60 protein-coding genes, 3 pseudogenes and 1 riboswitch are annotated in these 53979 nt (G+C 43.4%); of the genes and pseudogenes, 43 read left to right on the top strand and 20 right to left on the bottom strand.

Going from position 1 to position 53979, the window contains the following annotated elements:
* Positions 1 to 67 precede the first annotated feature (67 nt).
* Positions 68 to 1357 (bottom strand): IS110 family RNA-guided transposase, encoded by a 1290-nt coding sequence (locus tag BLR88_RS11805; protein WP_057897715.1) that lies wholly within the window; start codon positions 1355 to 1357, stop codon positions 68 to 70.
* Positions 1358 to 1440: 83 nt separating this feature from the next.
* Here BLR88_RS11805 and mobL point away from each other — a divergent pair, with 83 nt between their 5' ends.
* From mobL to BLR88_RS11785, 4 genes are all read left to right on the top strand, one after another.
* Positions 1441 to 2049 carry a relaxase MobL gene (gene mobL / locus BLR88_RS11800; protein WP_162265061.1) on the top strand — a complete coding sequence of 203 codons (609 nt, stop codon included), beginning with the start codon at positions 1441 to 1443 and terminating at the stop codon, positions 2047 to 2049.
* A gap of 50 nt (positions 2050 to 2099) precedes the next feature.
* The gene (locus tag BLR88_RS19960) at positions 2100 to 2462 is read left to right on the top strand and encodes a DUF7695 domain-containing protein (protein WP_429638001.1); all 363 of its coding nucleotides are present in this window, start codon (positions 2100 to 2102) and stop codon (positions 2460 to 2462) included.
* Between the two features lie 301 nt (positions 2463 to 2763).
* Positions 2764 to 3228, top strand: a complete 465-nt coding sequence (locus BLR88_RS11790) for a MarR family transcriptional regulator (RefSeq protein WP_057897718.1) — start codon at positions 2764 to 2766, stop codon at positions 3226 to 3228.
* A 14-nt stretch (positions 3229 to 3242) separates the two neighbouring features.
* Complete coding sequence (locus BLR88_RS11785) at positions 3243 to 4439, top strand: MFS transporter (protein ID WP_057897719.1); 1197 nt, start codon at positions 3243 to 3245, stop codon at positions 4437 to 4439.
* A 106-nt stretch (positions 4440 to 4545) separates the two neighbouring features.
* On the opposite strand, the gene BLR88_RS11780 is transcribed toward BLR88_RS11785, so the two are convergent.
* Positions 4546 to 5010 (bottom strand): LysR family transcriptional regulator substrate-binding protein, encoded by a 465-nt coding sequence (locus BLR88_RS11780; RefSeq protein ID WP_257721584.1) that lies wholly within the window; start codon positions 5008 to 5010, stop codon positions 4546 to 4548.
* 238 nt (positions 5011 to 5248) lie between these two features.
* Between BLR88_RS11780 and BLR88_RS11775 the strand changes: the two genes are divergently transcribed.
* The 10 genes and pseudogenes from BLR88_RS11775 to BLR88_RS11730 all read left to right on the top strand — a co-directional run bounded on the left by BLR88_RS11775 (position 5249) and on the right by BLR88_RS11730 (position 13446).
* The gene (locus tag BLR88_RS11775) at positions 5249 to 5581 is read left to right on the top strand and encodes a hypothetical protein (RefSeq protein WP_057897721.1); all 333 of its coding nucleotides are present in this window, start codon (positions 5249 to 5251) and stop codon (positions 5579 to 5581) included.
* Positions 5582 to 5587: 6 nt separating this feature from the next.
* Entirely contained in the window at positions 5588 to 5818 is a 231-nt protein-coding gene (locus BLR88_RS19045) for a hypothetical protein (RefSeq protein ID WP_139184966.1), read from the top strand.
* Positions 5819 to 6447: 629 nt separating this feature from the next.
* Positions 6448 to 6602, top strand: a pseudogene (locus BLR88_RS11765) (small, acid-soluble spore protein, alpha/beta type).
* A gap of 347 nt (positions 6603 to 6949) precedes the next feature.
* Entirely contained in the window at positions 6950 to 7375 is a 426-nt protein-coding gene (locus tag BLR88_RS19040) for a hypothetical protein (protein WP_139184965.1), read from the top strand.
* Positions 7376 to 7760: 385 nt separating this feature from the next.
* Positions 7761 to 8576, top strand: a complete 816-nt coding sequence (locus BLR88_RS11755; protein WP_091260741.1) for a sulfite exporter TauE/SafE family protein — start codon at positions 7761 to 7763, stop codon at positions 8574 to 8576.
* A gap of 11 nt (positions 8577 to 8587) precedes the next feature.
* Complete coding sequence (locus tag BLR88_RS11750) at positions 8588 to 10030, top strand: bifunctional metallophosphatase/5'-nucleotidase (RefSeq protein ID WP_057897725.1); 1443 nt, start codon at positions 8588 to 8590, stop codon at positions 10028 to 10030.
* A 156-nt stretch (positions 10031 to 10186) separates the two neighbouring features.
* Entirely contained in the window at positions 10187 to 10444 is a 258-nt protein-coding gene (locus BLR88_RS11745; RefSeq protein WP_057897726.1) for a DUF6154 family protein, read from the top strand.
* A 73-nt stretch (positions 10445 to 10517) separates the two neighbouring features.
* Positions 10518 to 10820, top strand: a complete 303-nt coding sequence (locus tag BLR88_RS11740) for a YunC family protein (RefSeq protein WP_057897727.1) — start codon at positions 10518 to 10520, stop codon at positions 10818 to 10820.
* Between the two features lie 112 nt (positions 10821 to 10932).
* Positions 10933 to 12024, top strand: a complete 1092-nt coding sequence (locus tag BLR88_RS11735) for an HD-GYP domain-containing protein (RefSeq protein ID WP_057897728.1) — start codon at positions 10933 to 10935, stop codon at positions 12022 to 12024.
* 24 nt (positions 12025 to 12048) lie between these two features.
* A complete protein-coding gene (locus tag BLR88_RS11730) occupies positions 12049 to 13446 on the top strand; it encodes an FAD-dependent thymidylate synthase (RefSeq protein ID WP_057897729.1) in 1398 nt (465 codons plus the stop codon).
* A 277-nt stretch (positions 13447 to 13723) separates the two neighbouring features.
* Here BLR88_RS11730 and BLR88_RS11725 read toward each other — a convergent pair whose 3' ends face one another.
* Positions 13724 to 14917: an MFS transporter gene (locus tag BLR88_RS11725; RefSeq protein ID WP_057897730.1), complete on the bottom strand. Its 1194-nt coding sequence runs from the start codon at positions 14915 to 14917 to the stop codon at positions 13724 to 13726.
* A 484-nt stretch (positions 14918 to 15401) separates the two neighbouring features.
* Positions 15402 to 15533: riboswitch (cyclic di-AMP (ydaO/yuaA leader) on the top strand.
* 7 nt (positions 15534 to 15540) lie between these two features.
* On the opposite strand from BLR88_RS11725, the gene BLR88_RS11720 reads away from it, so the two are divergent.
* The 9 genes from BLR88_RS11720 to BLR88_RS11680 all read left to right on the top strand — a co-directional run bounded on the left by BLR88_RS11720 (position 15541) and on the right by BLR88_RS11680 (position 26774).
* Positions 15541 to 16005 (top strand): C40 family peptidase, encoded by a 465-nt coding sequence (locus BLR88_RS11720; RefSeq protein ID WP_057897731.1) that lies wholly within the window; start codon positions 15541 to 15543, stop codon positions 16003 to 16005.
* A gap of 280 nt (positions 16006 to 16285) precedes the next feature.
* The gene (locus BLR88_RS11715) at positions 16286 to 16906 is read left to right on the top strand and encodes an S-layer homology domain-containing protein (protein WP_057897732.1); all 621 of its coding nucleotides are present in this window, start codon (positions 16286 to 16288) and stop codon (positions 16904 to 16906) included.
* 190 nt (positions 16907 to 17096) lie between these two features.
* Positions 17097 to 17840: a sporulation protein YunB gene (gene yunB, locus BLR88_RS11710; RefSeq protein WP_057897733.1), complete on the top strand. Its 744-nt coding sequence runs from the start codon at positions 17097 to 17099 to the stop codon at positions 17838 to 17840.
* A gap of 398 nt (positions 17841 to 18238) precedes the next feature.
* Positions 18239 to 19468, top strand: coding sequence for a NupC/NupG family nucleoside CNT transporter (locus BLR88_RS11705; protein ID WP_057897734.1), 1230 nt, complete (start codon positions 18239 to 18241; stop codon positions 19466 to 19468).
* A 25-nt stretch (positions 19469 to 19493) separates the two neighbouring features.
* Positions 19494 to 20798, top strand: coding sequence for a pyrimidine-nucleoside phosphorylase (locus BLR88_RS11700; protein WP_057897735.1), 1305 nt, complete (start codon positions 19494 to 19496; stop codon positions 20796 to 20798).
* 226 nt (positions 20799 to 21024) lie between these two features.
* Positions 21025 to 22338 (top strand): phytoene desaturase family protein, encoded by a 1314-nt coding sequence (locus BLR88_RS11695; RefSeq protein WP_057897736.1) that lies wholly within the window; start codon positions 21025 to 21027, stop codon positions 22336 to 22338.
* A 253-nt stretch (positions 22339 to 22591) separates the two neighbouring features.
* Entirely contained in the window at positions 22592 to 24550 is a 1959-nt protein-coding gene (locus BLR88_RS11690) for a methyl-accepting chemotaxis protein (RefSeq protein ID WP_091260739.1), read from the top strand.
* 87 nt (positions 24551 to 24637) lie between these two features.
* Positions 24638 to 26158, top strand: a complete 1521-nt coding sequence (locus tag BLR88_RS11685) for a carboxypeptidase M32 (protein WP_057897738.1) — start codon at positions 24638 to 24640, stop codon at positions 26156 to 26158.
* A 67-nt stretch (positions 26159 to 26225) separates the two neighbouring features.
* Positions 26226 to 26774 carry a class I SAM-dependent methyltransferase gene (locus BLR88_RS11680; RefSeq protein ID WP_091260736.1) on the top strand — a complete coding sequence of 183 codons (549 nt, stop codon included), beginning with the start codon at positions 26226 to 26228 and terminating at the stop codon, positions 26772 to 26774.
* Positions 26775 to 26823: 49 nt separating this feature from the next.
* Here BLR88_RS11680 and BLR88_RS11675 read toward each other — a convergent pair whose 3' ends face one another.
* Positions 26824 to 27300, bottom strand: a complete 477-nt coding sequence (locus tag BLR88_RS11675; protein ID WP_057897740.1) for a L,D-transpeptidase — start codon at positions 27298 to 27300, stop codon at positions 26824 to 26826.
* Between the two features lie 21 nt (positions 27301 to 27321).
* Positions 27322 to 28347, bottom strand: a complete 1026-nt coding sequence (locus tag BLR88_RS11670; RefSeq protein WP_091260734.1) for a M23 family metallopeptidase — start codon at positions 28345 to 28347, stop codon at positions 27322 to 27324.
* A gap of 188 nt (positions 28348 to 28535) precedes the next feature.
* Between BLR88_RS11670 and lipA the strand changes: the two genes are divergently transcribed.
* On the top strand, positions 28536 to 29402 hold the full coding sequence (gene lipA / locus BLR88_RS11665) for a lipoyl synthase (RefSeq protein ID WP_057897742.1): 867 nt from the start codon (positions 28536 to 28538) through the stop codon (positions 29400 to 29402).
* Between the two features lie 54 nt (positions 29403 to 29456).
* Here lipA and BLR88_RS11660 read toward each other — a convergent pair whose 3' ends face one another.
* Positions 29457 to 30425: a YhcN/YlaJ family sporulation lipoprotein gene (locus BLR88_RS11660; RefSeq protein WP_057897743.1), complete on the bottom strand. Its 969-nt coding sequence runs from the start codon at positions 30423 to 30425 to the stop codon at positions 29457 to 29459.
* Positions 30426 to 30567: 142 nt separating this feature from the next.
* Between BLR88_RS11660 and BLR88_RS11655 the strand changes: the two genes are divergently transcribed.
* Positions 30568 to 31014, top strand: coding sequence for a YutD family protein (locus BLR88_RS11655; protein WP_082705874.1), 447 nt, complete (start codon positions 30568 to 30570; stop codon positions 31012 to 31014).
* A 108-nt stretch (positions 31015 to 31122) separates the two neighbouring features.
* On the opposite strand, the gene BLR88_RS11650 is transcribed toward BLR88_RS11655, so the two are convergent.
* On the bottom strand, positions 31123 to 31416 hold the full coding sequence (locus BLR88_RS11650; RefSeq protein WP_236781960.1) for a hypothetical protein: 294 nt from the start codon (positions 31414 to 31416) through the stop codon (positions 31123 to 31125).
* Between the two features lie 74 nt (positions 31417 to 31490).
* Complete coding sequence (locus tag BLR88_RS11645; protein ID WP_057897744.1) at positions 31491 to 31766, bottom strand: DUF3055 domain-containing protein; 276 nt, start codon at positions 31764 to 31766, stop codon at positions 31491 to 31493.
* A 282-nt stretch (positions 31767 to 32048) separates the two neighbouring features.
* Between BLR88_RS11645 and hepT the strand changes: the two genes are divergently transcribed.
* Complete coding sequence (hepT, locus tag BLR88_RS11640; protein ID WP_057897745.1) at positions 32049 to 32477, top strand: type VII toxin-antitoxin system HepT family RNase toxin; 429 nt, start codon at positions 32049 to 32051, stop codon at positions 32475 to 32477.
* A 101-nt stretch (positions 32478 to 32578) separates the two neighbouring features.
* Positions 32579 to 33232 carry a helix-turn-helix transcriptional regulator gene (locus tag BLR88_RS11635; RefSeq protein WP_057897746.1) on the top strand — a complete coding sequence of 218 codons (654 nt, stop codon included), beginning with the start codon at positions 32579 to 32581 and terminating at the stop codon, positions 33230 to 33232.
* A gap of 82 nt (positions 33233 to 33314) precedes the next feature.
* Here the strand turns inward: BLR88_RS11635 and yhfH are convergent, their stop codons facing one another.
* Together yhfH and mtnK are read right to left on the bottom strand one after the other, a co-directional pair.
* Positions 33315 to 33446 carry a protein YhfH gene (yhfH, locus tag BLR88_RS11630; RefSeq protein ID WP_082705875.1) on the bottom strand — a complete coding sequence of 44 codons (132 nt, stop codon included), beginning with the start codon at positions 33444 to 33446 and terminating at the stop codon, positions 33315 to 33317.
* A 296-nt stretch (positions 33447 to 33742) separates the two neighbouring features.
* Positions 33743 to 34954 (bottom strand): S-methyl-5-thioribose kinase, encoded by a 1212-nt coding sequence (gene mtnK / locus BLR88_RS11625; protein WP_057897747.1) that lies wholly within the window; start codon positions 34952 to 34954, stop codon positions 33743 to 33745.
* A 282-nt stretch (positions 34955 to 35236) separates the two neighbouring features.
* On the opposite strand from mtnK, the gene BLR88_RS11620 reads away from it, so the two are divergent.
* Positions 35237 to 36031 (top strand): TIGR01457 family HAD-type hydrolase, encoded by a 795-nt coding sequence (locus BLR88_RS11620; RefSeq protein WP_057897748.1) that lies wholly within the window; start codon positions 35237 to 35239, stop codon positions 36029 to 36031.
* A gap of 40 nt (positions 36032 to 36071) precedes the next feature.
* On the opposite strand, the gene BLR88_RS11615 is transcribed toward BLR88_RS11620, so the two are convergent.
* Together BLR88_RS11615 and BLR88_RS11610 are read right to left on the bottom strand one after the other, a co-directional pair.
* Positions 36072 to 36587, bottom strand: coding sequence for a phosphatidylglycerophosphatase A family protein (locus BLR88_RS11615; protein WP_057897749.1), 516 nt, complete (start codon positions 36585 to 36587; stop codon positions 36072 to 36074).
* 48 nt (positions 36588 to 36635) lie between these two features.
* The gene (locus tag BLR88_RS11610; protein WP_057897750.1) at positions 36636 to 37421 is read right to left on the bottom strand and encodes an SDR family oxidoreductase; all 786 of its coding nucleotides are present in this window, start codon (positions 37419 to 37421) and stop codon (positions 36636 to 36638) included.
* A 107-nt stretch (positions 37422 to 37528) separates the two neighbouring features.
* Here BLR88_RS11610 and BLR88_RS11605 point away from each other — a divergent pair, with 107 nt between their 5' ends.
* On the top strand, positions 37529 to 38008 hold the full coding sequence (locus tag BLR88_RS11605; RefSeq protein ID WP_217639387.1) for an NUDIX domain-containing protein: 480 nt from the start codon (positions 37529 to 37531) through the stop codon (positions 38006 to 38008).
* On the opposite strand, the gene BLR88_RS11600 is transcribed toward BLR88_RS11605, so the two are convergent.
* Positions 37957 to 39219 carry an MFS transporter gene (locus BLR88_RS11600; protein ID WP_091260730.1) on the bottom strand — a complete coding sequence of 421 codons (1263 nt, stop codon included), beginning with the start codon at positions 39217 to 39219 and terminating at the stop codon, positions 37957 to 37959. The genes BLR88_RS11605 and BLR88_RS11600 overlap by 52 nt on opposite strands.
* Before the next feature lie 115 nt (positions 39220 to 39334).
* On the opposite strand from BLR88_RS11600, the gene BLR88_RS11595 reads away from it, so the two are divergent.
* The gene (locus BLR88_RS11595; RefSeq protein ID WP_057897753.1) at positions 39335 to 40210 is read left to right on the top strand and encodes a LysR family transcriptional regulator; all 876 of its coding nucleotides are present in this window, start codon (positions 39335 to 39337) and stop codon (positions 40208 to 40210) included.
* 36 nt (positions 40211 to 40246) lie between these two features.
* Here the strand turns inward: BLR88_RS11595 and BLR88_RS11590 are convergent, their stop codons facing one another.
* Positions 40247 to 40510, bottom strand: a complete 264-nt coding sequence (locus BLR88_RS11590; RefSeq protein WP_302846666.1) for a NifU family protein — start codon at positions 40508 to 40510, stop codon at positions 40247 to 40249.
* A gap of 176 nt (positions 40511 to 40686) precedes the next feature.
* Between BLR88_RS11590 and cysK the strand changes: the two genes are divergently transcribed.
* From cysK to BLR88_RS11565, 5 genes are all read left to right on the top strand, one after another.
* Positions 40687 to 41610 (top strand): cysteine synthase A, encoded by a 924-nt coding sequence (gene cysK, locus BLR88_RS11585; RefSeq protein ID WP_057897755.1) that lies wholly within the window; start codon positions 40687 to 40689, stop codon positions 41608 to 41610.
* 3 nt (positions 41611 to 41613) lie between these two features.
* On the top strand, positions 41614 to 42747 hold the full coding sequence (locus BLR88_RS11580; protein WP_057897756.1) for a bifunctional cystathionine gamma-lyase/homocysteine desulfhydrase: 1134 nt from the start codon (positions 41614 to 41616) through the stop codon (positions 42745 to 42747).
* 10 nt (positions 42748 to 42757) lie between these two features.
* Positions 42758 to 43057 carry a YuzD family protein gene (locus tag BLR88_RS11575; RefSeq protein WP_057897757.1) on the top strand — a complete coding sequence of 100 codons (300 nt, stop codon included), beginning with the start codon at positions 42758 to 42760 and terminating at the stop codon, positions 43055 to 43057.
* 6 nt (positions 43058 to 43063) lie between these two features.
* A complete protein-coding gene (locus BLR88_RS11570; protein WP_057897758.1) occupies positions 43064 to 43327 on the top strand; it encodes a YuzB family protein in 264 nt (87 codons plus the stop codon).
* Between the two features lie 209 nt (positions 43328 to 43536).
* Positions 43537 to 44055, top strand: coding sequence for a DoxX family membrane protein (locus tag BLR88_RS11565; RefSeq protein WP_057897759.1), 519 nt, complete (start codon positions 43537 to 43539; stop codon positions 44053 to 44055).
* A gap of 88 nt (positions 44056 to 44143) precedes the next feature.
* Here BLR88_RS11565 and mqnE read toward each other — a convergent pair whose 3' ends face one another.
* The gene (gene mqnE / locus BLR88_RS11560; protein WP_057897760.1) at positions 44144 to 45250 is read right to left on the bottom strand and encodes an aminofutalosine synthase MqnE; all 1107 of its coding nucleotides are present in this window, start codon (positions 45248 to 45250) and stop codon (positions 44144 to 44146) included.
* 361 nt (positions 45251 to 45611) lie between these two features.
* Between mqnE and BLR88_RS11555 the strand changes: the two genes are divergently transcribed.
* Together BLR88_RS11555 and BLR88_RS11545 are read left to right on the top strand one after the other, a co-directional pair.
* Positions 45612 to 45965, top strand: a complete 354-nt coding sequence (locus tag BLR88_RS11555) for a HesB/IscA family protein (RefSeq protein WP_057897761.1) — start codon at positions 45612 to 45614, stop codon at positions 45963 to 45965.
* A gap of 613 nt (positions 45966 to 46578) precedes the next feature.
* Positions 46579 to 47190, top strand: a pseudogene (locus BLR88_RS11545) (superoxide dismutase); the annotation flags it as partial.
* A gap of 123 nt (positions 47191 to 47313) precedes the next feature.
* On the opposite strand, the gene BLR88_RS11540 reads toward BLR88_RS11545, so the two are convergent.
* The 3 genes from BLR88_RS11540 to BLR88_RS11530 all read right to left on the bottom strand — a co-directional run bounded on the left by BLR88_RS11540 (position 47314) and on the right by BLR88_RS11530 (position 48941).
* Positions 47314 to 47565: a hypothetical protein gene (locus BLR88_RS11540; protein WP_057897763.1), complete on the bottom strand. Its 252-nt coding sequence runs from the start codon at positions 47563 to 47565 to the stop codon at positions 47314 to 47316.
* A gap of 18 nt (positions 47566 to 47583) precedes the next feature.
* The gene (locus tag BLR88_RS11535) at positions 47584 to 47769 is read right to left on the bottom strand and encodes a hypothetical protein (RefSeq protein WP_139184964.1); all 186 of its coding nucleotides are present in this window, start codon (positions 47767 to 47769) and stop codon (positions 47584 to 47586) included.
* 176 nt (positions 47770 to 47945) lie between these two features.
* Positions 47946 to 48941, bottom strand: a complete 996-nt coding sequence (locus tag BLR88_RS11530; RefSeq protein ID WP_057897765.1) for an NAD(P)/FAD-dependent oxidoreductase — start codon at positions 48939 to 48941, stop codon at positions 47946 to 47948.
* A 343-nt stretch (positions 48942 to 49284) separates the two neighbouring features.
* Here BLR88_RS11530 and BLR88_RS11525 point away from each other — a divergent pair, with 343 nt between their 5' ends.
* The 4 genes from BLR88_RS11525 to BLR88_RS11515 all read left to right on the top strand — a co-directional run bounded on the left by BLR88_RS11525 (position 49285) and on the right by BLR88_RS11515 (position 51381).
* A complete protein-coding gene (locus BLR88_RS11525; protein WP_057900231.1) occupies positions 49285 to 50475 on the top strand; it encodes an NAD(P)/FAD-dependent oxidoreductase in 1191 nt (396 codons plus the stop codon).
* 13 nt (positions 50476 to 50488) lie between these two features.
* Positions 50489 to 50743 (top strand): hypothetical protein, encoded by a 255-nt coding sequence (locus BLR88_RS11520; protein ID WP_057897766.1) that lies wholly within the window; start codon positions 50489 to 50491, stop codon positions 50741 to 50743.
* 117 nt (positions 50744 to 50860) lie between these two features.
* Positions 50861 to 51019, top strand: a complete 159-nt coding sequence (locus BLR88_RS19570; RefSeq protein WP_162264996.1) for a YuiA family protein — start codon at positions 50861 to 50863, stop codon at positions 51017 to 51019.
* Between the two features lie 92 nt (positions 51020 to 51111).
* Positions 51112 to 51381: a YuiB family protein gene (locus BLR88_RS11515; RefSeq protein ID WP_057897767.1), complete on the top strand. Its 270-nt coding sequence runs from the start codon at positions 51112 to 51114 to the stop codon at positions 51379 to 51381.
* 201 nt (positions 51382 to 51582) lie between these two features.
* On the opposite strand, the gene BLR88_RS11510 is transcribed toward BLR88_RS11515, so the two are convergent.
* Positions 51583 to 51921, bottom strand: coding sequence for a hypothetical protein (locus BLR88_RS11510; RefSeq protein WP_057897768.1), 339 nt, complete (start codon positions 51919 to 51921; stop codon positions 51583 to 51585).
* 377 nt (positions 51922 to 52298) lie between these two features.
* Here BLR88_RS11510 and BLR88_RS11505 point away from each other — a divergent pair, with 377 nt between their 5' ends.
* Positions 52299 to 52958, top strand: coding sequence for a 3D domain-containing protein (locus tag BLR88_RS11505; RefSeq protein ID WP_091260728.1), 660 nt, complete (start codon positions 52299 to 52301; stop codon positions 52956 to 52958).
* An 84-nt stretch (positions 52959 to 53042) separates the two neighbouring features.
* Here the strand turns inward: BLR88_RS11505 and BLR88_RS11500 are convergent, their stop codons facing one another.
* Complete coding sequence (locus tag BLR88_RS11500; RefSeq protein ID WP_057897769.1) at positions 53043 to 53525, bottom strand: divergent PAP2 family protein; 483 nt, start codon at positions 53523 to 53525, stop codon at positions 53043 to 53045.
* A 240-nt stretch (positions 53526 to 53765) separates the two neighbouring features.
* On the opposite strand from BLR88_RS11500, the pseudogene BLR88_RS11495 reads away from it, so the two are divergent.
* Positions 53766 to 53979, top strand: a pseudogene (locus BLR88_RS11495) (IS701 family transposase); the annotation flags it as partial.

Here is a 53979-nt window from a genome sequence, read left to right as displayed (position 1 = left end):
CTCCGTGCTTCGTTTTTAATCAAGGTATCGAATAAGAACGTATGCCAAAAAGAAACAACTAAAAGATTTATGCAGTGAGAGGCAAGATCTGACTACATAAAGGCGTAGCTTTCATCATCTTGTTCATGTCAAAATCGACTTCTTTACGTGCCAGCACAAACATAATCCGAAGCAGACGACAGCACAGGGCAATCAACGACTGCTGCTTGCGGAGCGGATTCTGCTGTCGGGTCGTATCATACACATGCAGCGCCTTGAATGCCTGGTTTTTGGCGACCAAGGGTCGGATCACTTTGTAGAGAAGTGCGCGAAGCTGTGGTCGTCCTCGTTTGGTAATTCGGGTTTTCCCTCGGTGCTTTCCTGAGCGGTTTTCTTTAAGGTTCAGACCAGCCAGCTTTTGAAGTTGACGAGGGTGCTGGTATCTGGACAAGTCGCCAACCTCTGCGAAAAAGCCGGCAACCGTGGCGATTCCCATACCCGGAATCGTAAGAATGTGCTGTACACCGGGAATGTCGTTTAGTAAATCTTCGATTTCCTTCATCACTTGTTCAAGCTGTTGTTGCGTTACTTCGTAGGTTGTAAGCAATGTTCGCAGTTCGAGCCTTGCCATCTTTGTGCCTTCACGCAGGCCAACAGAATGTCTCGCCTGTTCTACAAGCTCGTGGGCTCGTCTCGGGCGTAAGCCTCTTGCGATGCTTTCCTGCCATGTGGTCAAAATGCCGGATGTGCCTATCTGGATGATATCTTGAGGCAGTGGAAAACGTTTGAGCGTCTCCAATGCCGCTTTGCCTTCCCAGCTTGTAAACACCGTTAAGAATTCTGGAAAATAGCGATCCAGCCAGTTATGCACCTTGGCTTGAATACGTTGAAGCTCGTTTGAGAGGTGGTCTCGTATTTTGACAGCTTCCCGTAGCTCGGCATAGACACCGGTCGGGAAATAAGGTGCAGAGTACCGTCCATCTTTGACGAGCTGTGCAATCACGCGTGCATCTTTTGGATCGTTCTTGGTCGGTGAATTATCATCCAGCTCTTTTGACTTTTTCACATGCATCGGATTGACGACCACAACCGGAATCCTGCGGCTTCGTAAGAAAGCCGCTAAGGTCATCCAATAATGTCCCGTTGGCTCCATTCCCACAATGACCTCTGTTTTTTCGTGTTCTGTCATCAAGCTTTTCATCCAGTGACAAAATGCTTCAAATCCCTGGCGCGTGCTTAAAAAGGAAAAAGCTTTCCCGTACATAAGCCCACGGTCATTTTGTGCGCGTGCTACGTGTTTGTGCTTCGCGATATCTACGCCTACAATCAAGGTCGATTCTGTAATTTGAGAAATGCGTTGGTTTTGGCTATAATTCATGATGAGTACCTCCTCTGCTATTTCGAGGTCACGGCCGGTGACACTCTGTATGTTAACAGGAGGTACTTTTTTTATCCAAGCGCATTTTCATTCATTACAGGAATGCTTCTTTTAAAAAGATTGACGGACTAATTCGTGATAATGCAAAGGAATTAAAAGTGTTTGATTTACGTCAACATAAACAAATGCAAGACTTATTTTTAAAAGCGATAGATAAATTGCCAAATGATAGGAAAGAATGGTTTTATGGCTACCAGTCCGTCAATAAGGCACATCCTTATATTGACCAACTCTCTACACTGTATTTGGAAACATATCATGCGGAAGAGATGGAGGAACTAGAAACATTATTAGACGAACAAGTAGCAGTAAATAAGCGTTTATACGGCGAAGGTAGTGATTCTTCCTATAAAGAAAATAAGCTGGATGAACTTTATGAGCGTATGGGAAATGCAGTGCTTACACAAATGAGAGAGTATCAAAAAGAAGTGGAGCGTCCTAAAAAAAGAACAAGTGGAATCAGAAATGGAAAGTATTATTATTATTTTAATCCACTTACAAAAGGGAGTGAGCTACGACAAGCAATGTTTCTTTTAAACAAGACAATGCGAAAGACATATCATGACTATCAAAATGAGCGTCATATTGCAGAGTTTGATAGAATGTTAGAAGGATATAATCATGAGATGTAGGAGGGAAAGAAATGGTAGCTAAAGTAATCGTCAATCGAATTCGCTGAAAAATATGTGACGATGTGATTTCATCAAAATATACGCATGATTTTAAAAGTTGTCAATGCGGTGCAATTTTTGTAGATGGTGGTACGGAATATCAGCGTATGGGTTGGGGAGCAGATCGTAAAGGTGAAAAGAATTTAACGATAGATGATTATATTGATACAAGTCTGTCGGTATTTGATGTATATTCAGAACGAGAATTTGAGTTGCAAGGTGTTATGGAAGTAATAGAAGAAGTTATTGAAGGAATATCAAAAATCAAAAATGGCGGAGATTTGTATAAAGCTATTTTTTTTGAAGAAAAGTTAAAAGGTCATTTATCAGAATTAGTTTTGTTGAAAAAAGAACTCAAGCAAGAAAGCGAGTAAAATATACCTTGCTCTCTTGCTTAATTGTTACAGTATCTAATTTACTTGTATTTACGAAGCTTTATAGTTTTTTTATATAGTGTATCAACTAGAAGTAGGAGGTTAAATCCGATAATTGACTTACATCCTTGTCACAACAACTTTTGTGACAATTTTTTTGTCTGATTTATGCTTCGGTATAGTCAAATTAGTATCTGTATTATAAAAACTGAATAATACAGAAGCCTTTTTAGATTTCTTGACATCAATAAAAAACTCCTTTATGATATTGTTAACCAGTTAACAAAGGAGAGATGTATAAATGGAAAGTACTAAAAAGAAAGTTTTAAAAGCATTACAAGAATTAATCACTACAAGGGAATCTATTAGAAAGGCTGAATCAAGCAATAAGAGAAATGTATTGTTTGGCGTTTCTTGGACACTCACGCAATTTCATATCGTTGCACTTCTTAAAGAACACGGAATGAATAATACAAATTTGGCTAAGGAACTTAATGTATCTAAACCAGCGGTTACTAAGGCAATCAAAAAACTATTGGAGCATCGTATTATTGATGAAAGACAAAATGAGGGAAACAAAAAGGAAATTTTTTATGTTTTAACTGAAAAAGGAGAAATAATGGCTTCAATTCATGATAGATTGCATAAAGAAGCTGAAGATCAATACTTGTCGCTTCTAAATTCTTTTACGAAAGAACAACTTGAGACAATTATTATCTTTTTAAATACTCTTACAAGTCATTTGAAAGATGAAGTTCTTAAGTAGGAGGAGAGAGGAAATTGAGTGAGAGTAATCAACGAAAAAATAAAATTATTCTTCTTTTATTAAGTATCTCTGCTTTTTTTGCTTCCTTAAACCAAAACATTTATTCACCCATGATACCTCTCATCCGAGACACTTTCGAAACTACAATTTTTTGGGTGAATTTAACGGTTAGTGGTTTTATTTTTATTACTGCAATCATGCAAGTAATTTTAGGAACGTTCATTGATACAAAAAACCAGAAGAAACTACTAGTGTTTAGTCTCATATTAACAAGTATCTCTATTTTATTCTGTGCATTCACAACAAATTTCGTTGTATTTTTTATCGCACGAATGTTTCAAGCGATTGGTACAGCGATGATCCCGTTAATCGCAGTGAATGTGATTGCGATTTTATTTGAAGGGGAAGAACGAGGGGATGCAATGGGAACATACCAAATCCTATTAACGTTAGCCCCAGCACTTGCACCAATATTAGGAGGTTTCATCGGGCAATACTATGGTTACTCGGGTGTATTCTTATTTTTATTCATTATTTCGATGATATTATTGATTTTTCTGGGGTATCAACTTCCAACACTGAATGGTCAACAAACAGTTGATGATAGAAAAGAACGTCATATGTATCAAAGATATAAAATTTTGTGGTCAAATAAAAAAGGAATGAATGTCATTGGAGTTGGTTTTTTGACTTTCCTGATTTATTTTTCAATACTGACATATTTACCTGTTTTATTGCATGACCATTATCAAGTCTCTTTACAGATTATTGGATTATTATATTTACCTTTAACGGTAAGTATGATCTTAGGTAGTGTTCTATTTAAAAAGTTACAGAGAAAATTCGATTTAGAAAAATTATATCATGTAACTTTGTTTCTAATGCCAATTCTTATTATTTTATTTGGTATTATTCTTGAAAAAAATATCATTATACTTAGTATCGTTTTATTTATTTATGGAGTTTTATTAGGATTTTCATCACCATTATTTTCAACTATGATTAGTAATCAATATACAAACGAAAGAGGATTAGCGTTAGGTTTATTTAATTTCGTTCGATATTGTGGCATGGCAATAGGGGCTGGTATTGTAGGAGTTAATTTCCTAAATTCAACTTCTTTATTCATTGTTCTTGGAATCCTATTTTTAGCATTTTCACTAGTGCTTAATCAAAACCAAAATGTTAAAATTAAAGAAGGTTCTGAATAGACAATAGGATTTGTATATGTAGGATGAATTATAATCGCTCACAAATAAATAATAATATGAGGGTTATGCTGTGCCGTTAAAAAGCCATATAACCCTTTTCTTGTTCTTAATTGTAATTTTTAGTTAAGGTTTGATGCAACTTTAAACCTAATCGTTTATTTTTAGAAAGTAGTGATATAGTTCTGTTTCTCCCAAAATTAGTGATTGGTAAAGCTGATAAATTCAAATGTCCGATATTGTTGGCAATTAGTTCAGGTACTATGGTTACCCCCATTCCAGATGAAACAGACCCGAGAATAAAGTCACTGAAATCTAATTCATTTAAAATGTTTGGTTTTTGACCTAAGGAATCCATTTGTTTAATAATATGTTTCCTCGTGTCACAAGGACTTTGATGAATAATGAGTGGCTCTTTACATAGTTCTTCAAGCCTCACTGTTTTTTGATTATTAAATCTGTGATTCAAAGGAAACACTGCATAATAACTTTCTGAAAATAATTCAAATTTTTGCAAGTATTTTCCATTGTATTCAGTATCTACTAGGATTGCATCCATCCTATCTTCCTGCAAAAATTGGTAGATAAATTAGGGAATGGATACAACTTTAAAATTAACATTTAAAATTTAATATTAATAATTTTTAATAAAATTAAATTTTTTATAGATTTTATATAGACTATCCAAAAATTGTATGCTATCTTCTATTCAAGAAGTGCTTCTTATAAGATATTTTAAAAGTTTTGAATTTGATTTTTAGTTTGTTCAATTATTTTGACAAGGGACAATACGAAAAAAAGAGAATCAGAACATGATAAAATACTTTAAGAAAATTGGATTATTATTAATGGCTTTCGTTTTCACACTTTCTATTAATGGACAAGTATCTGTCCACGCAAAAGAAGTAGGTGAATTATGGAATGAAAAAGATTTTCAAGTGGCTGTACTCGCGATTGATTACTTGAAAACTGATGAAGATGAAAACGGTAATATACTAATGGAAATAGTTGCTCCTGAAAAGTTAGATAAAGGTCTTAAAGAATTGGACTATCCATTGGATATTGATGAATTTCAGAAAAATATTGATAACTATAATGATATAATGGTTAATGAGAATGACGAAGGTGTAATGAATGATTTTTAAAATGAAGTGAAAGGTCAATATGAAGATATACAATCTGGAAAATATCCTGATCCAAATGTAATATCAACTAAAGCAATTTCTTGTAGTGATGTATTAGGTGCTATTGGATTAATTTACAGTGGCTCTTATGCAGCTTATGCAGCTACAGATGCTTTACTTGGTATTAGTGGCGGATTATCTGCTGGTATCCCGTTCATTATTGCTACTGTATATTACTTAGCAAGTTTACTCTGTTAATAAAGGAGTGGTATAGTGAATTTCTTTAAAAAATTTTCTTTTTCTTATGTGTTTTTGGGGATAACTATTATACTATTTTCAACTTCTTTTAAAAATTACGAAAATAGTTTATATATTACTTTATTATTTTTATTTATAGCTAACTTTACTTGTTTTGCAACTGAATATTTATTAACAAAGTATTTTGAAAATAAAGAAAAAATAGTGATAAGAAAAAAAGAGCAATGTATGCAACTCTTATTATGGGACAGGTAGCAGTTACATTAATTGTATTTTTTGCATTTAAGAATATTTTTCCGACTATGGTTTAAAAAAATATAAATGCCTTCGACGTTCTTAGAAAAAGGAAGAGTCTCTTTAAAAGCCTCTTTCTTTTTTAAAATACAGATTGGTGGATAGGCTACACTAAGTTGGATAGTTAAAATAAGAAAACGTTAACTTAAACAATTAGATTTCAAAGAAGTCTTATGCCTAATTTGTGCCTAAATGAACTGACTTTCTATGATTTTATTTGATGAATGAAATGTGTAATTGTCATATTCTATGAGTGGTTTGAGCGTTAATGATCGTGTTTGATAAATTGAAATCATCAGCGCTAATGCGTCGTTTTTAATCATCACGTACAATTACTGGCTCCACAGGCAAGAGCCGCCCTAGACCAAATGAAATATGAATCGCTGCTGAATTTGGTGTGGTATTAGGGACGGATACAACATCACATCAAAACGGTTCTGTAGGTGGGGAGATTACGAAGCGTCTTGTACAAATGGCAGAGCAACAATGAAATGGAAGAAACCTACAATAAAACTCTCCACATTGCATAGTATGTGATACGCAAGGTATTGGGACTTGTCATAAGCCTCTCGGAAAATCCGGGAGGTTTTTTATTTATCTGAAAGAAAAGAAGCTGGAAACAAACAATAGCATGCAAATAGCTATGAACCTTGCTGTTTGTTTGGGTGACGTGGATTTTTTTATAGTATTTACATAAAAGATTTACAATTTATTATAAATTTATCATTTTTTGTATCATATGTAAAAATATATTTGATCTTATTTTCTTAATATATTAAATTTATAGATAGGTACCTGATTTAAGATTGAATAGCTACGTAGCTTTCCATTAGTTATATGTTAAAAATTCAAAGGAAGGAAAGTGGTAATTATGAAATTGAAAAAATTCTATTGTCTACCTTTGTTTTTTCTGTGATATTTTCTGTGTTTTTGTTAGGGCAAGGTTATCATGCTCATGCTGAGGAGGGAGATTGCCCATATGGTGATGGTATTCATAGAATGGCAGCCAAAGGAACAGCAGTTGTTAAAGATGAGAATACTGGAGACTATATATTCACAGGTACATTCTTTAAATGCAAAAATTGTGGCGATTGGATTGTAGTTTCAGGATATCCACAATCGGGAGGGTCAATCGGTAAATATATCACTGAGGGAACAATTACAGGCAGTTTGAGAGAAGGTTTTACCATTGAAGTTAACCCCGATTATGTCTACCATACTAAGGATACCAAACTTCCTGGTTATAGATTCTATAAAATGTGATTTCTTAATGAAATAGAAATATTTTTTACCATCCTTGCTACATGTTAATATGTAACAAAAGGGAAGCGTGTGTATTACATGAAATGTTAGAGCAAATAGTTCCTTGAAACAGCGATGCCTGGCTGCGTGTCGGTTAGTTTATTATTGAAACTGAATGCGTTATGATGACAGGAGGCAGCCGCTCATGCGTTGAAAGAAGGGATTCCAGGAGCGGAAGTATACGGGTTTGTGGCATCCCATTCGAAATGGAAGGCTCGATCGGTTAATCGGCGTGAGTGTTGTGAAGAAAAACTCCCAAACGATTCGTTTGGGAGTTTTTTATGTGATATGATAATAAAAAGCACAGACGTAGAAGAAGGTAATGAAGAGTGGAGTGGATTGAGAAATGGGATGGTTAGTCTTGACGCTAGTCGGGGTGGTAGCGGGTACGTTCGGAAGTTTGCTTGGGCTTGGCGGAGGAATTATTCTTGTACCGGCATTGTTTTATTTGTCGAAACTTGTTCCGGGGGCACCCGAGATTACGCCGCAACTAGCGATCGGCACTTCGCTGATACTAATTATTATTACAGCTTTATCTTCCAGCATCAGCTACGCTAAACAGAAGCTGATTGATTTTTCAAGCGCTCTTTTGTTTTTTTTCGGAAGCGCGCCTGGCGCTGTTATTGGAGCCTGGTTATCCGCTTTTTTTGATAAAGAATCTTTTAACATATATTATGGACTGTTCATGTTGTTGATGTTGTTCATCTTAACGTACCGTTCGAAACTGCGGCCCAAAAATGGGCACTGGAAAACAACAAGAACATACACGGATATAAGTGGTCATGTATATACATATGGATATTCTAAACCTCTTGCTATCGGTATCGCTTTTTTGGTCGGCATTCTATCCAGTGTATTTGGCATTGGTGGGGGAGCATTGCTTGTGCCGTTTTTACTTGTGCTGTTCCGTTTTCCGCCTCATGTGGCTGCGGCGACATCCATGTTTGTCATTTTGCTTTCTTCGCTTGTAGGTAGCGTAACGCATATTACGCTTGGACATATTGTATGGAGCGCAGTTATTGCCACCGCACCTGGCGCCTGGCTTGGCGGAAATCTCGGAAGCCGCTTGTCGCGCAAGCTTTCTGGAAAATGGCTTGAGCGTATTCTTCGTTTTGTATTGTTGCTGATCGCTGTTCGCATGCTTTGGCAAGGACTGGTGTAAGGGGGAAGTGTATGGGGCTAAACAAAAAAAACACCTTGCATATATTGCACACGAATGATTTGCACAGCCATTTTGAAGAGATGGCACGCATCGCAACAGGCTTGAAACAGCTCCGGCTTGAACTACAAAAGCAAGGGTACCCCGTCGTTACGGTAGATTTGGGCGACCACATGGACAGGATGCGGCTACAAACAGAAGCCACCTGGGGACAGGTCAATGTGGACGTATTGAATGAGACCAGGTATGATTTTGTTACCATCGGCAACAATGAAGGACTTACATTTCCGAGACCGAAGTTTAATGAATTGTATCGGAACGCGGCTTTTTCTGTCATCTGTGCTAACCTGCTGGATGCAAAAACGAAACAGCCTCCACCTTTTTTACGATCCTATACGATTACAAAGTACGGTGATTTTACGGTTGGCTGGATTGGAGTTACCGCTTCTTTTCCCGAAGTGTATAAGCTATTAGGATTTATCACGCTTGATCCCACGCGTGTCGTCGCCGAACAGGTGGCTAGCATTCGGCCTTATGTTGATATCATTATTGTGCTGTCTCATGTCGGCTATCAATGGGACGTGGAAATGGCCCGTAATATTGATGGAATCGATGTTATTCTGGGCGCCCACACACATACGTACCTTGCAGAAGGGGAACGGATAAACCATACGCTTGTTTGCCAGACAGGTAAGTTCGGGCAGAATATAGGACATGTCACGATTACATATGACAAGCTAAAAAAAACGATTTGTAAACTTGAGGCCCGTTGTTTACCCACTCACCTATACAAACCGGATGGGAAAGTGGAACGGATTGTTGATAGGCACAGAAGGCATGCTGAGCAGGTTATGGGAGAGGTCGTTGCTCGTTTAGAATACGATCTTCCTGTATCATGGGAAGAAGAATCACCGCTGGGGAATTTGCTTGCGGCTGGACTGCGTTCTTGGGTCGATGCAGAAATCGGAATTGTCAATTCAGGTACACTTTTGTTTTCCCTTGAGAAGGGAAATATAACCCGTAAGGATATTCTTTCACTTTGTCCGCATCCGATTAATCCTTGCCGGATGAAACTGACAGGCGAGCAATTGCTGGACATATTGGAAGAGTCCCTAAATGAGGAAATTATAAAAAAACAAATCCAGGGATTTGGATTCCGAGGCAAAGTGCTTGGATGTTTGTGTGTGGATGGGGCCGATATTTACTACAATCCTTTGGCACCGGTAGGCCGAAGAATCGTTCGAGTAGAGGTACAAGGACGCCCGTTACGGAAAAAACAGTTGTATTCTGTTGGAACAATTGATATGTTTACTTTTGGGATTGTTTTTCCTACTTTCCAAAAAGGATTGGGAACGAAATTTTATCTCCCTGAGTTTTTGCGCGATGTTCTGGAGAAGCAATTACGTACGAAAGAAGCGCTGGAAAAATCGTTGAACAGGCATTGGTATGCTGAGTAAACAGGGAATACTATATACATCTTGTTTGATGTTTCCATATTTATACTACGACAATGAACGGCAAAAGTGTATCAGTTTATCAAGTACGAAGTCATGTGCATATAGAAAAAGAACTGCCTGTACCGGCGGACAGATAGGAAAGGGGTAGTTTCATTCATGAAGTTAGTCGATAATATCTACAACCTTTATCGCGACAAACTGGTAGGAGAGGAAGAAGACGTTCCGGCTATTGTAATGAGTCTTCTTCACGGGCAGAGCAAAGAAGAATTGTTGCAGTGGATTCAGGAGATGCAGGAAACAGAAATTTATCAGATGCTTGGCCTTTATTTAATGGAAATGCTGCGAATGAAAATGGCCGAGGAAGGTGTAGGAGACGTTCGTCCAGAACCGTTGAGACAGCAAAGATATCATTAATGAGTCACTCTCCTTGGGCTGATGACATATTGTATTAAGGGAAAGGAAAAGGCACAAGGAGGAAAAAAATGTTATGATTGAGATGAGGCCTTTGCTGTTGAATGGCCATCAGGTCACAGCGGTCTCCGTCCAGCTTCCGAAAACGAATTTGTTAATCATAACGACAGAAAAAGGATATATTATGTGTGGCGCACTTGATATTGCCCTGTTGAATGAACGACTGGCAAGCAGGGGAATTATTGCGGGCCGCGCGCTGGACGTGAGGACTATTGAGCAATTGTTAGAGGCGCCCCTTGAATCGGTGACTACGGCGGCGGCTGAACAGGGAATTGTTCCGGGAATGAAAGGAAAAGACGCGATACTTGCAATGATGTAAAAAAGCTTTCCTATAGGAAAGTTTTTTTTAGGTCATTTATACAATATATTTCCTACCTTTGGATAGGTATAATGAGAAAAAGAGACTAGATAGTAATAGGGAGTTAAGAAGTATGAGATTAATCTCGATTCGTCATTGCCGGCCAGGCATGAGATTGGCGCAGCCGATTTGCACAGATCAGGGAACTATATTGCTCAATACCGACATGATACTGACAGGCAGTATGATTCAAAGGTTAGAACAAAAAGGAATTTATGCATTATACATACACGATGAAGCAACTGCGGATGTTGAAAGGAACGAAGCGGTTTCGGCTGAAACGAGGCAAATAGCGGCGAAAATGATTTATCGCGGATTTAATGAGATTATTCATGCGGAACAGAAGTGGAAGGCACGCCTGTCCCCCGGCACACTTGCCGCATTTCGTACCGCATTTGAAGCGATTCTTAGTGATTTGAAGCATAACCATAGGGCGATGGGACTTTTGAGTCATATGTACATACAGGATCATTATGTTTATGCCCATTCTTTAAATGTAACCATTTACGCTACTGCTGTTGGGTTAGAATTAGGTTATAATGATAAAGAATTACTCGAACTCGGTATGGGAGCAATGCTGCATGATATCGGAAAGCTAATGGTTCCGCGCGAAATTTTGTATAAACCGGGTAAGCTTACGGATCAGGAATTTTTTCAGGTGAAAAAACATGCGGAATATGGATTTGAATATTTGCGCCATCAGCAGGGAATTCCGCTATTGAGCGCGCATTGCGCGTACCAGCATCATGAGCGGATGGATGGAACAGGCTATCCGCGCGGGTTAAAAGGGGACAACATTCATAAATATGCCCGCTTGTTGGCCGTATGTGATGTGTTTGACGCTTTGACAGCCAACAGAGTCTACCGCAGTGCGATGCTTCCTCATAAGGCTATGGAGATAATTTACACAGGTTCTGGAACCCAGTTCGAGAAGAAGGTTGTTGAAGCATTCCACAAAACAGTAGCGATTTACCCAGTTGGGCTTGCAGTGACGCTGAGCAACGGAGCTACAGGCGTTGTGGTAGATTATAACCGGGATTTGCCGGGGCGTCCGGTTGTACGAATTCTTAAAAATCCGGATGGAAGCAGCGCGGAGCCATACTACGAGATTGATCTTGCTAGGGAATCAACGCTGATGATTGTGCAATGTGATACAATTTTGTAGCTATAGGATGAGGTGAAACAAAATATGAAGTTAGAGAACTATGTCACAAGTACGGAAGATAACGTATACGCGATTAAGAATGTGCCGACCGAAGTTGTCGGCACTGTTTTTGCGAAAGTAAGCCGCAGTCCGCGCAGCTTCCGTGATAATTTGTACGATTTAATTAAAGAAGATATGCTGCATTTGCCGGATGTTGACATGATTTCGATGTTTAAAGAATCGGCGGCACATGCTGGTGGTTTCATGAAGAAGTGGGGGGTTGATTACGGTCATTCCAGCATTAAAGAGCATGCTTTTGCCCAATTCTGCATTGAAGGTGTATCTCGCTGGTTTACAGAAATTCTAGAAACGGTGCAGGCGGCGAAATGGCTATCTTTTACGGAATTTAGCCTTCGCTACCAGAAGCCGCAGGACTTCGTTGTTCCGCGGGAATTGGATCAGCATCCAGAATTAAAGGAACACTATATCACCTTTGGCAAAGAATGCTTTCGGAAATATGAAGAGCTTGTTCCGCTTTTCTTTGCCTTGCTTAAAGCAAAACACCCTGGCATGAAAGACAGTGCTGTAGAAAAGCTTGCGTATGAAAATGCGCGCAATGTGCTGCCTCTGGCCACTAAATCAAACGTAGCTGTCACCGGCAATGCTCGTGCCATTTCCGACGCGATTGCGGAAATGCTATCACATGAAGGGTATAGCAGCGAAGTGGTGGAGATAGCGCAGAAAATTCGCAAGCATACGACCGAAGTGCTGCCTTCGCTTATCAGCCATACGGAAGCGACGCCGTATCTTTGCTCTTATATGGCAGAGTTTTATCAGCGTCGTGTGCAGGAACCGGAAACATTGCCGGTGTATAACGGCCCGTTTGTGGAAGTGACGAAAGACGCCGCAGCGCTTGCGTTTACACGCTCGGATGATATGGTGCTGGGCGATCTGGCAAAGATGAACCGATTCAGCGAACTTCCCGCCATCATGCGCGCATTTGGTAAGCGTGTGGCGGTGACATGCTCCGAAGGCTGTCATCACCAGATTATCCGGCATCGTGCGTTCGACTTTTCACTTCAACTTCCGGATACGCGTTACGGCTTGATTCTTCCACAAGAAGCAGTGGAAGCATCCGGCACGCCAGAAGCGGAGCGCATCATCAATACATTGCTGACTATGCGGGCAGAGTCGCACCGATTGTACAATGAATTGGTGGAGAACGGCTTAATTGGCATCGCGCCATATGTTGTCTTGAACGCTAACGCGCGCCGATTGCCGTTTTATGCAAACATGTACGGACTGGCCCATTTCGTGACGCTGCGTAAGGAAGAATACGCACAGGATGAAATTCGCAGCGTGGCCTTTCAACTTGAACGTATTTTCCATGATATGGAACATTCTTTGCCTGGATTTGAGATGGATCGGCATTTGAAGAAATAAAAAAGCGCTTAGGGCGTTGGGCTACATGTTTTGTCCGTTCGCTATTCACGAACTTTCCCTTCTTTCTGTTGCTTAATTGCTTAAAAAGTAAACTCGATCGCAAAGCTGTTCTCTAAGCGGAGCACACAAAACATCTTGGTCGCTTAAGACACAAGATAGTTGTGTGCTCTTTTCCACTTTTTAACGGCTTTGTTGCAGTACAAAAGGAAAAATCGCGCAAAAAATCAATCAAGCCCGGGAAGAAGAGGTGAATGGATAAGTTGCTTAACATGAGAACCTAGGCGCTTTTTTTTGCACTCTTAGCCAGATAAAGCGAATATGTTATAAGATACAGTCCCATGAATACAATCGAAATACGATACATGACCGCGTAGCTGGTTGCCGTTGCTATGGTGCCGAGCAGCATAGCACCCGCGCCGATTCCCAGATCAAATCCGGAGAAGAACGTGCCGTTGGCGGCGCCACGCCGGTTGGGTGCCACCCTGTTAATCGTCCACGCCTGTAAGGTCGGCTGAATAGCGCCAAACCCGATGCCGTAGAATACAGAAGCAAGAATAAGTGACAACAAATTATTGGAATAAGATAAAAACAGCAATCCTACAGCTGTGAAGAATGCCCCTGGCAGCAGGATCCATACGTGTCCACGCCGATCAAACAGTTTGCCCGCCACAGGACGGACGATCATAACCATGAGAGCGTGAGTCAGAAAGAACCATCCTACGTTTGTAATTCCTGCTTCTTTGCCGAACAGCGTAATAAAGGTAACAATCCCGCCATATGTAAGCCCGAGCATTATTGCAAGAAATGAAGGAAATAGCGCCTTTACCTCTAACCATTCATCGAGTCGGTTACGATGTTTTGGCTCCGGAGAAGGAACGAAAACAGAAACATCTGGATAGCGAATGATCTGGGAAAGCAGAAAGCTTATCACAGCAAGCAATGTAGAAACAAAAAACAGCATTCCGAAGCCGGTTTTTTCTACAAGCCAGATGCCAAACAGCGGTGCAAGCGCCATCGCCAGCGTAGAAGAAAGGCCATAGTATCCCATGCCTTCTCCACGTCGTTGCGCCGGAATAATGTCAGAGACGACCGTTCCGAAGGAGGTGGTAGCAATTCCCCATCCGATGCCATGAATGACTCGCAGACTTAAAATAAGAAATACGGTTGTTGTCCAGTAGTAACCTGCCACCGAAAGAATGAAAATAAGCAGACCGATAGCCATTACTTTTCTCCTGCCGAGCGTGTCAAGTGCTTTTCCGGCGAACGGGCGAGCAAGCAGAGCGAATACGGTAAAAATCCCGATAACAAGCCCAATAGAGAATTCGTTGCCACCGCTTTGCTCCACATATACAGGAAGCGTTGGGATTAACATTTGAAAGCTGGTAAACAGAAATAGGTTCGATACGGTTGTCAATATAAAATCCCGGGTCCAAAGGGCGGGAGAAACGTCAGTTCGCGAGGGAGCTTTCATATGCTCATCTCCTTTTTGAGAATGCTTTACCGTAATTTTACGATAATCTCGATAGAATGTCCTTTCATTATATATATGGTTTTGTCAGAAAACGTGTCTTCTAACCAAGAGGAAGCAGGGGTTTTTGTTTGCGTAAAGTGAATCGAAAGAGCAGGAGCGAGAGGGAAAGGGAGGGGAAAACATGAAGAGAAAGCCTTCGCATTTTGCTATGCTAGAGACGGCGCAAACATGATAGGCATACCGGATAGACCGTGGCAGCGTGTTGCTTGCCCCGTTTCCTTTCATATCGAGTAAACATCAGCTTAATATACAGATATATTTCGATAGGTTGCAAAAAAATTCAACAAAATGTGTCTAAATTGTGAACTTTTTCTTCTAATTCTTCTCTTTTTCGATATAATTCGATAAACTGTAAACGTTGTTAGTGGAAAGAGATAGAAAGAAAAAGATTTCCTTAATTATAAGAGGTGGCCTATTATATAGAAAATTTTACTTGCCGAATCCACAGTAACGTGGAACGGGGGACAATTTATTTTTGGGGTGGATCCGTGCAAGCGGAAAGAGACCTTCTCCTCTTAACCCGTCAACTAACCTCGTAGGCATGAAGGGAGTAAAACTAGGCTATGAAAAAAAAGAAAATTATGATATTTGCGATTTCTGGGACAATCGCTCTTAGCGCTTTGTTTGCGCCTATAGGTACCCGTACAGCTTCCGCAGCCGAAAATTCTCTTGTGGAGATAGCAAAAAGTTTAATAGGAACGCCTTATAAGTGGGGGGGAACCACCAAAAGTGGTTTTGACTGTTCCGGATTTTTGAATTATCTCTTCAAAAGAGAAAAGATTTCTTTGCCGCGTACGGCAGCTGCTATGTATCAGAGAGGAACACCGGTTTCTCGTTCTCAGTTACGTACGGGTGATTTGGTATTTTTCAAGACGTCCCGTCGTGCTCCTGTAACACATGCGGGTATGTATATTGGAGACGGGAAATTTATTCATTCTTCCAGCGGCCGTGGTGTTGCTATTAATGATATTAATGATAAATATTACTGGGGAAAACGTTATGTAGGCGCGAAGCGCATCTTGAAATAAGCGGAGTATTTATTTACATACATCTTGCTATTAACTCCTAACTGCCATAAGGACGGTTGGGGGTTTTTTAATTTTTTACGGATGCCCCCCATAAACACGTTATTTAGCTCGAAGAAAATAATTAAGTGGGAACCATATATTTACTGGTTTGCTAACTTCCGAAGGCCATCAGGATACGTTAGATTGGATGGTGATAACATAAAAAATTACTGGTAGAAATAAAGCGGCGTAAGCAGGCTTTATTTATATGAAAATAGTAAGGGAAAGGTGGGTTTTCATCATGAAACGAAAATTTACCAAGCTAGCGTTGGCTATGGGTTTGTCACTAAGTGTGGTTTCTGTAGCTTCCGCGGCCAACTTCAAAGACTTCGACAACTTTTACTGGGCGAAACCCGCAGTGGATAAATTAGTAGCAGAAGGGATTGTGTCCGGTTATAAAGACGGAACGTTTAGACCAGGCAAACAAGTGTCCCGCGCAGAATTTGTAACAATGGCCAACAAGGCGTTTGGCAAGTTCAATGAAAATGCAATTGTTGATTTTAGCGATGTGCATAAGTATCAATGGTTCTATCAGCAAGTTGCTTCCGCTTATCAAGCAGGTTATGTCACCGGATATCAGGGCAAGTTTGCACCGAATAAGCCCATTACACGTTTTGAGGCGGCAGTTATGATGGCACGTCTGCTAGAACTGGATGTGACAAAAGTCGACACCGCGCAAAAGCTTGATGATTTTAATCAAATACCGGTGTGGGCGGTCGGCAGCGTCTCTGCTCTGGTAGACAAGAAAGTGATGAAAGGATATACGGATAACACCTTCCGTGGAGCTAAATATATTACACGCGCAGAAGCGGCTGTGTTGATTGAACAAGCGCGCGCATATCTCTATGGTAAACTAAAGTAATATTGGTATATTTTGTGGCGTTATACTTCTTCCGGCCTGAAAGCGGTGCTTTCAGGCTTTTTGTTTGCTCCCGCTTTCCACAAAGAAGCTATTCTGTTCGCTCCACTTTGGTAAAAGCGGTGCTGGATAGAATGTCTTTTAGTCCTAGACTGCCGGCTTTGGGCATATATTGCAGCAAGGGGGTGGAAACATGGGAAGGAAGAGATGGCGCGGAAGAAACGTTCGTTCCCCGATCCCTTCGAAATATATGTTTTTAATTTCCCTCCTGATTTTTTTGGGTCTTACTTTTCAAACATTCTACTATATAGAGAAAAATATAGAGCCGGCCATTCGTGAAATCGCCCGCATCCGGACGGAGCAACTAGCGACCAAAGTGATTCATGATGCTATCGGTCAAAAAATAATTAAAGATGTTAACTTTAAAGAACTTGTGCAGCTAAAGGAAGATAAAGAGGGAAAAATCCAGGCCGCCATTTTTAACCATAATGAATATACGCGTATTGCGTTGGACACGATGGAAAATGTGACCCATGCGTTGAAAAACTTAGAAGAGGTGCCGCAGACACTTCCGCTAGGTCAGGCGCTGAAGAGCAATTTGTTGGCACAACTAGGCCCCGACTTGCCACTTACGCTTGTACCATTCGGAAGCGTGCATGTCGAATTGGAACCGAGAATGAAAGAAGCAGGCATTAACATGGTATTGATTACAGTTGTTATTATTATCCAGACAAAGGTAAAAATTGTGATTCCTTTTGCAACGCAGCCGGCGATTGTAAAAATGGAAATCCCAGTTTCAAACGCGCTTATCGTCGGAAATGTGCCCCAATTTTACTATGACGGCAAAGGACGGCCGACAGGAAGCGAAATTCCGGGCGTACAACCACCCAGTATCGTGCCTCCTGTACAAACCAATAGCATAGAAATTCAGAAATAGTGGATGCATAGGTTTAGCCAAAATCATTTTTGGGAATAATATAATTATTAGCTTTAAAAATTTTTCTCTCTCTCTTTCTCCCCCTTATTTTTCCACTGCAAGAACGGCAGTGGATTTTTTTTTGTCTTTATGATTAGGAATAAAATGGGTAATTAAGATAATTCTATCGAACAAAGTATTGTGATATATTGTAAAATAGAAAAGAAGGATGTAAGCGATTTCACAGCTGGTTGTAAGAGTGGAAACAGAAGATGAATAAACAGACAGCATAAAAAGGAAGGATAAAGAGAAAGCGGCAAGGCTGGCATAGAAAACTAGGCAAAAGAAAGCATATGTAGTATGTTGAGAAGAATGAATGCTCATTCAATAAAATTACATAAATGAAGAGGTGGGATAGCGTGAACATGTTATGGGGACTCTTGGGGATTCTTGTTGTGCTCGGGATCGCATTCTTATTTTCTAATAACAAAAAGTCGATTAAACTGAGGCCCGTGCTGGGTGGTTTGGCGATTCAACTAGTATTTGCATTTATCGTCCTGAAATGGGAAACAGGGAAAAAGTGGCTGGAAAAATTAACGATGATCGTTACAGAAATTACGGGTTACGCAAATGAAGGAGTTAAATTCTTATTTGGCGGTTTATATACGCCCCAATCCGGAATTACTTTCGTATTTGCATTCCAGGTATTAACCGTTGTTATCTTTTTTTCCGCTCTGATTTCCGTGCTTTATTATCTCGGCATTATGCAATTGATTATTCGAATTATCGGAGGTGCGTTGTCGTGGCTGCTTGGAACGAGTAAAGCGGAATCAATGTCCGCTGCCGCAAACATTTTTGTCGGACAGACGGAGGCACCGCTTGTTGTTCGTCCCTACATCGCGACAATGACCAATTCGGAATTGTTTGCGGTGATGACCGGTGGACTGGCCTCGGTGGCGGGTTCTGTGCTTGTGGGCTACTCGCTGCTTGGCGTGCCATTGGAATATTTACTGGCAGCCAGCTTTATGGCGGCACCGGCCGGCCTTGTGATTGCAAAAATTTTCGTGCCGGAGACGAAAATACCGGAAACCGCTCCGGGAAGCAAATTGGAGTTCAAAATGGATGAGGACTCGGAATCGGTTAACGTTATTGACGCTGCTGCGCGCGGCGCAAGCGTCGGTTTGCACCTTGCGCTTAATATTGGAGCTATGCTGCTTGCTTTTATTGCGCTTATCGCTCTCATTAACGGGGGATTGGGCATTATCGGTGGCTGGTTTCATTACGAAGGATTATCTTTGCAGAAGATTCTCGGATTTATTTTTGCCCCTCTTGCATTTGCGGTCGGTGTGCCATGGTCTGAGGCGATCATGGCCGGAGGCTTTATTGGTGAGAAGCTTGTATTAAACGAGTTTGTAGCCTATACTGATTTCGCTCCGCAAATTAAGAATCTTACACCGAAAACGGTAGCGATTGTCAGTTTTGCGCTCTGCGGCTTTGCCAATCTGTCCTCCATGGCGATCCTTTTGGGCGGGCTCGGAAGCCTAGCGCCGAACCGGAGGCAGGATATTGCGCGTCTCGGGCTGCGGGCCGTGGCGGCCGGTATGCTCGCTTCACTGTTAAGTGCGGCAATGGCTGGTATGCTTGTGTAAAGAAAAGTAAAGGGAGGTCTGTCGTATGAGGATGGTTGATTTAATCGAAAAGAAGCGGGACGGAAAAGAATTAAGCAAAGCGGAAATTGATTTTATTATTCAAGGTTATACGAAAGGCGACATTCCTGATTACCAGATGTCTGCCCTAGCGATGGTGATTTTCTTCCGTGATATGACACAAGAGGAGCGAGCGCATTTAACAATGGCGATGGTGGAATCGGGCGATCAGATTGATTTGTCAGCGATCGAGGGGATCAAGGTGGATAAGCATAGCACCGGCGGCGTAGGGGATACAACGACGCTTGTTCTTGCCCCGCTGGTAGCTTCGCTTGGCGTGCCGGTGGCCAAAATGTCCGGGCGTGGTCTTGGTCATACTGGCGGCACCATTGATAAGCTGGAATCAGTTCCGGGATTTCATGTAGAAATTGATAATCAACAGTTTAATGAGCTTGTCAACAAAAATAAAGTCGCTGTTGTGGGACAGAGCGGCAACTTAACTCCTGCGGACAAAAAATTATACGCATTGCGTGATGTTACCGCGACGGTAAATTCGCTCTCGCTTATCGCAAGTTCTATTATGAGCAAAAAAATCGCGTCTGGCGCTGATGCTATCGTCCTTGATGTAAAGACGGGTAGCGGTGCGCTTATGAAAGAGCTAGAACAGGCGCGCGAACTTGCGCGGGCGATGGTGGATATCGGGAATCGTGTGGGTCGTCAGACGATGGCGATCATTTCGGATATGAGCCAGCCGTTAGGTTATGCGGTGGGCAATGCCCTGGAAGTAAAAGAGGCAATTGATACGTTGCGTGGCCATGGACCAAAAGATTTGGAAGAGCTTTGCCTGACGCTGGGCAGCTATATGGTATATCTTGGAGGAAAAGCGCAAAGCCCGGAAGAAGCGAGAGAGAGATTAAAAGAAGCGATCGCGAACGGTCAGGCACTTGAAAAGTTTAAAACATTTTTGTCTGCTCAAGGTGGAGATGCTTCAGTTATCGATGATCCATCCAGATTGCCGACAGCAAAATATGTATTCGAAGTGGCAGCGCCGGCAGAGGGTTATATCGCTTCCATTCAGGCGGACCGGATCGGCACAGCAGCAATGTTGCTCGGCGCAGGTCGTACAACCAAAGATTCAGCTATTGATTTGGCGGTTGGCGCCGTGCTGCGGAAAAAGGTTGGCGACACCGTACAGAAAGGTGAACCGCTTGTGGCGATTCACAGCAATCGCGAAGACATAGCCGACGTAAAGAGAATGATTGAGGATGCGTACAGAATTACACCAGATGCAGTTAGTGCTCCTCCGCTCATTTACGACGAAATCCGTGCATAAAAATATGGAAAAGTCCTGCGGAAAGACCGTAGGACTTCTTTGTGGGCCCACCGGGTTTTGGGGTGTTTACATTTCCAGCTTTTTATTTCATCGAAAGCATATTTGATAATATAAAGGCTATTGTCTAATTAATCTGAAGAAGGTAAAATGACGTACTTGGGTGGTAATATAAAAACAACACCAATCTAGGGTAAAATCAACTCATACAGTGGGAGATGTTAACAACATGGAAGCACATGAAACAACCTACTATGATGCTGTTATTGTAGGCGGTGGATTGGCCGGCTTATCGGCCGCAGCTTATTTGTCCAAGAAGGGAAAGAAAGTTGTTGTATTAGAACGCGGTAACCTTGGTGGAAGGGCCGTCACGCTAAAAATTAAAGGCTTCGCGTTTAACTTTGGTGCACATGCGATTTATGGCCGCGATACTTCCGTGCTCCGCAAATTTGAGAAAGAGTTAGCTATTCACATCGACTGGAGAGATTTTCAGCCCAACAAGGCGAAATATGACATCGGTGACAGATTAACGGATGTGCCTGCCAATATTCAAGGTTTGTTCAGCACTTGCGTATTGAACAGCATGGGTAAAATCAAATTCACGTTTGAAATTTTCAAAACGATGCTGCATATGGAGAAAGGACATCCGCACCTCTCCATTGCAAAGTGGATGGAGGAAAAAGAAATTAGTCCTGACGTCAAGGATATGATGTTAACTCTTGCTTCCTCTAACTTCTTTACCCGGGAACCGGAACGAATTCCGTCCGATGTATTCTTTAATTATTATCAGCGCCTGTTTACAACCAACAAGCCAGTTGCATACATTGGCGGCGGCTGGCAAGCGCTTATTAATGAGTTTGTTCGCGTTATCGAAGAAAATGGTGGTACCATTATTACGAAGGCAAAGGCGGAAGCGGTGGAGGCAGAGAATGATCGCGTGATAGCTGTACAGACAACACAAGGGATGTTCAGAGGCCATGAGTTCCTGTTTTGCATTCCGCCGAAAGAGCTGGAGAAAATTGTAGTAGGTACAAAAATCGAACATTTTATTAAGCAATACTCAAGCTATGAGCCGAGTTATGTATATGTGTACGATGTCGGTTTAGCAAAGCGGATCGATGTGCCATACACGTACATTTACGATAAGAAGAATAAAATGTTTATCACCGACATTTCACACTATGACGAAACATGTGTGCCGGAAGGCGGCCAATTACTACAGGCTATTGCATACCTAACAGAAGAAGATCTGAAAGATAAAGAAAAAATTCAGGAATATCACGAAAAAATCGAAGCGCTTTATGATAAACACTTCGCCGGCTGGCGTGAACAGCTGGTGGTGCCACGCGTATCCAAGCGCGCCGCTGCGCAGGAGATTAAGTGGACGATGACCCAGAAACCGATGCCGCTTTATTTGCCGGATTACCGAAATGTATTCTTTGCGGGCGATTGGTGCGAAGGCAAAGGGCAATTGTCAGAACTGTCGTTTCACAGTGCGTATGAATCGAGCAAACTCATCTTGCAAAAATATTCTTACGTATGAAAAAACGAAAAAGCGTAATGGGGTAGGTTTATAACTGGGTAAAAAGGGGAAGAATAAAAAGTAGTTATAGGAATAAGTGTCTCCCTATATTCTCCCCCTTTTTCTTTGCCGCCTTATTTAGGCGGCTTTTTTTCTTTGTTAGAAAAAACTTATAAAAGACTAAATTTATAGACAAAAAATCCGATAACTTAATTCCTAGATAAAAATAAAATTATGAAACGAATTTACCAAATAGAAGATAGGGGAGAGTGTGATGAAAAAAGTGCGAAAAACAATTAAAAACAAATTAATCTATGCTTTTGCCGTCCTTTTGCTTCTTCCAACGCTTGTCCTTGGCATAACCGCTTATAAGACAGCAGAACGGAAAGTAAATGAACAAATTGTACGCAGTGCAAAAGAAAATATAGAATTAATGGATAAATTTATTACCCGAACGATAGAGCCTGCGATAAAGGAGGCTGAGTATCTGGCCGCCACGCTTGAGAGAACATCTGGAGAAAACCAAGCGCAAATGTTGCAGAATATTAACACATTTCAGTCGCTCCATCCTGAGATGTTGCACACGTTTGTAGGCTTAAAAAACGGACAAATGCTAGTTACACCTTTTGATCTTCCAGATGGATATGATCCCCGCACCAGCATTTGGTATAAGCAAGCAATGAACAGTCCCGGGAAAGTGTTTATTACAGAACCGTATGTAGATACAGGAACAAAGGATATCGTCGTCACTATTTCTGTTGCATTGCAACAGGGAGGAGGTGTAGTGGGTCTAGATGTAAATTTGAAAGCGTTATCTGACAATATTAAACAGATTAAAATTGGTAGAGAGGGTTACGCATTTATTCTGGATCAGGCGAAAAAAGTTGTTTCTCATCCGGTACACAAAGCGGGTGAAAAGGCTGACTTTGCTGGGGTTGAACCTATTTTTGCTTCACATTCCGGGGATTTTGAATACGAGGTGGAAGGTCAGGAAAGCCATGTCTTTTTTACGACGAATCAATTAACAGGTTGGAAACTTGCCGGTGTGATAAGTGTGGATGAAGCGAAGAGTGAAGCGAGCCCAATTTTCGTTGTTATGCTTATTGTGTTGATTGCTGCACTACTATACGGAATTTTACGAAGCTACTTTGTTATTCGTTCTATTATGGTACCGCTGAGAAGTATAAAAGAAATCGCTCATCGGATTAGCGAAGGGGATTTGCGTGAACGGATTCAGGTACATACAAACGATGAATTCGGCGAATTAGGCGAAAGCTTCAATTATATGGCGGATTCGTTGTCCGCAATGATCCGCGAAGCGCACGAGAAATCAGAACAGCTCGCCGCTTCATCCCAACAACTAAACGCAAGCGCTGATCAGACAAATCAGGCGACCGAACAAATTACTTCGGTGATGCAAGAAGTAGCCGCCGGCTCAGAACGTCAGGTGGAAGGGATAGAGAAAACTGCACGAACGATTAACGAAATGTCTGTGAATGCCCGGGAAATGGCTTCTCGTGTGCAAGCGGTAAATGCTGTGGCGCTTCAGGCAAACGATATGTCAATAAAAGGAAATCAGGTGATTCAGCAGGTAGTGGGCCAGATGCAGTCCATCGATGCGACAGTACGGGGCTTAGCCGGAATGGTGCAGGGACTTAGTCAGCGTTCACAAGAAATTGGGAAAATTATAGAAGTGATTACAACGCTTTCAAACCAAACGAATTTGCTTGCGTTGAATGCCGCCATTGAAGCGGCGCGTGCTGGTGAGCATGGCCGCGGATTTGCGGTGGTAGCTGATGAAGTGCGTAAATTGGCTGAGCAGTCCACGGAATCAGCCGGCAAAATTGCATCCCTTATTCATTCCATCCAACAGGAAACAGCAGCTGCTGTCCAATCGATGACCACCGGCACTCAAGAAGTAGAACATGGAATGCGGGTTGTAGATGAAGCTGGCCAATTATTTGCGCAAATCCAGAAGTCTGTTGCGGAATCGGCCACCGAATTTCAGAAAGTACTGGCGGCGGTGGAAGAAGTGGCGAACGGCACCAAAGAGGTTGCGGCTACGGTAGAAATGATGTCACGCATTATTGACGCAAACTCTGGTGACATTCAGACCGTGTTCGCGGCAACAGAAGAACAGCTGGCGTTTATGCAGGAGATTTCTGCTTCTTCTACTTCATTGGCGAAAATGGCGGATGAATTGCATGGACTGGTTCGCAAATTTATTTTGTAGCCGTTTTTTACGCCGTCAGTCATATGATTGACGGCTTTTTCCTACTATAATGATAAGTAGAAAACAGGCAGGGAGGAATGGACAACTATGGCGCAGAACAAGGCGGAGATGACGAACAAGTTTCGCACGTATGTGCGAAAGATGGCTGACTATAAAGAAGCGGTCGCAGTATTGAGTTGGGATGTAATGACGTGCGCTCCTGTGCGCGGTAAAGAACAACGGGCGGAAGTTATCGGGATGCTGTCCACAGAGCTTTTTAAACTTGGCATTGCTCCGGAAATGGGCGAGATGCTGGATAACCTTTCCGATACAGATACGTATGAAGCATTGGACCCGGTAACACAGGCAATGGTGCGAGAGCTAAAAAAGGAATACGACAAAAATAAAAGCATTCCGGCGGATTTGTTTCAAGCGTATACGGTGCTGACGGCGAAGGCGCAGGCTATCTGGGAAGAAGCAAAGCGAAACAACGATTTTGTGGCGTTTCAGCCGTATCTGGAGCAGATCATTGATCATCTAAACCAATTCATTGATATTTGGGGATATGAAGGTCATCGGTACAATACGCTTCTGGATCGTTATGAACCGGGAGTTACAGTTGAAATGATCGATCCGTTGTTTGCTGATTTGCGAAAAAAATCGGTGGAATTGTTGGAAAGAATTCAGGCGAACGGCAAGCCTTCGGATACTTCCTTCTTGCGGAAGCATTACCCGGCCCAGGCTCAGCGTGAGTTCAGCAAGTTTGTATTGCAAAAAATCGGTTACGATTTTACTGCTGGACGGCTCGATGAAAGCGCCCATCCATTCTCGACCGGACTTAATCTTGGGGATGTGCGGATCACGACGAAGATCTACGAGCATGACTTGCAAATGGCGTTGTATAGTTCTATCCACGAGGTCGGACATGCGATATACGAGCAGAACATTGCGCCTGAATTGGCCGGGACATTGCTTTGGGAAGGTGCATCCATGGGTATCCATGAATCGCAATCCCGTTTTTGGGAAAATATAATAGGGCGCAGCGAAGCGTTTTGGAGTTGCTTTTATTCGGAAGCGGCCGCCATGTTCCCGGGGCCATTCGCCGGCGTTTCTGTGAATGCGGTATACCGAGCGGTCAATCAGGTACAACCGTCGCTTATACGGATTGAAGCCGACGAGTTGACATACAATTTACATATTATGCTGCGTTATGAACTGGAGAAGGCGCTGATTACCGGTGATTTACGGGTGGCTGACTTGCCTGGAGCATGGGCGGAAAAAATGAGCGACTACCTAGGCATTACGCCTCCTAATGACGCACAAGGCGTGCTACAGGATGTACACTGGTCAGGGGGAGATTTCGGATATTTTCCTACCTATTCACTGGGCAATATTTACGCGGCACAATTGGAAGCAGCGCTTTCCCGGGATATTCCAGATTACAGGGAAGCAGTGCGCCAGGGTGAGTTTGGCATCATTACGCGCTGGATGAAGGAGAAAGTGCACCGCCACGGTAAAATGTTGCTTCCGGCAAAAATAATCAGAGAAGCGACCGGCGAAGGAATCAATGCCACTTATTTAATCGCTTATTTGGAGAAAAAGTATACAGATGTCTATGAGCTTGCATAATTCAACTTTTTTTCGTTTTGTTACATTATGATATAAATAAATTTGGGGCAAAGGATGAAGAAAGAATATGGATAAAGTTCTTTTTCTTAAAAGCTTTCTGCGCTCCCCTCTCCAAGTGGCCAGCATTATTCCGAGTTCCCCGTTCCTCGTGAAACATATTACGAGCTATATTAATGAAAGGAAGCCGCGGATCGTTGCAGAACTAGGCGCGGGTACAGGGGTGCTGACAAAGGCGCTGGATGGAAAATGTCCGTCCATTGAATCGCTGCTCGTATTTGAAAACGAGGAAAACCTGAATCGGCATTTACAGGAGCAATTTCCACATCTGCGGATATACACGGATGCCTTTAATCTTCCTGAAGTAATGCAGGAACGAAACATAGAGCACCTTGATTGTATTGTATCGGCCTTGCCTGTTTCTTGGTTTTCGGCTCAACAAATCGAACAGTTGCTGGATATGGTTCACAGCCATCTAAAGCCAGGCGGCGATTTCATCATGTTCCAGTTTTCGTTGCAGATGCGAAAGCATTTAAAACGAAAGTTTAATCATATTTCCATTCAATATGTACCATTAAATTTTCTCCCAGCCTTTGTATATTTCTGCCACAAACAGTAAAAAATCTGCCCTGCGTTTACTGGCAGGGCAGATTTTTTTCGGAGTTTGGCTAGGGCGTATTACTTTTGATAATGACTCGGGTTCCGATTGGAATGTTGCTGTACAGCCATTCGACATCCTTATTTTGCATGCGGATGCAGCCTTGACTGACATGATGGCCGATGCTAGCAGGATTATTCGTCCCATGAATCCCGTATTTATACCCGCCGGTGTTTTGTATGTTGAGCCCGAGCCATCTTGTACCCAACGGGTTTTGTGGACTGCCGCCAGGCACGTTCTTTGGCAGATACCACGGGTTTTCTACTTTTGTCACGATTTTGAATTCGCCTTCAGGTGTTAAATTTTTGTTTTTGCCCGTCGCGACTGAAAACACATACACTGGTACATCGTTCAGAAAAATGGTCAGGCGGTTGGTTGTTTTGTTAATTTCGATATGCACTTCATCTTCTAAGGCAGAAGCAGGACAGATAAGGATTGTGTAAAATAATAGGGAAAAGAGGAACCATAGTGGAAAATATTTGCGCATCGTCACTTCCTCCTTTTCCCTTTATTTTTTCTTTTTCTTTTTGTTTTTGTATTCTTCCTTCTCCCAGCGTTTTAGCATTGGATATGGATCGTAAGAATATTCGGTTTTGCCATTATCCCGGTAGACACCGTAATGCAAATGCGGCGGGAACTTGCCGGATGTACCGGGCTTGCCGTATCCTGAACTGCCGACATAACCGATAACGTCTCCCGGTTTGACCACATCACCTACTTTGAATTTTTTGTTAAAGCCATTGAGATGGGCGTAATAATGGTAAAGGGCGTCCACATCCCTTATTCCTATGCGCCAGCCTCCGTATGGATTCCAGCCCATTGTTTCGATAATACCGTGCTTGGTAGCGCGTACGGGGGTACCGTACCCAGCGAAAATATCGGTTCCTTCGTGGATGCGCCGTCCGCCCCAACCGCGCGGATCACCCCAGGTGCTACGGTAGCTGTAATTATAATGAAGCGGCACTGGAAAAGCGCTGCCGGTCAGATGCAGTGTGTTGTAGTACTGGTAGATAGTGGCGAGATTGGAAATGATCTCGACGTTTTTGTCGCGTGTGTAATATTGCCAAAGTGCGATGCGAATATCATCCTCTGTGAAGCCGAACTCCGTTAGGTAACTGGCCATGGTATATGCGACATCAAGATCATTGTTTCGGTCTGCTTTGCCATCTCCGTCTCCGTCTTTGCCAAGACCGCCGAAAAATGAGATGGTCGACGGAGATGTATCCTCCGGATTTGGATTCAGAAAACCGCTCCAGATTTCAGGAGAAAAAACGATGCCGAGTTTACGCTGCTTTGCTTCAGGTGAGACATTTTTTCCCTTCTTTTTCACATGTTTGTGAATACTGCGCTCATATTGGTCGACGGCGGCCAGATAATACCAAGGCACGCCGGTGATGGCTTGCATATGCTCAAACAGCAGTTGCCTTTCACGTGCTTCTGCCTCCGCAGAACCGTGAGAAGCAGCCCATACGGGGGCAGGAATAAGGCAAAGGATGCAGACGATAATAAGTAGAAATGCTCTTTTACACCACATATGGCCCTCCCGTGATAACGTGTTTATATCTTGGCCTTAGTGTGTGCAAAGGCACTGATTTTATAACGGGAGGAACGGGAAGAATATGACAATAAAACCCATTGGAAGCAGGTTTGGATTGCTTTAGTGCTTGGGCTTTTTTACAATAGGGAAGAGGAACTTGATAAGAGAATGGAGATGAGCGCTTCATGTCAGAACGAAAGCCAGAATGGCTAAAAATTAAACTAAATACGGGTGAAAACTTCAAAGAGCTCAAACGAATGATGCGCGGCAAAACGTTGCATACAGTTTGTGAAGAAGCGCGCTGTCCGAATATATATGAATGTTGGGCCAATCGGACCGCAACGTTTATGATCCTTGGTGATTTGTGTACTCGTGCTTGTCGGTTTTGCGCCGTAAAAACGGGGCTTCCGACGGAGCTTGATTTGGCTGAGCCGGAACGCGTGGCGGAAGCGACAGAACAGATGGGGTTGAGACATGTGGTCGTCACGTCTGTAGCCCGCGATGACTTGAAAGATGGCGGAGCGTCTATTTTTGCTGAGACGATTAAAGCGATCCGAAAACGTATGCCACTCTGCAGTGTGGAAGTGTTGATTCCAGACTTTCTTGGCAATTGGGATGCATTGAAAGTTGTTATGGATGCCAGACCGGATATTTTAAACCATAATATTGAAACGGTAGAACGTCTATCAGATCGTGTTCGCTCGAAAGCGAAATATAACCGCACGCTGGAACTTCTGGCTAAGGCAAAAGAGTTCCAACCGGATATTCCAACAAAGTCAAGCATTATGATCGGTGTTGGGGAAACAATGGAGGAAATTCTGAAAACGATGGACGATTTGCGACGTGTGGATGTAGATATATTGACTATCGGACAATATCTTCAGCCGACGCCGAAACATCTGCCAGTGAAGAAGTTTTATCATCCGGACGAGTTTGCACAGTTAAAAGACGAAGGAATGAAGCGAGGTTTCAAGCATGTAGAGTCCGGCCCATTGGTACGCAGTTCATACCATGCGCACGAACAGGTAGAGTCGGCTGCTAAAGCATTGTGAATCGGAAGCAATGTAACAAGCCCTGCCGCAGGATGCGGAAGGGCTTATGTTGCGTTATTTCTTCATATGATGCGTACGCATTGGTTTTCCAGATTTGCTGCTGCTGGATTTATTGCTTTCGGTATTTGTGGAGAGGTTATGCATGGAATTGGCTTTATGACCAATCATTTGTTCGAACTCCTGATCGGTTTTTGTGCCCATTTGCATCGCGTTTTTGTATACTTTGTCGATGGTGTTTTGATCGTTCGTTGTGTACACTTTATAATAACGTGGAGATACGTTTTCGCAACCTTTTTGTACTTTTTCCAGTATTGTTTGCGCAGCAGATGGACTTAGACCGGATGTATCGCAGCCCACAAAAATTTGGTTATCAGTCGTAAGCACAGTCGCTCGCTTTACACCGGGTATTTGTTTGGCGACCTTGGCGACGGCGGAAGCCAGCATTTGGCGGTCAACGTATACGTTTGGTGTAGCTGTATCATAGTTAGCTTGTATACCCTGATACAAGGTATTACCGTTTGGTGCGTTGTAATTTTGCACGCCCATACCGTTATACGTACGGCCATTACCGGCTTGGTTGTCGCCGAGGTGGACGAAGCCGATGGTCGGCTGGTTGCTACGGGTTCCCACGTTATAGTTTTTCGTGTCTGGTCTGTAAATGGAATACGGATATGCATTGTTACCTACAATGGTATTCGTACCGTATTTACCCGTACTGTATACGCGCTGCCCATTGTTATTAATTCCCATATCATTCAGGCCTTGTGTGCGAAGCATTCTGTCCCTTGAATCGCGCAGTACACCCGGGCGGTAATTTGTTTGATCTTTAATGATACCGTTACGGTACGTATCGTAGCGGCCGTCCCCTACATTGTGGTAACGGTAGATCGTACCGGGCGGGTTGTTAGGGCCAACGCTTAGTGGGCGGTATTGGTTTGTGCGCGTATTATCCGCTGCCGGAGAGCAAGCGGCCAGCGAAACAGCAAGACCTACTACAGAAAGTACGGATAAGATTTTTTTCATTGTACCACCTCCTATCCTGTAGGTTGCCCGCAGGATTGGGGAGTTTTCGTGGGAATTTTGTGTGCAACGCCAAAAATTGTGGTAAAATAGGAGACGCGCGCCACCATGCATATTACTGATGGCCCGAGAGGAGGCAACTGAAGTGATACGGGTCCAGGATCAGGTCTACGAGCTAATTGAGGAAAATAAAAACGGGTTCAACCAGGAAGCGTTCAGAGAACGGTATAGTGACATTTTAAGTAAGTTCGACTATATCGTGGGCGACTGGGGATACGGTCAGCTTCGGTTGAAAGGTTTTTTTGAAGACACAAACCGTAAAGCGCCCTTTGACGCGCGAATTAGCTTTTTCGACGAGTATATTATGGAGTATTGCAATTTTGGATGCGCGTATTTTCTGTTGAAAAAAGTAAAGCAAGCAGATCATCTGCCAGAAGTGGAAGAAATTGATGATCCGGAAGGGGAAGAATCGGCAGAGAGGCTGGAAGGAAAAACGACCAAAGGCAAAGAAGGGAAGCGACGCGAAGCAAGACGTCGTGCGCGCTCTCGCCGCAAACTGAAGGAAGGCAAGGAAAAAATGACAGTACAATAAGAATAAGGAACAAGCGGATCGTCGATGCGGCGCTCCGCTTTTTTGTTAGCCGTTTCTCCGTTGCAAAAAAGGACGGGCGGAAACGCCCGTGAGTTTTTTTATTTGTTTTTACTCGAGCATCGGCTCTTCATTCTCGCCCGGATTATCATGCGTCGGGTGCGCGCCCGGATCTTGGCGCGGAATGCCTTCGTGGAAGGAACGGTTTTCGTATGTGAACGCAGATTCAGCTTTTTCGCCGGTGTCCCAGGATTCTTTACCGAGGAAAGGATGGGAGAACGCGGCGGTGCCATAAGATCCTTCCGGGAATTCCTCCGGGTAATGTGTATGGATCACGCTCGCTTCCGTTTTTAGAGGTTCAAACATTTCTTCTTTTTTCTCAGATAGTGGTTCTTTGGCAGACAAGAAAACCCCCTCCTTCATAAAATAAAGGATAAAGGTAGTATCATGCCAACGTCTCATAATTTATTCTAGGAAAATTAGATGCTTAAACGCAAAAATTCCCGCAGCTCGTTGGCTTCCTCTTCTGTCATATTGAAGGCTTCTTCCAGATAACCTGGCTCGTCCAGATCTTTTTGACCGAGAATGGCCATCCGGTGAGTAAGAATATTTAATACCAGGCTTTTGCCGTAGAAGTTTTTCGTTTTAATAATTGCGATATCGTAGCGCCCTTCTTCCCCGATAAAGCTTACATATCGTGTCGTAGTCTCTTCCTTATGGTCATAAAGAAAAGTCCAATCTCCATGTTGTGACATATTTTTGCCTCCCATCTTAATAAAAACTTTCTTGGATATTATATACATATCTTTTGTTGTTTTGCTATTTGTTTTTTATCATACCCCATATGTGTATCTTTCCTAAGTCATGGTATACTGTAACAAGAGAGCTGAGGAAGCAAGAGGTGACAGGAATGGAAATGGAAAATATCATGCAGGGGGTTGTCATTTTTACCCTGCTTGTCCTTACGTTTGCAATTACGATTATTACCTCAAAGATAAAGAACAAGAAGAAAAAACAATGAGGAGTGGAGCATAAATATGTACCAGGTTAACGTGGAAAAAATCGAGGAGCATTTATCCTATTTGGAACGGGTTCTTGAAAAAGTTATACCTGTGCTCAAGCATGAGGAAAGCGCCGCTGAGGACATGCTGACCAACCTAGCGTTGGAACGTGCGCTTCATGTTGCCTTGGAGACGATAGCTGACGTAGGAAACTATTTGATCGATGGTTTTATCATGCGTGATCCCGGTAGCTATGAAGACATTGTTGACATTCTTGAAGATGAAAAGGTGATTGACAGTGAGATGGCGGCTGCGTTGAAATCGGTGGTTAATATGCGCAAGAAGTTGATTACTCACTATACGACAGTGGATCGTCAAGAGGTGTACACCCTTTTGCGTACCCATTCCCCCCAGCTTCAGCAATTTCCGGCGCGTGTACGCGATTACTTGGCACGTGAATTGTAATAGTTTAATAGCATTATTAGTATAGTTTTTATATTATATTGTATAGAAATTTACTTGTTTCATTAAATCGGGTACAATATAGGGGAGGAAGGTGAAAGAATATGAACAAAGACAAATCCTCTTCTACCCGCAACCAGATTTTGCATATGTTGAAAATTAAAGGATCGATGACAGTAGGGGATATGGCTCAGGAATTGGGCATTACCGAAATGGCCGTGCGCCGTCATTTGAATACGTTGGAACGTGATAACCTGATTGAGTCGCGCCTGCTTCGCCAGGCGATGGGACGTCCGACAAACGTATACTCCCTGTCAGAAGAAGCCGATAACATGTTCCCAAAGAACTATCAGGATTTGGCGCTAGAATTCCTGAATGATATCAAGGAACTTCAGGGTGCGGGAATGGTTGAGGCTTTATTTAAGCTCCGCCAGCAGCGTCAGGAGAATTTGTACCGTGACATCGTACCTTCCGACAGCGATTTTGAGAAGAAGCTGGAAGCATTGGCGAAAATGCAGGATGAAAAAGGATACATGGTGGAATTGAAAAAGGACGAAAAAACAGGAAAATACATCTTTGTCGAATCGAATTGTCCGATTTCATCTGTTGCCAAGGAGTACACATACGCGTGTAATTGCGAAAAAATGTTATTTGAGAATGTGCTAAACGCCGAAGTCAAGCAGGAAGAATGTATAGCGACTGGCGGAGATAATTGTGTGTATATCATTTCCAAAAAAGAAGACAAAGCTGAATCATAATAGAACGACAATACCCTGCTTATTTCTGAAAACAAGAATAAGCAGGGTATTTCACGTCTTCTAGCTCCATTCAATCACCTTTTTATTCATGTTTATGACTAAAACAACGCTCACACTCATAGATGTAAGATTCTGCTTGCTCTTCAATTACTTCACCACATTCACGGCACTGTTTTTGCGGTAAATTTTTGTAAAATTCAAGATCTCTTGTCATTTTTTATCCCTCCATTTATTTTTCTATTCTGAATTTATTCTTGGTTTTATTGTATTATAACAGAACAATCATTGTCAATACGTGTTATATAATTATTTGTGATTTTTTTCTGTAATCATTTGAATATAAGCTGCTCAGTTTGTTAATAGATACGCCTCTTCTTTATTGTGCTTGGTTGATTTTTTGTAGAGAAATGATCCACACCAACCAAAGCAAAAAGATACGAGACAACAAAGCCGCCTTCTGTACCTTTCGATAGAGCGATACAGAAGGCGGCTTGCGTCTCGCTTTTTCATTTAGTTCTGTGTAGCAGCGACTACAACGTTTACTATGTCTTTGATGCTGGTCATTGTTTTGCGTTGGAGTACGAGTTCCTGACCGATAGTAAGCGCCAGTGTTTCTCCTTTGGCGCGCAGCTTTGGATCGGTGATGCTCTCAAGATCGGACACATGTGCAAGTCCAATCACGCGGCGCATCATCTTGCATCCCGCGTAACCCGCTGTATCTTGCAGTATATTTTGCAGGTAGCTATCCTGATAGCCCGGAACTTTTGCGTATGGTTCTTGTGCTTTCTCATTCCAGAGCGCGCGGAATTCGTTTTCAAATACGTTCCAGATCTCCATGATGGTCTCCAGCAGATACGTTTGATAAGATTCACGTTCCTGTAGGTCCGGTGTATGACCCTCATGTGCCGCGTAGTTAAGCAGCAGGTTAGCGATTACCGCGCCGATATCGAAGCCCATTGGGCCGTAGTAGGCGAATTCTGGGTCGATGACCTTGGTATCTTCTTCCGTTACCATAATGCTGCCGGTATGCAAATCGCCGTGCAAGAGAGCTTGTCCGCGCGTCATAAATCCTTCTTTTAATTTCGCAATTTCAAGCTTTAGCTCATTGTTGTTCCAGATGCGTTGCACCACGTTTGCAATCAGCGGATTGTAGGCATTGGAAGGATGATCATGGAACGGATACGTAAATACGAAATTTTCTGTGATATTACACAGTTCGGGGTTAGTGAAAGAAGCCGCTTTTTGCTTTTTTTCAAGCGGTGACATCGCCAGGTCAGAAGTCAGGAACAGCGTACGTGCCAAGAAGGTTCCGATTTGCTTCGGAAAGTTCGGGTACCGCTTTTTTTCCACCAATCCTTTCCGCATGATTTGATAGACAGAAAGGTCTTCCATTACAATCAGGGCGAGTTCGGTATCATGATGGTATACTTTTGGCACGGAACTCGGGCAAAGCTGATCTTCCAAAATAAGCGCTTCGCTTTCGATGCGCGCTCGTTCGAGCGTGAGCGGCCAGGAATCACCGATAACCCGAACATACGGAAGCGCTTGTTTGAAAATAACGCTTTTGCCGGAAGGTCTTTCATCTTTGATGTGAAACACATAGTTTAAGTTGCCGTCGCCGATTTCCCGGCTTACGAGCCTGGCGTCTTCTGGAAATAAATTCGGGATGTTACGCGCGTATTCAACAGCTTCTTGTTCAGTAAGTGTACGATAGCCAGACATGACAAGCAATTCCCCCCTTAATATTTTCTCCTTTACAGCTGTCAATGACTCGCGGCGAAAGTCGCGAGCTAGTAACTGCTCGGAAGTGCAGATGTGAGTAGACATGAATGAATATCAATAATTATATCCTCAACCAGCATTTGTGCAACTGTTTTTTCTCTTGAAGCATAACGATGAAAAGCATAAACAATCTGGTACCCGCTTTTTCTGCTCCTGTTTTGTGATATGATCGATAAAAAGATAAAGCATTTGACGAAGGAAGAGAAAGTGGGGAGAGACAGGATGAACAGGCGAAATTACAAGGGCTATTTGCTTGATTTGGATGGAACGGTTTATCGGGGCGGTACAGTGATTCCTGAAGCTGTTTCTTTTATCCGGACATTAAAAGAAAAACGGATTCCTTATCTTTACGTAACGAATAATTCGTCACTAACACCGGAACAGTTGACAGAGCGCTTGCAAAACATGGGGGTTGAAGCTTCTCCGGAGGACTTTTTTACTTCGAGTATGGCGGTGGCGGCAATCATCAGACAAATGGCACGCGAATCCGAAACAGAAAAAAACGTTACGGTGCTGGCGATCGGTGAGACAGGACTTAAGACGGCGCTTGCGGAGGCAGGCTATGAAATCGTAGAGAAAGCTCCTGCTTCATATGTTGTTGTTGGCATCGACCGGCAGTTTACTTATGAAAAAATGAAGCAGGCTACGTTGGCCATTTATAACGGCGCCCGCTTTTTGTCCACCAACTGTGACCGGGCGATCCCGACGGAAGAAGGATTTGTACCTGGTAATGGAGCGTTAACCGCATCCATTGCGTACGCGACACAGACAGAGCCGATATACGTTGGCAAACCGGAAGAGACGATAATCCGGCTGGCGCTTGAAAAGCTGGGATTACGCGCGGATGAAGCGTTGCTTATAGGTGATAATCTGGAGACTGATATCGCCGCTGGAGCGAAAAGTGGTGTCGACACGCTGCTTGTATACAGCGGGTTCAGTCAGGAGGTAGACGTAGAGCATGCGGCAGTGAAGCCAACGTATACAGCGCATACGCTGGCTGACTGGAAAATAATATAAGTTGAGAAAAGCTTGCAGGCAAATGCCTCGCAAGTTTTTTTTATTTTGTGCCGAAGCGGCTGTGTGCAAGTCGACTGGATGCTGCTGCGGCAATTGCCCCGACAATATCGTCCAGAAACGTATGCACCTCTCCTTTTTCTTTTTCTGTTTTGTTTAATTTTTTAAGAATGCCGGGTTTCACTTTGTCTACGTACCCATAATTGGTAAATCCAATACTTCCGTAAACATTCACGATGGAAAGGGCCAGAATTTCGTCGATGCCGTACAGCCCTTCATCATGGGCGAGCATTTCCTGTAGCGGTTCCATAAGCAGTCCTTTTTCTGCAAGAATGTCGAGCTGGATACCGGTGATAATCGCGTTCTGGATTTCCCGTTTTTCTAGCACTTTCCTAATGTTGTATTCGCACATTTCAGTTGTTAAGTCTGAAAAGTAGTCTTTCTGCAAGAACATAACTAGTTCTACAAGATGCTCCATTGTTACTCCGCGCTCTTTTAGCAAACGATAGGCAGTTTCCCGCACTTTTTTATCATGAACGGCATGTTCCATATTGCTCATTTGCTTCACATCCTTATTAAGGGGGCTGGTTGAAAAACTGGTGCTTATTTACTTTTCCCGCTCCAATTTGTATTTATTAAGCACATCTTTACCTCCAGTAACTTCCAGCACAGTTCCAGTAATAAAATCGGAATATTCACTGCAGAAAAACGTGATAGCCCGTGCAATGTCTTCGCCGGTTCCGGGGCGTCCGACCGGCGTGCCTGGATCGCTCAGACCGCGCACATCGGTGATGTATTTTTCTTTGGCTTCGCCCACGATGTCACCCGGGCATACCATATTGGCTGTAATTCCGTACTCTGCTTCTTCAAGTGCAATCGTGCGCGTCAGCGATACGAGCCCGGTTTTTGCCGCGGCGAACGCCGAGCGGTACATCCAGCCCGGAGCGGTTTGCGCTTTTTCAAATCCGATGGTGATAATCCGTCCCCACCTGTTGCGGCGCATATGTGGAATGGCGGCTCGACATAAATAAAATGCGCTTGACAGGTTTCCGTGAATCATCTGGTCCCATTCTCCGATTTTATAGTCGGCGAGTTTTTTGCGTTCCTTTATGTATGGGCCGGCGTTGAGAACGAGAATATCAAGGCGGTTCCATGCTTCTATGACTGTTTTTACCATTTGCTCAGCATCTTCGGACCGGCTGACGTCTCCTTGAATTAACAGCGTATTGACATCGTATCGTTGTATGAGCTCTTCCCGTAGCTTGTTTGCCTCTTCTGCACTTGTGCGATAGTTAAGTGCGATATCCATGCCTTCCGCAGCGAGTTCATGGGCGATGCGGACACCAAGACCTTTAGCGCTTCCAGTGATAAGGGCCGTACGATTGCGTTTCAAAAAACCATCCCTTCCTGCTTGGAATGTTTTATTAGCCTCTATTTCATTGTATATTAAGGTTATTAATGAAAGAAAGTGGTAGAAAGCCGGAAAGTGTGGTGGAGATGATGATGTATTATTTTTATGATCGAAGCGGCCAGTTTATTTCTCTTACGTTTGAACAGGAGTGCTTTGTGCCGAATGCGGGGCATGTGCTTGTTTTGGCGTTTTCTGGTGAGGATAGACAGGAAATTGTATTGACCCGCCATAAATGCCGCGGCTGGGAAGTGCCGGGAGGAAAAGTGGAGCCAGGGGAAAAGCCGGAAGAGGCCGCCCGTCGTGAGCTATTGGAGGAAACCGGGGTGGAAGCGGAGAGTCTGCATTGGATTGGACAATACATAATCGACAGCGGCCCGGGAGCGAAAAAGGCGGTGAAAAACATTTACACAGGCATGGTAAAGGAATGGGGCGAAATTCCGGAAGGCTTCGAAACGTTGGAGCGTTCCGTGTTTCCGTTGTCGCTGATGCCGTTTCAAAAAGATATGAGCCCGTTTATTCAGGATAACATTTTTCCGTTGTGCCGGGCGTATTTGGAGAAGCAAAAATAAAATAGCCTATGAACAATATGCTTCCTCAGTTGTTTCCGGTGTTCGATGCGATACATTTGCCACATGTACCAACCGGTAAGCAGCAGAACCAGAATAGCACCAAGCACGACACCGCTCCAGCCTAACCATCTATAGAAAAAGCCGAGATAGAAGCCGCCGAGGCTTCCACCGAAATAGTATGCTAGCAAATACAGGCTGGCTGCGCTTGCTTTGGCAAACGTTGCATGGCGGCTTACCCAGGAACTGGACGCCGAGTGAGCAAAGAAAAATCCGAAACTGTTTAAAAGAAGTCCGCATGCAATCATCCATAAGCTGTGCAGAAGTGTGAGTGCAATGCCGAGCGCCATGCAGGTGATCCCGATTCCGATACATAGCGATTGTGGAATGATGCGCGCCGCTTTGCCGGATAGTGTGGAACTGACTGTGCCCGCGAGATAGGTTAGGAACAACATGCCGAGAACGGAGGCGGGCAAATAATATGGAGCGCCGCTAAGCAGATAGGTAATGTAAGTATATTCCCCCATAAAAATGAGGAAATGCAGGCCACCGATAAGATATGCGTAACGCAACATGCGGTTTTTTAAATGGTGGCCCAAATCATGCAGCGCGTTTTTCCAGGCGAGTGGTTTCGGTTGAAAATGCTGCGAACGGGGCAGAAGCCAACCGAACGCAAGCAAGCAGATAAGGCTGATAATACTCATAACAATGAACGCCCATTGCCACCCGGCCCAGTCGGTGATAAAACCGCTGATTAAGCGGCCGGACAGGCCGCCCACGGTGTTTCCGCTAATGTAAATACCGATGGCGACGGCGAGCGCTTTTTGATCAAATTCTTCTCCGATGTAGGCAACGGCAATTGCCGGAAGTCCCGCTAGGAAAAAGCCTTGGAGTATACGGAGCCAAAGCAGTGTTTTAAAGTTTGGCATGAACGCGGTGAGCAGCGTAATGATCGTTACGCAGAGCATGGTAACGAACATAATATTTTTTCTGCCAATTGCGTCGGAAAGTGGGCCATAGAACAATAACGAGATAGCCAGCGCGAAGATCGTCAGCGATACCGACAGGCTCGACATGAGCGGAGAGATATGAAATTCCTTAGTAAATAGCGGGAGAAGAGGTTGTGGAAAATAAATATTGGCGAACACGAGAAAAGAAGCGATGCTGAGCGCTGCTGACGCCCGCCAGAATGGTTTTGTTCCCGCTTTGATCATCGTTCATCATCTTCTTTCACAAAAAGTTTTCTTGACATGATGGTAGCATGCGATTAAAAATAAATAAAATATATTATTTTTATCATATTGATAACTTTTAGTTATGGAGTGAACCATGGAAATACGGCAATTGGAATTTTTTGTGGAGGTAGCAAAGCATAGAAGTTTTACGAGAGCGGCGGAAGAATTGCTGGTAGCTCAGCCTGCCATAAGCAAAAGCATAAAAAAGTTGGAAGAAGAACTTGGTTTGCTTTTGTTTAACCGTGCCGAACGTAAAGTATCGCTGACTGCGGAAGGTGAGGCATTTTTAAAGCATGCTGAACTTATTCTTGAGCAGATGACGCGCGCAAAAGCAGAAATGGAAGAAATGCGTGGCCTTAAAAAGGGAGAGGTGCGCGTCGGTCTACCGTCAATGGTCGGTTCATATTATTTTCCGGGATTGATCATTGATTTTAAAAAACAGTATCCTGATTTGCAGATTACGGTATATGAACAAGGAACGGTCAAAATCCAGCAAATGATCACACAAGGTGAGATAGATATGGGGGTGGTACTTGAAGATATGAGCGCGGACGAGCTTGAAGTGCTTCCGTTCTTAAAGGAGGAGATGGTCGCGTGCGTGCCCGCTTCCCATCCGTTTGCTCGCAGGCTTTCCGTAACGTATGAGGAATTGGCCCATGAACCGCTCGTTTTGTTCAAGGAGGGGTATTTTCAGCGAGAAATTATTGCTCGGGCTGGCCGGATGTCCGGCTCGCCGCTTAATGTAACGTTTGAGACAAACCAAATTCCGCTTATCAAGTCTTTAGTGGCAAAGCAGCTTGGCATTACTTTATTCTTGCGTATGGTGATTGTTGATGATCCGCATTTGGTGCCGGTCTCGCTAGATCCGCCTGTATTTTTAAACCTGGGCATTGCCTGGAACAAAAACGCTTACCTTTCCAAGGCCAATCAGGCGTTTTTGTCTTTTCTTATGAGCCGAATTAAGGCGTAAAAAACCGGAAGCGCCTGGCTTCCGGTTTCTACACGATTAGAATACTTGTTGCACTTCTGTAATCCCTTCCACTTCTTCGATCAACGCACGTTCGATGCCTGCTTTCAGCGTGATGGTTGAGCTTGGGCAGCTGCCGCACGCGCCATGCAGACGAAGCTGAACTACGCCGTCTTCTGTTACATCAACCAGTTCGCAGTCACCGCCGTCACGCTGCAAGAACGGACGCAGTTTATCTAAAACTTCTTGAACTTGTTCGAATTTGCTTGTATCCGTCATGAAGCAATCACTCCTTTCCAACATATTAATATTATATTACCCTTTTGTTAAGAAATCTATGGTTTTTCCCAAGATGTGTATGATCACCGTTTATAATTCATAAAGCATAGTTGTTTACTTGGTTATAGAGAACCTATAAAATATGTTATAATATGATAGCTTATAAGACATCATCATTTTGCTTTGAAAGGAAGAAACTTATGCAGGTTTACCGTAATATAAAAGAACTTATCGGTAACACTCCGATTGTGGAAATTACTTCGTTTGATTTGCCGGAAGGTGTGCGCCTATTCGCGAAGCTGGAGTACTTCAATCCCGGTGGCAGCGTAAAAGACCGGCTTGGCGTTGAATTAATCCGTGACGCGGAAGAGCGAGGCGCACTGAAACCAGGCGGCACGATTATCGAGCCGACGGCCGGCAATACGGGGATTGGTCTGGCGCTGGCCGCAGTAGGTACAGGCTACCGCGTGATTTTTGTTGTGCCGGAAAAATTTTCTTTGGAGAAGCAGGAACTGATGCGGGCTCTCGGTGCAGAAGTGATCAATACACCAACAGAAAAAGGAATGAAGGGTGCAATCGAAAAAGCGAAGCAGCTTGAGCAGGAAATTGCGGGCGCTTTCTGTCCGCAACAGTTTGGCAATCCCGCTAATCCCGCAGCTCACTATAAAACAACCGGGCCGGAAATTTGGCGCCAGATGGATGGCAAGGTGAATGTCTTTGTGGCGGGAGCTGGTTCCGGTGGTACGTTTATGGGAACGGCCCGTTATTTGAAAGAAAAAAATCCGGATATTAAGACGGTGATTGTGGAACCGGAAGGCTCGATTCTAAACGGCGGCAAGCCGGGACCGCACAAGACGGAAGGAATCGGTATGGAATTTTTGCCGGAGTTTATGGACACAAGTTATTTTGATGCTATTCACACGGTTGACGATGTAGATGCATTCCGTCGGGTTAAAGAATTGGCCGCAAAAGAGGGAATGCTCGTGGGCAGTTCGGCAGGAGCAGCGATGCATGCTGCCCTGAAAGAAGCGGAGCAGGCGAAACCGGGAACAAACATTGTTACCATTTTTGCTGACAGCAGTGAGCGTTATTTGAGTCAGAAGATTTATCAGGGAGGGATGTAGACGATGAGAATGAAAACAAAGTTGATCCACGGCGGCGTAGACGGCGATCCTTTAACCGGGGCAGTTAACGTTCCGATTTACCAGGTTAGTACGTATAAACAGGAAGGTGTCGGCAAACACAAAGGATATGAATATTCGCGTACAGGCAATCCAACCCGCTATGCGGTGGAGAAGTATATTGCCGATATTGAAGGCGGTGTACGCGGCTTCGCGTTTGCTTCCGGCATGGCGACACTTTCTTCGATTGTGATGTTGTTTGACGCGGGCGATCATTTCATTGTAGGAGATGACGTATACGGTGGAACGTATCGCGTACTAAGCAAAGTGTTTAACCGCTTTGGTGTAGAGACCACATTTGTGGATACAAGCGATGTGGAAGCCGTGAAAGCGGCGATAAAGCCGAATACGAGAGCGGTCATGCTAGAATCGCCAAGCAACCCGCTTCTGAAAGTAACCGATATCGCGGCGGTAGCCGAAATCACAAAAGAAAACGGGTTGCTTTTGATCGTGGATAACACGTTCATGACACCGTATTGGCAGAATCCGCTTGCACTTGGCGCGGATATTGTATTCCACAGTGCGACAAAATATCTTGGCGGACATAGCGACGTTGTCGCAGGTCTTGCGGTTGTGAAAGACGAAAAATTAGGTGAACGTCTGCATTTTGTACAAAATTCTGTCGGTGCCGTGCTTGGGCCTCAGGATTCTTATATTTTGTTGCGTGGCATGAAAACGCTGGGCGTGCGTATGGAAGAACATGAAGCGAACGCAAGACGCATTGCAGAATGGCTGACTCAGCGTGGAGACATCAAAAAAGTGTACTATCCGGGTTTAAAAGATCATCCAGGCCATGATATCGCAGTGAAGCAGGCGCGCGGCTTCGGCGGCATGATGTCATTTGATGTAGGCAGTTTGGAACGCGCCAACCAGGTATTGTCTCGGGTGAAAATCTTTACGCTGGCAGAAAGTCTTGGTGCAGTGGAAAGTCTAATTTCTGTACCCGCACAAATGACGCACGCTTCCATTCCAGCGGAGCGTCGCGCTGAACTTGGCATTACGGACGGCTTAATCCGCATTTCCGTCGGTATCGAAGATGTGGAAGACTTAATTGAAGATCTAGAACACGCCCTAGCGTAAGGAGAAGCTTATGGAAATTCTTGTTTTTGGAGCGGAGCAGTTGTGTGCCAGTTGTGTGAATTTGCCTTCGGCGAAAGATACGGCTGAGTGGTTGCAGGCCGCCCTTGAACGCAAATACGGGAACGAAGTCAGAGTGCGTTATGTCGATATCGACCAGCCGCTGGAAGGGATGGAAGCGGAGTTTGCCGCGCGTATTCATGCTGAAGAATTTTGGTATCCGCTCGTTGTATTGAACGGTAAAGTCATAGGTGAAGGGAATCCAAAGTTAAAAGATATTCAACAGGCCATTGAAAATATGAAGGTAGGATGATTCATCATGAGACCTATGGTCGAGTTTTGCGTAAGCAATTTATCCCTTGGTTCTGAGACGGTGAAAAAAGTTCTGGAAGAGGAAAATGAAGTGGATGTGTTGGAATATGGCTGTCTCGGTAACTGTGGCCAGTGCTTTGTCCAGCCGTATGCGCTTGTAAATGGAAAATTGATTGCAGGCAAAGACGCACAGGAATTGCTTGCGGCGATTAAAGACCATATTAAGAAGTTGCAGGAAGAAGACGAAGCCTGGAAAAAACTTGGATTTTAATTGCTAAGGCTGAATATGACAAAAAGGACTTTTGTTATATTCAGTCTTTTTTATTAGTTAAGAAAGTCATACTTTTTTATGACATAAATATGAAATTTTACATAATAAAGGTGCATAGAGATAGTAAATTATGTATAATAAAAATGAACTAAACAGAGACATTGAAAAAATATACACATTAGGCCATACCGAAAAGGAGAGAGAAAGTTATGGTAGTCCAATGGCTTAGGGAAAGTAGAGTTGCGGCAGGCGCGATGCTGTTACTGCGCATATGGTTAGGTTATACATGGCTGGTGAGCGGCTGGGAGAAAATTACCGGAGGCTTTCAGAGCGCAGGCTTTTTGAAGGGGGCTGTTGCTAAAGCAACGGGTGAGCATCCTGCGGTGCAAGGATGGTGGGCAAGTTTTATCAAATCGGTTGCTTTACCGAATTCTGGGCTGTTCGACTTCCTTATTCCCTGGGGGGAATTTCTTGTAGGTGTTGCTTTACTGCTTGGGTTGTTTACTACTTTCGCCGGACTGATGGGAATCATTATGAACTTTGCGTTTTTGTTCAGCGGCACAACTAGCATTAATCCGCAAATGGTTCTTTTTACTACATTTATCCTGGTAGCCGGGCGGAATGCAGGCCACTACGGTTTAGATACTTACGTATTGCCGTTGTTGGATAGATGGATGGGCAGAGAACAACAATTGGCGTCTTATAAAGATAGAATAGATAAATTTTAATAATAGCAGAATGTTTGATACGGGAGAGAGAATGAGTTCCAAAAAAACACCAGCAACTATTTCAGATTTGCTGGTGTTTTTCTTATGCTTAATACTCCTTAATAATATTGTAAAACGTATCGCGTTCAACCGGCTGCTTGCCTGCGCCTTTAACGAGCCAAATCAATTCATCGCGCGTCAATCCTGTTTGTGTCAATGCGCCAGCTGCATGGCTGATGCGTTCCTCCACAAGCGTGCCGTGAACATCGGAAGAGCCGAAGTTTAGTGCCATCTGGGTTAATTGGGTTCCAATGTTAATGAAATAAGCTTTAATATGCGGAAAATTGTCCAGCATCAGGCGGCTGATAGCCATCGTTTTCATATCGTCAAATGCGGACGTGCGGCGCTTGATAGAAGCGGTCGCTTTTTTCGGTTGCACGGCCAATGGGATGAATACCATGAATCCTTTTGTTTCATCCTGTAGTTCGCGCACGCGAATCATATGAATAAGGCGTTCCTCCAATTTCTCGATAGAACCGTACAGCATGGTAGCATGCGTTTTTAGTCCCAGGTTGTGCGCGATGCGGTGCACATTTAACCATTCGTCGGTACTTGCTTTTTCCGGACTCATTTTTAGTCGGTATTCTTCTGTGAGGATTTCTGCACCGCCGCCTGGCATCGTATCCAATCCGGCTTTCATGAGCTCTTTTAGCACTTCTTCTTCTGTTAGACCTGAGATTTTTGCAAAAAATACAATTTCCGCTGCCGTGTATGCTTTGATGGTCACGTTCGGATAATGTTTTTTCAGCGTACGAACCGTGTCCAAATAATACTCGAACGGTACGGTGTGATTGTGTCCGCCGACGATATGGAATTCGCGCATTGTAGGTGTGTAACGTTTTTCTACGTATGCAAGCAGTTCTTCCTCGTTCATTGTGTAGGCGCCTTCTTCGCCCGGATCCCGACGAAAGGCACAGAATTTACAGTGCGCTTCACAAACGTTAGTCGGGTTGATGTACATGTTTTCGATAAAATATACTTTATTGTCATTTTTGCGAAGATTTACCTGATTGGCCATCTGTCCGATGGTCAGCAAATCGTTGGAACGATACAACGTCATTCCGTCTTCAAGCGTCAGCCGTTCTCCTGCTTCCACTTTTTCCATAATCGGCAGCAGTGCTTCATCCTGGACGAAGTTTTTTGTAAGTATAGTCATAATTTTTCCCCCTCAGGTAAAACTAATCAAACACGTGCGAAACATAATACAGTGTATCATGTTTTACTGGAATACGGCCTATCTTCTTCATTCATATTGATAAAGGCGTCATGTGGGCCGAAGTGGAATCGGCCGCGTGAATGATGTTCTTCATAAGCATGTTAATCCAAAACCATTCTTTCATTATAGAGCGGATTCGGTAATTGAACAAGATAAGAGGGTTCCAGAGAACTTATTTTAGGTTAGTAAACATTTTTATATAATAATGTTACTATCCTTGAGCCAAGCGGTAATTTCTAGTATACTGTAAATACAGAGGGTATGATGCGATACGCTACGATACCCATAAGGAGGGATCATAATGATTAACCTTACGGAAAATGCAGGCAGAAAAATTAAAGAAATGATTGCTGATGAAAATAACGATAAACTGTTTCTGCGCCTCGGTGTAAGGCCCGGTGGCTGTAGCGGTTTTTCTTATGGTATGGGTCTCGATGATGAAGAGCAGGAAGGCGATGTATTCTTTGAAGCACATGGTGTAAAAGTTGTTGTGAACAAAGACAATCTTCGTTTCTTGGATGGTGTGACGATTGACTACAAAGAATCGATGATGGGCGGCGGGTTCACGATCGATAACCCGAATGCGGTTGCTTCCTGCGGTTGCGGTTCTTCGTTCCGCACGCGAGACGAAGCGGGAAGCCCAAGCGAATGTTAATGCTTTTCGGCACGTTAGCCAGTCAGACGATGCACGTTTATTTATGGCGTGGAGGTTACGTACTTACCTCTATATTAGAATAAAAGACGTATATATATGGCGCCTCTTGACGTATTTTCGGGTATGTTGGGGGCGTTTTTCTTATGTGTTTTCTCCCTCCTGCACTTTTACTACCATGATTATATGTATAGTTATCTAAATATTCTGTATAATAAATTCGCAAACGTCTTCTTTATGGATATTTTTGTATATAATGGAAAGGAAAAAAGGGATAACGAAACAATATATATATCAAGTTGTGATTTATATTTTATAGAAATTTTGGCGTATAACTTTTTACGCCATACCCATACTATATATATCTTACTTGATATATTGACATACTATAATGACTTTTATTTTCGCATCGTAGAATGGCTGTCGAAATATCAAGGACTGCATATACAAAAGCAGATTGAAGAGAATGGACAAGCAAGATTGGAGGGATAAAGCAATCATGCGAAAAATTTTATATGGTACAGTCGCCGGGGCGGTACTTCTCACCGGAATCGCGTATGCGACCACAAATGCCCAATCGTCGACTGTGCCGGTGTCTGAGCAAATGGCAACAAAAACGGTGCCTATCGGTGAACATAAGCTGCCGCCGCTTCCCTACGCATACAATGCACTGGAACCGTATATTGACGAAAAAACGATGCGGCTGCACCATGACATCCACCATAAATCGTATGTGGACGGGCTAAACAAGGCGGAAAAAGAAATGCAGAAAGCGCGTGAGACAGGAGACTACGCGCTTATTAAACATTGGGAGCGCGAAGCTGCATTCAACGGCTCAGGTCATTATCTTCATACGATCTTTTGGAACAATATGAAGCCAAAGGGGGGTGGGGTGCCAAAAGGGGAGTTGGCGGAAGAGATAAATAAGACATTCGGTAGTTTTGAAAAATTTAAGGCTCATTTTTCGGCAGCCGCAGAAAAGGTGGAAGGTTCCGGCTGGGCCCTGCTGGTATGGAGCCCAGAGGCTGGAAGGCTCGAAATTTTGCAGGCGGAAAAACATCAAAATTTAACCCAGCAAGGCGTGATTCCGCTGCTCGTGTTGGATGTATGGGAGCACGCATACTATCTAAAGTATAACAATAAGCGAGCGGAATATATCAAAGCCTGGTGGAATGTTGTAAATTGGGATGATGTAAGCAAGCGATATAAAGAGGCGGTAAAAAAATAGGGAAAGAAGCATAAGCCTGGAAGATATATCCGGGCTTATGCTTTACGACCGCAGCTCTTGGATACAAAATTAACGGAAGTGTAAAGAAAAGGTGAGATTGTCAACGTACTGAGGCCAGAAGTGTCAGAGGGGTGCAATTTCCTTGATCGCTTTTGTGGTTTGTAAGCCGCAATGCGAACAGCTAAAAATATGCATACATTCTTCCGCCATTTGATCCAGGTAGCCGTTCGTCATCGCCACATCTCCCCACTCTTGGTAAGGGCTGTATGGGCCGTAGAATGATTCAAGCTTACCCGCGTCCTCCATTTGATGGTCACAGGAAGGACAGGAATATTGCGGGTGTTCCATTCCGTTGCAAATTGGACACATAGACATGGAGGCTTCCTCCTTTTGCTAGTTTCTGCGGTTGAGCAAGTGACCGTAAATAGCGTAACTGGCTAAGACGCCAAATGAAAGGATGGCGGCGATGAACCCGGCTATGGGGTCGTTGCTTCCGTAATACAGCATAAAAGGAATTCCGATGGTAACAGCGATAAGCAGCAACATATAAACCGTATAAATGGCACTGCGCGTCATCATGCTCACATCCCTTTTTTGATTAAGTTTTACGGGTGTGTGGCTATCTATGCATAGAAAAAGGAGTCAATAAGACGAAAAACTCGCGAAGTGTGTGCCAAAGATTTCCTTTTTCTGTGTGGGAAAAGGATAAGCGGCAACGCCTGCGAGTTTTTCTCATGGTCATGATGAATGATACATTACATTTTCATGCTGGAACTGTGCATCGGCTGTACTTTCGCGTCCGGATCCATGTATGATTTTGCGTTGTTTACCGCGGTTGGTGCTTCGCCGAAGCCCACGGCAATCAGTTTAATTTTACCTGGGTATGTTGTAACATCCCCTGCCGCATAAATGCCGGGAATATTTGTTTCCATTTTAGAGTTAACGACGATGGAGCCTCTGTCCAATTCCAGTCCCCAATTTTTAATTGGGCCGAGCGAAGAGATGAAACCGAAATTCACGATAACAGCGTCCACTTCTTCCGTAATCAGCTCTTCTGTTTGGTTATTACGGAGCACAACTTTTTCGATCTTGTCTTCGCCTTCGAGCGCGTACGGCTCATAAGGGGTCATGACATTCACTTTCGATTTCATTAGATTTTCCACGCTGTGTTCGTGGGCGCGGAACTTATCACGGCGGTGGACAATCGTTACTTTTTTGGCGATTGGCTCAAGCATGAGCGCCCAGTCTACGGCGGAGTCTCCACCGCCGAACACAATTACGTTTTGCCCGGCGAATTTATTTAAATCGTCGACAAAGTAATGAAGGTTCGCTTTTTCAAATTTATCTGCGTTTGGAAGTTCTAATTTGCGCGGTTCGAACGCGCCGACGCCTGCGGTAATAATTACGGTGCGCGAATAGTGAAGACCTTTTTCAGTCGTAATTTCAAAGATGTTTTCTTTCTTCTCTACATTGATTACTTTTTCTTCAAGGCAAACTTCTGTTTCGAAATGTGCTACCTGCTCTTTCAAGCGATCAATTAATTCCTGAGCCCGGATTTTAGGGAAGCCGGCTACGTCATAGATGAATTTTTCGGGATATAGAGCGGAAAGTTGCCCGCCTAACTGAGGCATGCTTTCGATGATTTTGCAGCTGCACTGCCGCATGCCTGCATAAAAAGCCGTAAACAAGCCTGCTGGCCCCCCGCCAACCACTGTAATATCGTATACCTTTTCATCCCTTGTGAGACCCATTTTCTACACCTCCGGAAATTTTAGAAGCCATATAAATTCTTCTCTATTATAACGGCGACAGAAAATAATGAAAAGAAAAAGAATGCTGACGCAAAGTAAAAAATACGAATAATTTATGGTTGATTAAGTGTAAATATTCGTTTTAAAATGAAAAACGTAAGCAAGCACCTATTGTGCATATTTTCACTTGAAAAAAGGTAAAAACCGATTTATGATAAAAATGTGAATAAAATTAAGATGGCGAATGACACGCATGTGCCCTTTTTTATAGGGCAATATAGTGAAAAAAAGCACAATGTTTTATGGAGTATAACTACTAATAAGGAAAGTGGAAGTGAAAAAAATGAGCACACCAAAAATTTTAATTCTGGGCGCAGGATATGGCGGGTTAATGACGGCCGTTCGTCTGCAAAAGCAAATGAATTACAACGAAGCTGACGTTTTGCTGGTGAATAAGCATGACTATCACTATTTTACCACATGGCTTCATGAGCCGGCAGCCGGAACGAAAGATCCGGATCAATGCCGCATAGGCATCGAAGATTTGCTTGATACTCGTAAAGTTCGATTCAAAAAAGGCACCGTGACTGAGATTAAAAAGGACGAAAAGAAAGTTCTGCTCGAGTCCGGGGAAGAACTGGCTTATGATTATCTCGTTATTGGCTTAGGAAGCGAACCGGAAACGTTTGGCATCCAAGGGTTAAAAGAGCACGCGTTCAGCATTCGCAGCATTAATAGCGTGCGCCAGATTCGCGAACATATTGAATATTGTTTTGCGAAATACAAAATGGAAAAACGTCCAGAATTGCTGACATTCATCGTCGGCGGTGCGGGTTTTACAGGCATTGAGTTCGTTGGTGAATTGTCCGACCGCGTCCCTGAACTGTGCAAAGAATTCGACGTAGATCCGTCGCTTGTTAAAATTTACAACATTGAAGCGGCACCGACTGTGCTTCCAGGTTTTGATCCTGAACTGGTAAATTATGCGATGGAAGTGCTGTCTCGTAAAGGTGTTACATTCAAAATCAATACACCGATTAAAGAATGTACTCCGGAAGGTGTTGTGCTTGCTGACGGAGAAGAGATTAAGTCAAGTACGGTTGTATGGACAGGTGGTGTACGCGGTAATTCCATCATTGAAAAAGCAGGGTTCGAAACGATGCGTGGCCGCGTAAAAGTCGATCCGTATCTCCGTGCGCCGGGACATGACGAAGTATTCATCGTGGGAGACGGAGCTTTAATTATTAACGAAGAAACGAACCGTCCGTATCCACCGACTGCACAAATCGCGATTCAGCAAGGGGAGAACTTGGCACAAAACCTGCTGGCCCTTGTACGCGGTGGTCAAATGAAACCATTCGTGCCGCATATTAAAGGTACAGTTGCTTCCCTTGGTAAAGGCGAAGCTATCGGACTTGTAGGGGATAAGAAATTGTATGGCAGCACAGCTGCGCTAATGAAGAAAATTATTGACAACCGCTCTCTCTACATTCTGGGTGGATTATCGCTTGTGCTAAAGAAAGTGAAACTGTAAGAGGTGTGCGACCGTGAGACACGCAAGCGTGCAGGTGCGCGCGTTGCTGACGGAAGAAGAACGTTTGCGCTATGAAAAATTATTCGAAGTGGGCAAATACCTTGAATCGCAAAATCGGCACGACTTAGCTTACACGATTCAGCGCGAGCTGGAAATTCTGATTGAGCCCGCTATTGAGCGGCTTCAGGAAAAAGGACGTCAGCGCGGTAACCGAGAATATCTCGATCCGATTGTGACGCGTGCCAAAAATGATGAAGAACAGCTGTAGGATGAGAACTGGGAAGCCTTCGTTATGAAGGCTTTTTTTCTTTACAGAAGAGAAGAGTTTGGTTATAATATTCCGAAAATATAGATATTTAGAAAATATGTGTTTGGAGGAATATGCATGAGCAAAAAAGTATGCCAGGAGCATTGTATATATTGTGAAGGAGTCGGATACTTTCAATTGGCTACAGGCGGTACAATTGATTGTCCAGCATGTGGCGGAGGGAAATGGAGAGAAACAAGAGAACCTCAGGCCAGAGTGGCAACAAAGACAAAATAAAATCAGATGTAATGAAGCGTGACAGAAGATTGACCCTCCTTGTCCGAATCAAGTACACTTAAATCCAGGAACAAGGATAGGGGTGAGATTGGATGAATATTGCACAATTTATTATTGGGATACCACTTTTTATCGTATTGCTTTTTGGAATAGGGTTTATTTTAAACATGCTGATAAAGACTACATGGATGCCAGCATTTCTTTATTCGGGCATTGCAATCGGCGTGCTGGTGTATTTGATTATGAATGATCGCACCCCGCATATGGTAGACTATGTGATGTTGACTTCTGGACTAGTAGGTGCTATTGCCAGCGGCTGGACGATTAAAACGCTGCGGATGAAAGGATACCGCATGTTCTGAGAGAAAGGGAAACTCTTTCTCCCCCTGTAGCTTTGACTCCTTCATAGAAGTTCTGTTTCCCTGGTACTCGTTTGTACTTCTAACCCGCAGGCTTCTGGCTGTTCCGAAAGGTGCGGACGCGCCGTGGAGCTGGAACGCATGAAGGGTCTAGGGAAAAAGCGAGTGCCGCGTTCGCACTCGCTTTTTCTTAATGCATCATTTTTATAACCTTGTATTGATTAAAGTACCGTATTCATCTACAATACCTAAATTATAGGCTTTCTCAATAAAGGATAATTTTTCGCTTTCGAATTGGGGATTCCCGTTATAACGACTATTAATAAGACTATCTTCTCGCTGTTTATTAAGGATTGTACGAGCATATTTTTCGTTAACGACTTCATTCTTTCGTAGACGCTCCATAAACTCAGGGAATCCCATAGATGTTTTGGACTGAGTGTTAGGCTGAATGCCGTTTATTTGGTTCTGGAAGCGAGAAACAAGTGTTAACTTCGTATAGGCAGCAAATGCTGCTCGATTTTCTCCAATACTAATAGACATAGATTCCTCCTTCTTCTTTTTATTTTCCTCTATTTTTTTGATTAAAGTATTGGTTAATTCTTTAATTATTTTTTCATCCAGTCACTGATTTCGTCTTTATTAGAGTTATTTAACTCCTTTCTTTTGTTTATTGTAAAATATATACATGTTATATATCGGTATTTGTTAAAAAAATTTACATACCTATTTAGACATTTTTATAGGCTTGAAGATGTTAAGAAGTAAAAAGGACCGGGCGCATGCCCGGTTTTTCTTATGTGAAGAACGAAGGTTTTCCCGAATTTTAGCAGGAAAATTCAAGCTCTGTTTGTTCTTGTCTGGATGTATAAGTCGGGGATGGTCGGGAGATGATGAGTAGAAGAGGAGGCTAGTAATTCATGGATATTATCGTTAAAAGCGTGAAAGGCTCTCTAACCTACCTTTTCATCGCGCTTGTTTGTATCATTCTCGGCCTGTACATTTTGCTGGGAGAAACAGAGCCGAAACCTGTTGTTCCGGCCGTGGAAGGAACAAAGGCGCATCAAGAAGCAGCACCGCTGAAGCAAAACACATCCTTGGAGAAACGCGCAGAGAAGCCGCAGGAAGTTGAACGTTTTCCGTTCGTGCATCGGGGGGAAACGGTCGAAACGCTGGCTATGCTTTCAAAGTACCCGAAGGTTAATGTAGTAGCAACCGGATATTCTCCCGGCCCTGAATCGACCGGTAAGGATGTTGGCCATCCTGCGTATGGGATTACATATTCCGGCGTAAAAGCACGGCGCGACATATTCTCAACGATTGCTGCTGATTTAAACGTATTTCCGCTCGGAACGATCCTTTATATACCGGGCTATGGCTACGGTGTAGTTGCGGATATTGGCTCCGCCATTAAAGGAAACAAAATTGATCTGTATTTTGACAGCAAAGAAGATGTATATAAAAAGTGGGGGAAAAAGCAACTGGACGTATATGTAATCGAGCGTGGAAACGGCAAAGTGGATGAGGAAGTGTTTGCGAGGCTCAATCAAATGAGCAAAAATGAAGCGAAAAAACAATGAGAAAAACATCTTTACCTATACCATAAAAAGGACAGGCCAAGCGCGGCCTGTCTTTCGTGTTATACATGGTCTTAGAAGGCCGCGCTACAAGTCAAGCAAGTAATACAAAAGGGTAGATTGCACAATACCGAGCCAGCCTCCTACCAGCACTTCGCTTGGTTGATGACCCAGCAGCTCTTTTAATTTTTTTGCGCGTTCGCGGCGGGGCTTCACACGCATGGTTTTTAGTTCCTCGATCAACTGGTTGAAATCCTCGACCAGAATATTGAGAACGGCGGCATGGGTGCCTGCGTGTCGGCGCACGCCAGCTGCATCGAACATGATAATGATGGAAAAAATAACAGAAATCGCAAATAATGTAGAGCCGAACCCTTCGATTAATCCTACGGCGGTTGTGAGCGCGGTGACGGCCGCCGAATGGGAACTGGGCATTCCCCCTGTGCTAAACAATAGTTTCCAATCCCATTTGCGGATAGCAAAGTAGGTAATCGGCACTTTGATTCCCTGCGCGATGCCAATGGCAAGCAGGGCGGACCAAAGCGGAAAATTGGATAATAAATCGGACATTGGCTTCTTCCTTTCCTCAAAGCTCTTTTATTATTTTATAACGAATAGAGGAATAAATCATTTGCTATGGAGAAAAATTCTTCAGGTGACTTTGTTCGTTCGTTTTCTTTTGCTACATTTACTGTAGATGAGCAAATTCACTAACATAAATTTACATCCGAACAAAAAAGGAGACATGAACCCGATTCCTTGATTAGAATAGATGTGTCACCAAACCATTCTCAAGGAGGTTCATGTCTCATGAATAGACTACCACATCACCAAGGAATCGACAAGTTTTTCGCAATGTTGGGGCTGGCCCTTTATTTCTCTAAGCCGGTCATGAAGCATCTCGTTCATATTATCGATGCGCTGACAACGAAAGGATTTGTGGGAACCTTGACCGATCTGCATCATGAGAGCTTTCATCCCAACCATCGAACGACACTGAGCCATTTTTTCACGAAAAGCCCTT

This window comes from Aneurinibacillus thermoaerophilus (assembly GCF_900099925.1).
Taxonomy (GTDB): Bacteria; Bacillota; Bacilli; order Aneurinibacillales; family Aneurinibacillaceae; genus Aneurinibacillus; species Aneurinibacillus thermoaerophilus.
The sequence above is the reverse complement of the archived record's forward strand: the minus strand, read 5'-3'. Positions and strand labels throughout refer to the sequence as shown.

What these genes read in the sequence shown, in the direction of transcription:
- BLR88_RS11805 (WP_057897715.1), bottom strand. Translation starts at nt 1,357, where the DNA reads ATGAATTATAGCCAAAACCAACGCATTTCTCAAATTACAGAATCGACC.
- BLR88_RS11790 (WP_057897718.1), top strand. Translation starts at nt 2,764, where the DNA reads ATGGAAAGTACTAAAAAGAAAGTTTTAAAAGCATTACAAGAATTAATC.
- BLR88_RS11775 (WP_057897721.1), top strand. Translation starts at nt 5,249, where the DNA reads ATGATAAAATACTTTAAGAAAATTGGATTATTATTAATGGCTTTCGTT.
- BLR88_RS19040 (WP_139184965.1), top strand. Translation starts at nt 6,950, where the DNA reads ATGTTAAAAATTCAAAGGAAGGAAAGTGGTAATTATGAAATTGAAAAA.
- BLR88_RS11755 (WP_091260741.1), top strand. Translation starts at nt 7,761, where the DNA reads ATGGGATGGTTAGTCTTGACGCTAGTCGGGGTGGTAGCGGGTACGTTC.
- BLR88_RS11750 (WP_057897725.1), top strand. Translation starts at nt 8,588, where the DNA reads ATGGGGCTAAACAAAAAAAACACCTTGCATATATTGCACACGAATGAT.
- BLR88_RS11745 (WP_057897726.1), top strand. Translation starts at nt 10,187, where the DNA reads ATGAAGTTAGTCGATAATATCTACAACCTTTATCGCGACAAACTGGTA.
- BLR88_RS11740 (WP_057897727.1), top strand. Translation starts at nt 10,518, where the DNA reads ATGATTGAGATGAGGCCTTTGCTGTTGAATGGCCATCAGGTCACAGCG.
- BLR88_RS11735 (WP_057897728.1), top strand. Translation starts at nt 10,933, where the DNA reads ATGAGATTAATCTCGATTCGTCATTGCCGGCCAGGCATGAGATTGGCG.
- BLR88_RS11730 (WP_057897729.1), top strand. Translation starts at nt 12,049, where the DNA reads ATGAAGTTAGAGAACTATGTCACAAGTACGGAAGATAACGTATACGCG.
- BLR88_RS11725 (WP_057897730.1), bottom strand. Translation starts at nt 14,917, where the DNA reads ATGAAAGCTCCCTCGCGAACTGACGTTTCTCCCGCCCTTTGGACCCGG.
- BLR88_RS11720 (WP_057897731.1), top strand. Translation starts at nt 15,541, where the DNA reads ATGAAAAAAAAGAAAATTATGATATTTGCGATTTCTGGGACAATCGCT.
- BLR88_RS11715 (WP_057897732.1), top strand. Translation starts at nt 16,286, where the DNA reads ATGAAACGAAAATTTACCAAGCTAGCGTTGGCTATGGGTTTGTCACTA.
- yunB (WP_057897733.1), top strand. Translation starts at nt 17,097, where the DNA reads ATGGGAAGGAAGAGATGGCGCGGAAGAAACGTTCGTTCCCCGATCCCT.
- BLR88_RS11700 (WP_057897735.1), top strand. Translation starts at nt 19,494, where the DNA reads ATGAGGATGGTTGATTTAATCGAAAAGAAGCGGGACGGAAAAGAATTA.
- BLR88_RS11695 (WP_057897736.1), top strand. Translation starts at nt 21,025, where the DNA reads ATGGAAGCACATGAAACAACCTACTATGATGCTGTTATTGTAGGCGGT.
- BLR88_RS11690 (WP_091260739.1), top strand. Translation starts at nt 22,592, where the DNA reads ATGAAAAAAGTGCGAAAAACAATTAAAAACAAATTAATCTATGCTTTT.
- BLR88_RS11685 (WP_057897738.1), top strand. Translation starts at nt 24,638, where the DNA reads ATGGCGCAGAACAAGGCGGAGATGACGAACAAGTTTCGCACGTATGTG.
- BLR88_RS11680 (WP_091260736.1), top strand. Translation starts at nt 26,226, where the DNA reads ATGGATAAAGTTCTTTTTCTTAAAAGCTTTCTGCGCTCCCCTCTCCAA.
- BLR88_RS11675 (WP_057897740.1), bottom strand. Translation starts at nt 27,300, where the DNA reads ATGCGCAAATATTTTCCACTATGGTTCCTCTTTTCCCTATTATTTTAC.
- BLR88_RS11670 (WP_091260734.1), bottom strand. Translation starts at nt 28,347, where the DNA reads ATGTGGTGTAAAAGAGCATTTCTACTTATTATCGTCTGCATCCTTTGC.
- lipA (WP_057897742.1), top strand. Translation starts at nt 28,536, where the DNA reads ATGTCAGAACGAAAGCCAGAATGGCTAAAAATTAAACTAAATACGGGT.
- BLR88_RS11660 (WP_057897743.1), bottom strand. Translation starts at nt 30,425, where the DNA reads ATGAAAAAAATCTTATCCGTACTTTCTGTAGTAGGTCTTGCTGTTTCG.
- BLR88_RS11645 (WP_057897744.1), bottom strand. Translation starts at nt 31,766, where the DNA reads ATGTCACAACATGGAGATTGGACTTTTCTTTATGACCATAAGGAAGAG.
- hepT (WP_057897745.1), top strand. Translation starts at nt 32,049, where the DNA reads ATGTACCAGGTTAACGTGGAAAAAATCGAGGAGCATTTATCCTATTTG.
- BLR88_RS11635 (WP_057897746.1), top strand. Translation starts at nt 32,579, where the DNA reads ATGAACAAAGACAAATCCTCTTCTACCCGCAACCAGATTTTGCATATG.
- yhfH (WP_082705875.1), bottom strand. Translation starts at nt 33,446, where the DNA reads ATGACAAGAGATCTTGAATTTTACAAAAATTTACCGCAAAAACAGTGC.
- mtnK (WP_057897747.1), bottom strand. Translation starts at nt 34,954, where the DNA reads ATGTCTGGCTATCGTACACTTACTGAACAAGAAGCTGTTGAATACGCG.
- BLR88_RS11620 (WP_057897748.1), top strand. Translation starts at nt 35,237, where the DNA reads ATGAACAGGCGAAATTACAAGGGCTATTTGCTTGATTTGGATGGAACG.
- BLR88_RS11615 (WP_057897749.1), bottom strand. Translation starts at nt 36,587, where the DNA reads ATGAGCAATATGGAACATGCCGTTCATGATAAAAAAGTGCGGGAAACT.
- BLR88_RS11605 (WP_217639387.1), top strand. Translation starts at nt 37,529, where the DNA reads ATGATGTATTATTTTTATGATCGAAGCGGCCAGTTTATTTCTCTTACG.
- BLR88_RS11600 (WP_091260730.1), bottom strand. Translation starts at nt 39,219, where the DNA reads ATGATCAAAGCGGGAACAAAACCATTCTGGCGGGCGTCAGCAGCGCTC.
- BLR88_RS11595 (WP_057897753.1), top strand. Translation starts at nt 39,335, where the DNA reads ATGGAAATACGGCAATTGGAATTTTTTGTGGAGGTAGCAAAGCATAGA.
- BLR88_RS11590 (WP_302846666.1), bottom strand. Translation starts at nt 40,510, where the DNA reads ATGTTGGAAAGGAGTGATTGCTTCATGACGGATACAAGCAAATTCGAA.
- cysK (WP_057897755.1), top strand. Translation starts at nt 40,687, where the DNA reads ATGCAGGTTTACCGTAATATAAAAGAACTTATCGGTAACACTCCGATT.
- BLR88_RS11580 (WP_057897756.1), top strand. Translation starts at nt 41,614, where the DNA reads ATGAGAATGAAAACAAAGTTGATCCACGGCGGCGTAGACGGCGATCCT.
- BLR88_RS11575 (WP_057897757.1), top strand. Translation starts at nt 42,758, where the DNA reads ATGGAAATTCTTGTTTTTGGAGCGGAGCAGTTGTGTGCCAGTTGTGTG.
- BLR88_RS11570 (WP_057897758.1), top strand. Translation starts at nt 43,064, where the DNA reads ATGAGACCTATGGTCGAGTTTTGCGTAAGCAATTTATCCCTTGGTTCT.
- BLR88_RS11565 (WP_057897759.1), top strand. Translation starts at nt 43,537, where the DNA reads ATGGTAGTCCAATGGCTTAGGGAAAGTAGAGTTGCGGCAGGCGCGATG.
- mqnE (WP_057897760.1), bottom strand. Translation starts at nt 45,250, where the DNA reads ATGACTATACTTACAAAAAACTTCGTCCAGGATGAAGCACTGCTGCCG.
- BLR88_RS11555 (WP_057897761.1), top strand. Translation starts at nt 45,612, where the DNA reads ATGATTAACCTTACGGAAAATGCAGGCAGAAAAATTAAAGAAATGATT.
- BLR88_RS11540 (WP_057897763.1), bottom strand. Translation starts at nt 47,565, where the DNA reads ATGTCTATGTGTCCAATTTGCAACGGAATGGAACACCCGCAATATTCC.
- BLR88_RS11535 (WP_139184964.1), bottom strand. Translation starts at nt 47,769, where the DNA reads ATGATGACGCGCAGTGCCATTTATACGGTTTATATGTTGCTGCTTATC.
- BLR88_RS11530 (WP_057897765.1), bottom strand. Translation starts at nt 48,941, where the DNA reads ATGGGTCTCACAAGGGATGAAAAGGTATACGATATTACAGTGGTTGGC.
- BLR88_RS11525 (WP_057900231.1), top strand. Translation starts at nt 49,285, where the DNA reads ATGAGCACACCAAAAATTTTAATTCTGGGCGCAGGATATGGCGGGTTA.
- BLR88_RS19570 (WP_162264996.1), top strand. Translation starts at nt 50,861, where the DNA reads ATGAGCAAAAAAGTATGCCAGGAGCATTGTATATATTGTGAAGGAGTC.
- BLR88_RS11515 (WP_057897767.1), top strand. Translation starts at nt 51,112, where the DNA reads ATGAATATTGCACAATTTATTATTGGGATACCACTTTTTATCGTATTG.
- BLR88_RS11510 (WP_057897768.1), bottom strand. Translation starts at nt 51,921, where the DNA reads ATGTCTATTAGTATTGGAGAAAATCGAGCAGCATTTGCTGCCTATACG.
- BLR88_RS11505 (WP_091260728.1), top strand. Translation starts at nt 52,299, where the DNA reads ATGGATATTATCGTTAAAAGCGTGAAAGGCTCTCTAACCTACCTTTTC.
- BLR88_RS11500 (WP_057897769.1), bottom strand. Translation starts at nt 53,525, where the DNA reads ATGTCCGATTTATTATCCAATTTTCCGCTTTGGTCCGCCCTGCTTGCC.